The sequence below is a fragment of the Arenibacter certesii DSM 19833 genome (assembly GCF_000429545.1).
In the GTDB taxonomy this organism is placed as follows: domain Bacteria; phylum Bacteroidota; class Bacteroidia; order Flavobacteriales; family Flavobacteriaceae; genus Arenibacter; species Arenibacter certesii.
The window spans coordinates 1-57671 of sequence record NZ_AUCB01000022.1; the positions used below are offsets into that span (position 1 = coordinate 1).

52 protein-coding genes, 1 tRNA gene and 1 pseudogene (1 of these 54 running past the window's edge) are annotated in these 57671 nt (G+C 36.5%); 31 read left to right on the top strand and 23 right to left on the bottom strand.

The annotated features are described in order from the left end of the window. On the top strand, positions 1-325 hold a 325-nt coding region (locus tag G466_RS21935; protein WP_034235502.1), incomplete at its 5' end, for a transposase. 105 nt (positions 326-430) lie between these two features. On the opposite strand, the gene G466_RS0112210 is transcribed toward G466_RS21935, so the two are convergent. Next, on the bottom strand, positions 431-1168 hold the full coding sequence (locus G466_RS0112210; protein WP_026813927.1) for a DUF3891 family protein: 738 nt from the start codon (positions 1166-1168) through the stop codon (positions 431-433). 626 nt (positions 1169-1794) lie between these two features. Here G466_RS0112210 and ku point away from each other — a divergent pair. Further along, on the top strand, positions 1795-2568 hold the full coding sequence (gene ku / locus G466_RS0112215; protein WP_026813928.1) for a non-homologous end joining protein Ku: 774 nt from the start codon (positions 1795-1797) through the stop codon (positions 2566-2568). Positions 2569-2571: 3 nt separating this feature from the next. Next, positions 2572-4992 (top strand): DNA ligase D, encoded by a 2421-nt coding sequence (ligD, locus tag G466_RS0112220; RefSeq protein WP_026813929.1) that lies wholly within the window; start codon positions 2572-2574, stop codon positions 4990-4992. 9 nt (positions 4993-5001) lie between these two features. Here ligD and G466_RS21940 read toward each other — a convergent pair whose 3' ends face one another. After that, positions 5002-5475 carry a response regulator gene (locus G466_RS21940; RefSeq protein WP_051315641.1) on the bottom strand — a complete coding sequence of 158 codons (474 nt, stop codon included), beginning with the start codon at positions 5473-5475 and terminating at the stop codon, positions 5002-5004. A gap of 24 nt (positions 5476-5499) precedes the next feature. Beyond that, a complete protein-coding gene (locus G466_RS0112230) occupies positions 5500-7299 on the bottom strand; it encodes an alpha amylase C-terminal domain-containing protein (protein ID WP_026813930.1) in 1800 nt (599 codons plus the stop codon). Between the two features lie 970 nt (positions 7300-8269). On the opposite strand from G466_RS0112230, the gene G466_RS0112235 reads away from it, so the two are divergent. The 4 genes from G466_RS0112235 to G466_RS0112250 all read left to right on the top strand — a co-directional run bounded on the left by G466_RS0112235 (position 8270) and on the right by G466_RS0112250 (position 11447). Next, positions 8270-8722, top strand: coding sequence for a hypothetical protein (locus G466_RS0112235; RefSeq protein WP_026813931.1), 453 nt, complete (start codon positions 8270-8272; stop codon positions 8720-8722). A 78-nt stretch (positions 8723-8800) separates the two neighbouring features. Next, positions 8801-9328 (top strand): hypothetical protein, encoded by a 528-nt coding sequence (locus G466_RS21945; RefSeq protein ID WP_034235504.1) that lies wholly within the window; start codon positions 8801-8803, stop codon positions 9326-9328. 215 nt (positions 9329-9543) lie between these two features. Continuing rightward, a complete protein-coding gene (locus G466_RS0112245; protein WP_026813932.1) occupies positions 9544-9783 on the top strand; it encodes a DUF7218 family protein in 240 nt (79 codons plus the stop codon). Positions 9784-9989: 206 nt separating this feature from the next. Then, positions 9990-11447 (top strand): glycoside hydrolase family 130 protein, encoded by a 1458-nt coding sequence (locus G466_RS0112250; RefSeq protein ID WP_026813933.1) that lies wholly within the window; start codon positions 9990-9992, stop codon positions 11445-11447. A gap of 3 nt (positions 11448-11450) precedes the next feature. Here the strand turns inward: G466_RS0112250 and G466_RS0112255 are convergent, their stop codons facing one another. Continuing rightward, positions 11451-12461, bottom strand: coding sequence for a glycosyltransferase family 4 protein (locus G466_RS0112255; RefSeq protein WP_026813934.1), 1011 nt, complete (start codon positions 12459-12461; stop codon positions 11451-11453). After that, positions 12461-14803: a glycosyltransferase gene (locus G466_RS0112260; RefSeq protein WP_084418832.1), complete on the bottom strand. Its 2343-nt coding sequence runs from the start codon at positions 14801-14803 to the stop codon at positions 12461-12463. Before G466_RS0112260 ends, G466_RS0112255 begins: the two co-directional genes overlap by 1 nt. Positions 14804-15464: 661 nt before the next feature. Between G466_RS0112260 and G466_RS0112265 the strand changes: the two genes are divergently transcribed. Together G466_RS0112265 and G466_RS21950 are read left to right on the top strand one after the other, a co-directional pair. Continuing rightward, complete coding sequence (locus tag G466_RS0112265) at positions 15465-15776, top strand: DUF2383 domain-containing protein (RefSeq protein WP_026813936.1); 312 nt, start codon at positions 15465-15467, stop codon at positions 15774-15776. Positions 15777-16030: 254 nt separating this feature from the next. Further along, complete coding sequence (locus G466_RS21950; RefSeq protein WP_051315642.1) at positions 16031-16912, top strand: GIY-YIG nuclease family protein; 882 nt, start codon at positions 16031-16033, stop codon at positions 16910-16912. A gap of 369 nt (positions 16913-17281) precedes the next feature. Here the strand turns inward: G466_RS21950 and G466_RS0112275 are convergent, their stop codons facing one another. Then, positions 17282-18190, bottom strand: coding sequence for a diacylglycerol/lipid kinase family protein (locus G466_RS0112275; RefSeq protein WP_026813937.1), 909 nt, complete (start codon positions 18188-18190; stop codon positions 17282-17284). Positions 18191-18400: 210 nt separating this feature from the next. Between G466_RS0112275 and surE the strand changes: the two genes are divergently transcribed. Then, positions 18401-19129 (top strand): 5'/3'-nucleotidase SurE, encoded by a 729-nt coding sequence (gene surE / locus G466_RS0112280; RefSeq protein WP_026813938.1) that lies wholly within the window; start codon positions 18401-18403, stop codon positions 19127-19129. Positions 19130-20116: 987 nt separating this feature from the next. Next, a complete protein-coding gene (locus G466_RS0112290; RefSeq protein WP_026813939.1) occupies positions 20117-21934 on the top strand; it encodes an FAD/NAD(P)-binding protein in 1818 nt (605 codons plus the stop codon). Between the two features lie 382 nt (positions 21935-22316). On the opposite strand, the pseudogene G466_RS24715 reads toward G466_RS0112290, so the two are convergent. Continuing rightward, positions 22317-22473: pseudogene (locus tag G466_RS24715) on the bottom strand (IS3 family transposase); the annotation flags it as partial. Between the two features lie 299 nt (positions 22474-22772). Between G466_RS24715 and G466_RS23530 the strand changes: the two are divergent. Beyond that, complete coding sequence (locus G466_RS23530) at positions 22773-22934, top strand: DUF1328 family protein (protein ID WP_026813940.1); 162 nt, start codon at positions 22773-22775, stop codon at positions 22932-22934. A gap of 85 nt (positions 22935-23019) precedes the next feature. On the opposite strand, the gene G466_RS24605 is transcribed toward G466_RS23530, so the two are convergent. From G466_RS24605 to G466_RS0112325, 5 genes are all read right to left on the bottom strand, one after another. Beyond that, positions 23020-23145 carry a hypothetical protein gene (locus G466_RS24605; RefSeq protein ID WP_262482329.1) on the bottom strand — a complete coding sequence of 42 codons (126 nt, stop codon included), beginning with the start codon at positions 23143-23145 and terminating at the stop codon, positions 23020-23022. 1462 nt (positions 23146-24607) lie between these two features. Next, a complete protein-coding gene (locus G466_RS21955) occupies positions 24608-24919 on the bottom strand; it encodes a type II toxin-antitoxin system RelE/ParE family toxin (RefSeq protein WP_229797219.1) in 312 nt (103 codons plus the stop codon). Beyond that, a complete protein-coding gene (locus G466_RS0112310; protein ID WP_026813941.1) occupies positions 24916-25164 on the bottom strand; it encodes a type II toxin-antitoxin system ParD family antitoxin in 249 nt (82 codons plus the stop codon). Before G466_RS0112310 ends, G466_RS21955 begins: the two co-directional genes overlap by 4 nt. Before the next feature lie 76 nt (positions 25165-25240). Next, the gene (locus tag G466_RS23535; protein WP_084418834.1) at positions 25241-25411 is read right to left on the bottom strand and encodes a recombinase family protein; all 171 of its coding nucleotides are present in this window, start codon (positions 25409-25411) and stop codon (positions 25241-25243) included. A 478-nt stretch (positions 25412-25889) separates the two neighbouring features. Next, positions 25890-30092: a chemotaxis protein CheB gene (locus G466_RS0112325; RefSeq protein WP_034235508.1), complete on the bottom strand. Its 4203-nt coding sequence runs from the start codon at positions 30090-30092 to the stop codon at positions 25890-25892. A 711-nt stretch (positions 30093-30803) separates the two neighbouring features. Here G466_RS0112325 and G466_RS21960 point away from each other — a divergent pair. The 3 genes from G466_RS21960 to G466_RS24245 all read left to right on the top strand — a co-directional run bounded on the left by G466_RS21960 (position 30804) and on the right by G466_RS24245 (position 32832). Continuing rightward, the gene (locus G466_RS21960) at positions 30804-31100 is read left to right on the top strand and encodes a helix-turn-helix transcriptional regulator (RefSeq protein WP_051315643.1); all 297 of its coding nucleotides are present in this window, start codon (positions 30804-30806) and stop codon (positions 31098-31100) included. Next, on the top strand, positions 31097-31435 hold the full coding sequence (locus G466_RS21965; protein WP_051315644.1) for a helix-turn-helix domain-containing protein: 339 nt from the start codon (positions 31097-31099) through the stop codon (positions 31433-31435). Before G466_RS21960 ends, G466_RS21965 begins: the two co-directional genes overlap by 4 nt. Before the next feature lie 836 nt (positions 31436-32271). After that, entirely contained in the window at positions 32272-32832 is a 561-nt protein-coding gene (locus G466_RS24245; RefSeq protein ID WP_189356707.1) for a BfmA/BtgA family mobilization protein, read from the top strand. 347 nt (positions 32833-33179) lie between these two features. On the opposite strand, the gene G466_RS0112360 is transcribed toward G466_RS24245, so the two are convergent. Continuing rightward, complete coding sequence (locus G466_RS0112360) at positions 33180-34406, bottom strand: site-specific integrase (RefSeq protein WP_026813945.1); 1227 nt, start codon at positions 34404-34406, stop codon at positions 33180-33182. A 226-nt stretch (positions 34407-34632) separates the two neighbouring features. Further along, positions 34633-34706: transfer RNA gene (locus G466_RS0112365), tRNA-Pro, on the bottom strand. A gap of 191 nt (positions 34707-34897) precedes the next feature. Here G466_RS0112365 and G466_RS0112370 point away from each other — a divergent pair. Further along, positions 34898-36877, top strand: a complete 1980-nt coding sequence (locus G466_RS0112370; protein WP_051315645.1) for an FG-GAP repeat domain-containing protein — start codon at positions 34898-34900, stop codon at positions 36875-36877. Between the two features lie 193 nt (positions 36878-37070). Here G466_RS0112370 and G466_RS0112375 read toward each other — a convergent pair whose 3' ends face one another. Both G466_RS0112375 and G466_RS0112380 read right to left on the bottom strand, forming a co-directional pair. Further along, the gene (locus G466_RS0112375) at positions 37071-37286 is read right to left on the bottom strand and encodes a hypothetical protein (protein WP_026813947.1); all 216 of its coding nucleotides are present in this window, start codon (positions 37284-37286) and stop codon (positions 37071-37073) included. Between the two features lie 329 nt (positions 37287-37615). After that, positions 37616-39037 carry an SDR family oxidoreductase gene (locus G466_RS0112380; RefSeq protein ID WP_026813948.1) on the bottom strand — a complete coding sequence of 474 codons (1422 nt, stop codon included), beginning with the start codon at positions 39035-39037 and terminating at the stop codon, positions 37616-37618. Between the two features lie 373 nt (positions 39038-39410). Here G466_RS0112380 and G466_RS0112385 point away from each other — a divergent pair, with 373 nt between their 5' ends. The 5 genes from G466_RS0112385 (at position 39411) to G466_RS0112405 (ending at position 41821) form a co-directional block, all read left to right on the top strand. After that, the gene (locus tag G466_RS0112385; RefSeq protein ID WP_157373865.1) at positions 39411-39764 is read left to right on the top strand and encodes a hypothetical protein; all 354 of its coding nucleotides are present in this window, start codon (positions 39411-39413) and stop codon (positions 39762-39764) included. 111 nt (positions 39765-39875) lie between these two features. Continuing rightward, on the top strand, positions 39876-40277 hold the full coding sequence (locus G466_RS0112390) for a DoxX family protein (RefSeq protein ID WP_026813950.1): 402 nt from the start codon (positions 39876-39878) through the stop codon (positions 40275-40277). Positions 40278-40281: 4 nt separating this feature from the next. Further along, a complete protein-coding gene (locus G466_RS0112395) occupies positions 40282-40698 on the top strand; it encodes a hypothetical protein (protein ID WP_026813951.1) in 417 nt (138 codons plus the stop codon). 66 nt (positions 40699-40764) lie between these two features. Further along, positions 40765-41181, top strand: coding sequence for a DsrE family protein (locus G466_RS0112400; protein ID WP_026813952.1), 417 nt, complete (start codon positions 40765-40767; stop codon positions 41179-41181). A 58-nt stretch (positions 41182-41239) separates the two neighbouring features. After that, entirely contained in the window at positions 41240-41821 is a 582-nt protein-coding gene (locus G466_RS0112405; RefSeq protein WP_240488302.1) for a TlpA family protein disulfide reductase, read from the top strand. A 139-nt stretch (positions 41822-41960) separates the two neighbouring features. Here the strand turns inward: G466_RS0112405 and G466_RS0112410 are convergent, their stop codons facing one another. Then, positions 41961-42860 carry a DMT family transporter gene (locus G466_RS0112410; protein ID WP_026813954.1) on the bottom strand — a complete coding sequence of 300 codons (900 nt, stop codon included), beginning with the start codon at positions 42858-42860 and terminating at the stop codon, positions 41961-41963. 402 nt (positions 42861-43262) lie between these two features. Between G466_RS0112410 and G466_RS21975 the strand changes: the two genes are divergently transcribed. Next, complete coding sequence (locus tag G466_RS21975) at positions 43263-44189, top strand: serine hydrolase (protein ID WP_034235510.1); 927 nt, start codon at positions 43263-43265, stop codon at positions 44187-44189. 80 nt (positions 44190-44269) lie between these two features. On the opposite strand, the gene G466_RS0112420 is transcribed toward G466_RS21975, so the two are convergent. Then, positions 44270-45250, bottom strand: coding sequence for a bile acid:sodium symporter family protein (locus G466_RS0112420; protein WP_026813955.1), 981 nt, complete (start codon positions 45248-45250; stop codon positions 44270-44272). Positions 45251-45682: 432 nt separating this feature from the next. Here G466_RS0112420 and G466_RS0112425 point away from each other — a divergent pair, with 432 nt between their 5' ends. Further along, on the top strand, positions 45683-46447 hold the full coding sequence (locus G466_RS0112425) for an exodeoxyribonuclease III (protein ID WP_026813956.1): 765 nt from the start codon (positions 45683-45685) through the stop codon (positions 46445-46447). A gap of 185 nt (positions 46448-46632) precedes the next feature. On the opposite strand, the gene G466_RS0112430 is transcribed toward G466_RS0112425, so the two are convergent. Beyond that, the gene (locus G466_RS0112430; RefSeq protein ID WP_034235513.1) at positions 46633-47028 is read right to left on the bottom strand and encodes a hypothetical protein; all 396 of its coding nucleotides are present in this window, start codon (positions 47026-47028) and stop codon (positions 46633-46635) included. 143 nt (positions 47029-47171) lie between these two features. Next, positions 47172-48260, bottom strand: a complete 1089-nt coding sequence (locus G466_RS0112435; protein ID WP_026813958.1) for a site-2 protease family protein — start codon at positions 48258-48260, stop codon at positions 47172-47174. 236 nt (positions 48261-48496) lie between these two features. Between G466_RS0112435 and G466_RS0112440 the strand changes: the two genes are divergently transcribed. The 3 genes from G466_RS0112440 to G466_RS0112450 all read left to right on the top strand — a co-directional run bounded on the left by G466_RS0112440 (position 48497) and on the right by G466_RS0112450 (position 51997). Continuing rightward, on the top strand, positions 48497-50014 hold the full coding sequence (locus tag G466_RS0112440) for a sensor histidine kinase (protein WP_026813959.1): 1518 nt from the start codon (positions 48497-48499) through the stop codon (positions 50012-50014). Next, on the top strand, positions 50014-51066 hold the full coding sequence (locus G466_RS0112445) for a response regulator (RefSeq protein ID WP_026813960.1): 1053 nt from the start codon (positions 50014-50016) through the stop codon (positions 51064-51066). Before G466_RS0112440 ends, G466_RS0112445 begins: the two co-directional genes overlap by 1 nt. Before the next feature lie 94 nt (positions 51067-51160). Continuing rightward, a complete protein-coding gene (locus G466_RS0112450; RefSeq protein ID WP_026813961.1) occupies positions 51161-51997 on the top strand; it encodes a universal stress protein in 837 nt (278 codons plus the stop codon). Positions 51998-52118: 121 nt separating this feature from the next. Here the strand turns inward: G466_RS0112450 and hxlA are convergent, their stop codons facing one another. After that, positions 52119-52748 (bottom strand): 3-hexulose-6-phosphate synthase, encoded by a 630-nt coding sequence (gene hxlA / locus G466_RS0112455; protein WP_026813962.1) that lies wholly within the window; start codon positions 52746-52748, stop codon positions 52119-52121. A 49-nt stretch (positions 52749-52797) separates the two neighbouring features. Next, entirely contained in the window at positions 52798-53391 is a 594-nt protein-coding gene (gene hxlB / locus G466_RS0112460; RefSeq protein WP_026813963.1) for a 6-phospho-3-hexuloisomerase, read from the bottom strand. A gap of 226 nt (positions 53392-53617) precedes the next feature. Here hxlB and G466_RS0112465 point away from each other — a divergent pair, with 226 nt between their 5' ends. The 3 genes from G466_RS0112465 to G466_RS0112475 all read left to right on the top strand — a co-directional run bounded on the left by G466_RS0112465 (position 53618) and on the right by G466_RS0112475 (position 55742). Further along, on the top strand, positions 53618-54460 hold the full coding sequence (locus tag G466_RS0112465; RefSeq protein WP_026813964.1) for a helix-turn-helix domain-containing protein: 843 nt from the start codon (positions 53618-53620) through the stop codon (positions 54458-54460). A gap of 293 nt (positions 54461-54753) precedes the next feature. Then, on the top strand, positions 54754-55056 hold the full coding sequence (gene hpf / locus G466_RS0112470) for a ribosome hibernation-promoting factor, HPF/YfiA family (protein WP_026813965.1): 303 nt from the start codon (positions 54754-54756) through the stop codon (positions 55054-55056). Between the two features lie 161 nt (positions 55057-55217). Next, entirely contained in the window at positions 55218-55742 is a 525-nt protein-coding gene (locus G466_RS0112475; RefSeq protein WP_026813966.1) for a DUF421 domain-containing protein, read from the top strand. Between the two features lie 214 nt (positions 55743-55956). Here G466_RS0112475 and G466_RS0112480 read toward each other — a convergent pair whose 3' ends face one another. After that, on the bottom strand, positions 55957-56109 hold the full coding sequence (locus G466_RS0112480; RefSeq protein ID WP_026813967.1) for a YqaE/Pmp3 family membrane protein: 153 nt from the start codon (positions 56107-56109) through the stop codon (positions 55957-55959). A 277-nt stretch (positions 56110-56386) separates the two neighbouring features. Here G466_RS0112480 and G466_RS0112485 point away from each other — a divergent pair, with 277 nt between their 5' ends. Together G466_RS0112485 and G466_RS0112490 are read left to right on the top strand one after the other, a co-directional pair. After that, complete coding sequence (locus tag G466_RS0112485; RefSeq protein ID WP_026813968.1) at positions 56387-56836, top strand: ferritin-like domain-containing protein; 450 nt, start codon at positions 56387-56389, stop codon at positions 56834-56836. Positions 56837-57106: 270 nt separating this feature from the next. After that, positions 57107-57671 carry the beginning of a phenylacetate--CoA ligase family protein gene (locus G466_RS0112490; RefSeq protein WP_051315647.1) on the top strand. It continues 758 nt past the right edge of the window, so 565 of the gene's 1323 nt are visible here — the first part of the coding sequence; the start codon lies at positions 57107-57109; the stop codon falls past the right edge of the window.

Below are 57671 nucleotides of genomic sequence, written 5' to 3' on the forward strand. Positions count from 1 at the left end.
GGAGGATTTTGCCCAGAAATGGAACGACAAGTACTCCTATGCCATAAAGAGCTGGAGGGACAACTGGGAAGAGCTCACGGTATTCTTTGAGTTCCCCATAGAGATCAGGAAAATAATCTATACTACGAACCTTATCGAGAACCTGAACGGGAAGATAAGAAAGTATACCAAGAACAAACTTTCCTTCCCTACGGACGATGCGGTGATGAAATCCGTATATTTGGCAGTGAGGGAAGCGACCAAAAAATGGTCCATGCCAGTAAGGAACTGGGGAATCATCCTAAATCAGTTCCTGACGATATATGAAAAAAGGGTCAGACTTTAGATAAAAGTCAAACCCCTGTTATTTTAAACTTACACAGTTTACGGGATAGTGTCTTGATTAAGTCGCCTACTGGGCGACTTTTTTTTGAGCAATAATTGCTCTTTACTATTTTTTAATTTCTACGGTATTTATCACAATACCGGACTGCTGCAATTGGCTTTCCAACTCCTCGTCATTTTTAAACTTAAGTTGTTCCACGATCCGGGATTCATATTGTAGCTCAAAGTTTTTTACGGCAAAGGGCCAAGGAGTTACCCTCAATTTGTTTTCACCGGTTTTCATTATAAAGTACTCCTTATTATCTATGGTTTTGTTGATTTCAATTTTTCTGCCGTTGCTAGGAATGAGTCCTTGACATATTATTAAGGAACACCTATCACAAAAACGCATAATGTCATAATATTTTTCCAACGATTCTGCATTCAGGTCATATAAATTTAATTGGGTTTTCCGCTCTGATCTAACATGTTCAAAGAATTCTGAAAACTGTTTATGACCTTTTGTTTTATCCTTAAATAGAAATTCTAGGTGACGGCCAACCATCAAAGCAATGAACTGTGATTTTTGAATAGAACTATTATAAACCCTTGTCGCATGTAAATATGAATTTTCGAGATCCTTCTCTTGTAAGGTAAAATCCATTGGTGCCCCGGCCGTGGTAATATGATCTTCCTTATTGAAATTGGGCAAGTTATCGTCATGTTCTATTATTGAGGTCAAAAGGTCTATCCAAATATTATCCTCTATCAAATTTTGAAAGGGAGCCGCGATCTTTCCCGCAAGAAGTCCGTGTGCATATTGAGAAATAATCTCCCACCCCTTGTTGTGTTGTCTCACAATCATTTTATATCCTTTTTAAGATCAAAGCTGTTAAAACAAAAAACCAGCAAACTTACCAATGGCCTAATTAAACTTAATTGAGTTATACTAGCCTGTACCTGAAAATTAATTTAATTTTTAAGAAAGCCATTCACAAAATACTGAGAAAACCAATGGTTCAGTAATTCATTCGCTAACATTATTGACTGTGTTTATTTTAACGTAATCCCTTTTCACCCTTCAAGTTTAATCTAGCAAGTTTGTGTTATCAATGTATTGTGAAAGCATACCTATTAGATCACTCTTGTACCAGATACAAAAGAAACTTAGAAACGCATAAACTACCTATTCCTTACCTCAGATAATCTATTGGGATAAAACGAAACTCTTTACAGTCGTTTACCTAAATGAGTAATATGTAATTTTAAGTAACTGGAATGACCATATGGAATACTGAGCAATATGTCATAAATAAAGATAGTATGTACTAGTCTGATTTATATATGAGAATGAAATTATAAACGGGAAATAGTTGCAATAAGTAAAATTACATTGCAAAAAATAACAAGAAATAAAATTGCAAATCATAGAAAGTCTGTCAAATCTCCTCAAGGATGTATATGGAGACCAATACTTTAAAATATAGGTGTATGAAATCAATATGGAATGGCTCTATAAGCTTTGGACTAGTATCTATACCCATAAAACTATTCTCAGGTTCTGATGAAGGAACATTGGATTTAGATATGTTGGATAGTCATGATGGAGAACGAATTCGCTATAAACGGGTTAATGAAAAGACAGGAGAAGAAGTAGAATGGAAAGATATCGTAAAGGGATATAAAAAGGATGATAAATATATTATTCTTGAAAAAGAGGATTTTGAGAATGCAAATATTAAAAAGAACAAAACTATAGATATTGAACAGTTTATTACTGATAGTGAAGTAGCCGATGTGTTGTTTAAAAAACCGTATTTTATAAAACCTCAAAAAGGTGGAGAAAAATCGTATACACTTTTACGGGATGCACTAAAGAAAACAAAAAAACTAGGAGTGGCCACTTTTGTGATGCGCCAAAAGGAGAATTTATCCCTTATTGGGGTTTATAAAGAGGCATTGGTTCTGCATGTAATTCGTTTTGAAGACGAAATTAGAGACACATCAGAATTGGAACTTCCCAAATCAAAAGTAGCTAAAAAGGAATTAGATATGGCTATTTCTTTGATTGATCAGTATACGGAAAAGTTCGATTTTGCCAGGTTTAAAGATGTTTACAACCAACAATTGCTGAAGATTATAGAATCTAAGGCTTCTGGTAAAGTCACCAAAAAAGAAAAATTTGAATCCAAAGCAACTCCTGCTAAGGATTTGATGGCTCAATTAAAAGCCAGCTTAGAAAAAAGAAACAAGAAGGCATCATAAAAAGTGGATTTAAGCGAATACAATAACAAGAGGAATTTTTCCAAAACACCAGAACCTAAGGGCAACGAAGGGGTAAAATCCAATGACCATCAATATGTGATTCAGCGGCACCAGGCACGTAAATTACATTATGACCTTCGCTTGGAAATGAATGGTGTACTCAAAAGTTGGGCAGTCCCGAAGGGACCATCTATGAACCCCAGCGATAAAAGACTAGCCATACGAACCGAAGATCATCCACTAGAATATCTCGATTTTACTGGAACCATACCAAAAGGCAACTATGGGGCCGGAGAAATGATGATATGGGATTCAGGTACGTATGAAATGGACAGTAACGAGTCCGACCTGTCAGTGCACGCCCAATTAAAAGAAGGCAACCTAAAAATCATCTTATTTGGCAAAAAATTGAAAGGCCGGTTTGCGTTAGTTAGAACTGCGGGAAGAAATGATAAGGAGAGTTGGTTGTTAATTAAAAAGAAGGATTCATTTTCTGTAAATATACCTTACGATGCCGAGGCGTTGGTTCCATTAGATTATCAGGCTAATCAAAAACTTAATAAAGAAATTCTTCCCGGAGAAATTATTCAACCTATGTTGGCCAATTCCATTAAAGAAGTTTTTAATGACCCAAATTGGATCTATGAACTGAAATGGGATGGATATCGTGTACTTGCCCACATTTCAAATAAAGGTGTCTTATTGCAATCCAGAAACGGTCTCAGTTTAAACCTGAAATTCATGGAATTGGTTAAGGAACTACAACAAGTAGAAAATGAGGTAATACTAGATGGCGAAGTGGTAGTCCTTAATAAGGAGGGTATCTCTAATTTTGGTGAGCTTCAAAATTATCCCGATAGCAAAGGAGAATTAAGATTCTATGTTTTTGATATGCTATATTTAAACGGGCATAGTATGACCAGTCTCTCACTAATGGATCGCAAAAGTCTAATTCCTGAGGTGGTAGAGAGTTTACGACTAACTAAGTACTGCGACCATATTGAAGGAATGGGGGCTGCATTATATAATAAAGCAGTGCAATTAGGTATGGAAGGCGTAATGGCGAAGCATAAAAATTCCTATTACTCTCCAGGTGTACGCACCGAAAAATGGTTGAAAATTAAGGCCATAGATGATATGGAAGCCTTGATTTGCGGCTATACGGATTCCGAAGGCGCGACTTTTGGATCATTAATTTTGGGGGAGGAAAAAAATGGGATTCTTATATATATAGGTAATTGTGGTTCAGGATTTACTGAGACCTTACGTAAAGATCTTTTGGCGAAATTTTCAGCCTACAAAACGGATCAAAGTCCATTTAAAACAAAGCCTACGTTAACGGGAAGAACTCCAAACTGGCTGGTACCCACTCTTAGCTGTGAAGTTACCTATACCGAAAAAACTAAAAATGGTTTGCTCCGTCATCCAATTTTTAAATCTTTAAAACCAGAATTAAAACCTGCTAATGCTCCTATAAATGAAAGTATTGAAAAGCAAAAGGTTTCCTCCTCACAATACTCTGGCGAGGATCTTCATATAGATGGTCATTCCGTATCCATTACTAATTTAGATAAAATTTACTGGCCAGAATCAGGCATTACTAAATATGATCTTATTGATTATTATCTATCCGTTTCCGACATTATTATACCCCATCTAAAAGACCGCCCTCAAAGTCTACACCGCCATCCCAACGGAATAGACGGTGACGATTTCTATCAAAAGGATAATGAATATGCTCCCGAATGGGTAGAAACAATACGTTTGTTTTCGAAATCTTCTAAGCGGGACATTGATTATTTATTATGTCAGAACACAGCATCCTTAATTTATATGGCAAATTTGGGATGTATAGAAATTAATCCATGGAATTCTAAGGTGGGGAAGTTGGATTATCCAGACTACGGTGTTATAGATTTGGACCCTCCAGAAGGAATACCCTTTTCCCTAGTAATAAAAGTGGCCTTAGAGTTTAAAAAAATTCTGGATGCAGCTGATATTACCGGATACTGCAAAACTTCTGGTTCTAAGGGGCTACATATCTTCCTTCCTATGGGTGCTAAGTACCTATACGAAGAGGTCCGTAATTTTATTAAATTACTATGTTATTTAGTTCAAATGAATATACCGGAGATTGCCACTATGGAAAGGTTGATAAAAAATAGAGATGGGAAGATATATCTTGATTATTTGCAAAATAGAAGAGGTCAGACAATCGCCTCTGTATATTCTGTGCGACCTGTAAAGAGCGCACAAGTTTCAGCCCCTTTAGACTGGGAAGAATTATCTGATAACATCAATCCAGCTAATTTCACCCTTAAGAATATACCGGCACGAATCCAAAAAGTTGGCGATTTTTTTGAGCCATTGTTATCCACCTCTATTAATATGGAGCATGCGATTTTAAAACTGGAAAGTATTTAACAATAGTGGTTATTCTGAATAATTAAAAACGGTATGACCTCCTGATGGATTATTTTTTAGTGATGCTATAACACGACTTAACACTTTTTTTAAGCCTGAATAAGTAGACGGTTTTTTCAAGAATCTATTAGCACCTTTTTGAAATAACTGTGCTGTTTTTTCCATATCTACATAATTGGAGTATATGGTTATGCAAATATCATCATTAGATGGATTTCCCCGAAGAATAGACAAACATGCTTCTCCATCAATTTTAGGCATATATAAATCCAAAAAAATGGCATTTGGAAGGGGTTTACCCGAACTTAAATATTCCAAGAGCTCCTCCGAACTTGAAAATAGAGTCAATTGAACATCATGCTCAATTTCATTCATTGCCATAGAAAAAAAATCACGATCCTCAACATCATCATCTACTAAAAACAATAAGTACTGCTGTTTGTCCACATTATAATCATCCATCAATTTTCCCTTATTAGCCATCTGATTTTATTTAATTCAACTGTATTATTCCCTATTTATATATATGAGACCAACATAAGCGGGCAAGCAAAACGTCCCTTCGTATTCCCCTTCACCCACGGCCTTTTCTGCATTAAAATTACTTACCGGTAAGTTATCATACATATCATCATATGAGTTAGAACCGCTATTGAATATTAATTTCCAAAGCCCCTTGGCTGGCAGTTTTAGCTTGAAATTTTCATAGTGTCTTTTTGAGAAATTGATAATTACACACAACTTATTCTTCGGATGCTTGGAGTGTGCACGTTGATATGCTATAACTTTTTCAGTTTCACTGAGATATATGAAATCTATAAGGCTACCCTGTAGACCAATAAAATCTAAATAACCCGATTTTCTGAATTTGATCAAATCTGAAAATAGCTTTATAATACCCTGACATTGGGTTAAATTGTTCCAGTTTAATTGTTCCCGAATAAAATAATGTTTGGCCAAGTTTTCCTGTCCTTGAAATAACATTGGTATTCCAGGTGCAGTTAGCGTTAATAATCCCGCTAATGTAATTCGCTTCTTCAATAGATTATTTTCTACTTGATTAGACGTAATTATGTCTGCTAATCGTCTCCCGTGTTCAGAAATAGAGCGTTGTGATACAGTGTGAAAAATTCGGGTGGTTGTACGACCACCTTCCTGTAATTTCATAGCATCCATTAAGGAGCCCATTTGTCGATCATCATCCTTATTAGCTGTTAACACTTGACTGATAGAATTCACTGACTCGGAATTTCGCTGAATATCAAAACCAAATCCGCCTTCAGTAAGAGGGGTAGTTAAAAGTGGGTCATATCGCTTTTCTTCAGCTATAAGTATTTTAGAGGGATATTTAGTTTTAATTTCTCCCACTATACTATTTAACAAAAGCTTTCCATCCTCTAAAAACGCTCCCGAATTAGAAATACCATTAGTATGACGCACATAGTCCGTATTTACAAAACATATTCCATCGCAATGATAAGTTTCTATCCAAAGAAGAGCCGTGTCCTGCAAGTATTTTCTAACCTCATTACAACTATAATTTGGCCGCCTAGGTCCCCAGGGAGAATTGGATCGATAGTCTCCATAAAAGTAAATCCCCCCCTCATTCTCTTCGTCTTCAGCATCAAAATGCCATAAAAGAGAAGTAGAATCAAAATGACTGATGTCTAGGGACATGATCACCGCAATACCCTGCCGGTGAGCTAAATTTACTAGGTTGGCAAAGGCCTTATAACCACCCATCTCTTTAGATAATGACATTGGTCGTGATGGGTGATAACTCCATTTCTTAGGATTTACTAATGGTGGGGGCAAGGCTATTTCAATGGTGTTAATTCCTAAGGCATTGAGGTAACTTATTGGCTCCAATATATGTTGAGGTTCTGCTTTATTATAGTTCAACTCGGAAAAAAAATACCCAACATCCAATTGGTAAATAACCATTTTTTTTCTCTCTACAATTTTAAAGTCATAATCGGTCCAATCAAAATCGGTTGTAGTGATAACGGAAGTCTCGTTTTGTTCGTTAAATTCAATGGCATATGGATCTTCCCTATATAGCTTACTAGTATCACTCTGAATAACAAATTTATAGTGATCCCCTTGCTTAGCATGATTTAGCGTTAAGGACCAATGGCCATTATTTTCTGACTTCATAAAATCTAAATCCTCCTCCCAATTATTGAAATCCCCAATAATGGATACACTATCAGCATGGGGAGCCCATAGACGGAAGGTATAGTCATTAGGTTTATAGTATGAACCTTTAGCGTTTGAAGCTATTGTATTACTACCTATATCATCCATACCTGTAATTTTATATGAAATTACTAGATAATTGATAAATTGATTAATGGTAAAAAAATGATTTATAACTGGAATGATAATTTAATTGTTTTCAGTTAAATAGGAGAATGGATCCTGATTAGAGATATGTAATTGGAGCTCTATTAGGATTGCCGTGAAGACCAATAATTATAATTTAATGTTTCTTCCGATCAGGGTATCCCACTATATTATTTGAATGACTCCCTATAATCCTTAAAAGATAACTTACACTAAAATTCAATGGCTCAAAAACAGATTTACAAGGACCACTACCCCTGTGAATAATAAAAAATCTGTAATTATAACCAAAGCGCACAAACATCCAGCGAATGCACTACCCACACGGTAGCACCTGTAGTAAGGTCCTGTACGGTATCTCCTTTTTAAAAATCACTCTAGCAACTAAAAACCAATTCCAGTGACAACCTGACTCAGAACTCCAGGAAGGTCTATAAATTCCCCTCCTTAATACGGTAGGGCAAAATTACAAAAGCACACTCTCCATAAGAAATTAACATATTGGTCTTAATCCCAGCATCTTTCCTTTATAATTCACATTCTATACCAATTAATAGTCCAGTGACAATTGCCCGATATATCTTAAATGAAAGGTTTGGAGTAAATTCTTATTATGGAAACCATCTTATACCGGTTACTATTGTTTCCCTCAAGGGGGCAGGATAAAACGGTAGCGTTCATAACTTAATAAAGCAGTTTAAATGAATTAAATAGGAGTCCTCTTTCGTACAGCAGTCAAACATGCCTTATTGCTGAGTATTCAATAATTGTCAGAATATAAAAATATTAGCTAAATTATTTCATATTCCTAAATGAGAAGAAGTTTTGACATCAATTTTTAAATTGATAAGGATAATTTATGCACTTTCCTTAATGTAATTTCACATTTAAATTCCAGTTAAATATTAATTAGTATTAAAAAATAGAAATTATGAATAAGTATAGCATTTTTATGATGTGTATTCTTCTATTAGGCCTGTTAGCTTGTAATGAGGAGAATAAAAAGTCTACAAACAATTCACGAACAGATTCAGATTCGGAGTCACGAATAGAGGCTCGTAATGCTGCGCACGAGAAAACGATGAGGAACAATCCTGAACTAGTACCATCTTCAACGGAAGATAATTGGGGACAAGATTACAACCGCAATATGGATATTTCCAAAATGTATGGGGATTTAGATATGACGGAAAAGCAAATAAGTGACTATGAGGCGTACTCAAAGGCATACCGTGAAAAATTATCCGCACATAAAAACAATGGTTCTGCAGATAATCAGGCTATTCTAGTCAATAAGGACAGTAGTTTAAAATCTGTCCTTACGCCAGAACAATATAAAAAATATAAAACTATGCTAGAGAAGCGTAAAAATGATAACGACTAATTCTCAACCATAAACAAAGTTGTCTTTATCCTAATGATTGGACAATATTAATTTTATTAACCTTTAAATAATACAGAAATGAATACAAATGAATCTAGATTTACGGACACAAGAATAGATAGGGTTTTTCATAGTACGGATGCAGCCCATTCCTATTACGACCATCTAATTGAACGAGGTTATGAAAAGGAAGACATTACTATACTAATGTCCAAAGAAACCAAAGAAGAATACTACGATTCTCAAAAAGAAGACACGGGAAGTGAAGCACTGAAAGGTGCTGGTGCTGGTAGTGCCATTGGGGGGGTAGCAGGTGCCGTGGTAGGTGCAATAGCCGCCATTGGGACCAGTTTAGTTCTTCCAGGTATTGGGCTCGTAGTAGCAGGTCCACTCGCCGCTGCCTTTGCTGGAGCTGGAATTGGCGGTGCTGGGGGAGCCCTTGTTGGGGCGCTTACCAAGGCTGGACTTTCAGATTCAAAATCTGCGGAATATGTAGAATATCTTAAAAAAGGAGATATAATTATTTCTGTGGACCCCAAAAATCCAGAAGACCGCACGTATTTTAGTGGACAAGAAGGCGTTATATATAATCGCGATGTTGTATAATAGTATTAAGTACCCTTTATAATAAATTAACGCCATAAACAATAATAGTCTATGGCGTTTTTCTTTATAGTGCTCGCTAAAACATTTTACAACTATGTCTAGGTTTAAAAATTGACTGTTTGGTATTAATATTTTTTTTTGGACTAAAAATTATCATTATTGAATTAATATAAATCTTAATTATCCACGACCTTAATGTTATAAATAGTACAGCTATGCCGAATCCGAAAATAAAAAATGAGAAGCAATATCAAGCCTTATTAGTTAAAGGCTATAGCAAGGAAAAATCCGCTCGTATTGCAAATACGCCAGATGCTGGTAAAAAAGGAGGGGAAGCAAAAAGGTATGAAGAATGGACCAAGCAAGAAATTTACCAACAGGCCAGAAATGTTGGAATTGAAGGCCGTTCTAAAATGTCTAAGAAAGAGCTAATACATGCTCTACGAAATAATTGAACCATTTGCATTATTTTTTACTGAAAGATTAGAGATTTCCTAATGCTTACTCAAATTTTGCATATTCATCTCATTATCACAAATAATATTGCGTGGAAATTAACGTTAAATAGCGTGTAAAGGTTCCCTATTATTTAGTAACAAATAAGTTGGGATTTTCTTAACTTAGAGTATAAAGTATTTTTTTTCTCACCAACAATAATTAAATGTACGTATCCGTAAATCGAAAAGATGTTAAATTTTTACCAGATAGTAGTCGCGTAGTCGCTCGTTTTTTCAATAATGGAGAGAAGCGTACAAGCGAACTTATTCAAAGAGTTCTCTCCCTAGATGAATTATCGGTCACTCGAGAATTAGACCATACGTTACGTGAATTTGCAGGGAGGCATCGTAACATATCTCAGATTTTTCTTCGTCATTTCGAGAATCATCGAGCACTTTTAGATCAAATGGAAATTGAGGTTAGTAAGTTTTCTAAGGAAGAAAAGCTACTTATCGGTTCCTATGCAACTATGGAATATTCTATAGAATCGGCAGCAATGTTCAATCCGTCAATTATTGAAGATTTTGATCAATCCTTTCTAGCAAAAGGAGAGAAAAGAGTAATTATATCGTTTCGTGCCACTGGAGAAGGACACTTATCATCGATTGTATTTAGACGCGGTATATTGGATTCCAATAATGATTTTCATCCAAATAAAGTCAGGAACCATATCGATATGGCGAAAATAATTCAAAAGAAATCCTATGATAAAGGGCGATTTGTACAGAAGCTTCATGAAATGAAAATTTCTCAAAAACACTCCTCGGATATCATGAATGCCTTAACTGATCCATTTGATTACCACGACTTAAAAGCTGCAGTAAACATAATTTTAGAAAATGGTATTAGTACGGATAAGCGATTAGCTTTAGAGGAGATGACTTGGTTGGTGGACTCTTACTACGATGTGGAATTTAGTTTGGATTCTGACCTTTCAGAAAGAGTGATTTTTCCAATTTCACCGTCAGAGAGCAAGGGTATAGAAGATGCGAGGTTTGTAAGGTTCACGGATGATGATGGCTCAATTATAGTGTATGCTACTTATACTGCTTATGATGGTCATACCATCTTACCAAAATTACTATCTACGAAAGATTTTAATACTTTTCGAATTATGCCACTGCACGGAAACGCAGCTCAAAACAAGAACTTTGCGCTATTTCCACAGAAAATAAATGGAAAGTACGCTGTTCTAGCTAGAGTTGACGGTGTGAACAATTATATCATGTTCTCAGATAGAAACACATTATGGAATAATCCTATCAAAATTCAAGAGCCTAAATATCCATGGGAATTTACACAAATTGGTAACTGCGGCGTCCCACTTTGGACACCGGAGGGATGGCTCATCATTACCCATGGCGTTGGCCCAATGCGAAGGTATTGCATTGGAGCCTCATTATTCGATTTAGACGATCCAACCAAAGAAATTGGAAGACTTTCACAACCTTTGCTCTCTCCTCTAGAGGATGAGCGAGAGGGTTACGTCCCAAATGTCGTATATTCTTGTGGTTCTTTAATAAATAATGGAAGCCTTGTACTGCCATATGCTGTCTCGGATTATGCTTCCTCTTATGCGACTGTAGATATGGATGAGCTACTTCACGCTCTTAAGAAATGATAATTAATTAATGGTTAGGGCCTTATACACCTCAATATATTCTTTTATCATGCGCTTTATACTAAATTTCTCCATGGCATAGGCACGACAGTAATAAATATCAATTTCCTTCAGTTTTCTAACTGCCTGCACCGCTTCTGAAACTGAATTTACCAAATAACCGGTTAAACCATCTTCTATAAGTTCGGGCATACTGCCTCGAGAAAAAGCAATTACTGGTGTACCACACATCATAGCTTCAGCCACACTCAACCCAAATGGCTCATCAAAAAAAATGGGATGAAGCAGTGCTTTGGCCTTTCCTAATAAGTCATTTCCTACACTCTGATCGACGTTTCCTAAATAAATAACATTTTCACCGTCAATTTCTGAGGAAATATGACTTTCAAAGTAATTATGATCCTGTATTAGTCCAGCAATAATAATCGGAAGTCCGGCAGATTGTGCAATTTGAATAGCTTCCAACGTTCCCTTATTAGGAAGTATACGACCGTAAAATAAAAGATAATCCTCCTTATATTCATTGAACTTAAATGTGGTTTCATCTATTCCGTGATAGATAGTTCGGGCGTAATCCAATTGGGAATGACGATCCGAATTAGAAATAGAAATATAGGTAGACGATCCATTATACTTTGCATATACAGGAACAATCTTTTCAGAAGAAAAACCATGAATCGTAGTAACCATGGGAGTATTTATTAGTTTGGAATAGGTTAATGGAAGAAAGTCATAATGATTGTGTATAATATCAAAACATTCCGACTTTTCCATTAAATTACTAATGTGTAGGCATTCCCAAACCTTTGCATCAAGGTTACTATTTTCTGCATAGGGATTAGGGCAAACTGCATCCAATTTTCCTTTGGTCATTGAATCGGCCGTTGCAAAGAGAGTTACATCATGCCCTTCCTCAACTAATCCCTCAGCAATAGTAGATGCTATTAGCTCCCATGGCCCATATTGTCTTGGAGGGGTACGCCATGCAATTGGAGACAAAACTGCAATTCTCATTATTCCTCTAAATTTTCGAATGCCATTCTCGCTAATAAATAACTTATAGTTGATTCTGCGCCTTGATTTAAATTCACATTAGTTTTTTCGAGTCCGTCATGACACCCTCCTGTGGAAGGGTTATAAATAATTAATCCAAGAGGATTTTTACCCATAAACCAGTTAAAGGCATTTTCCATTAGCTCATGATAACCATTCTCTGGAAATAGCTTATGGAAATACCGTAGGGCTAGAATTGTATAGGCAACGTCTATAGGTTGTTCCCCTCCTTTAAATTCCTTACATAAAGGCTCTCCCTTTCTATGCCAATTTTGATTTGATATCACCGAAATAGTATCATCTACAAAAATTTTGGATAATAAGAAATTGAATGATTTTTTTGCAATTTTTCGGTATTCGGGTTTTAGGGTCATCGAATAAGCCATTAACAAGGAATGGGGAAGAACACTATTTCCATATGTAAGGTAACTTTCATACCAATGCCAATCTTCTTCAGATTCATGTTTATAGATCTCAACCAGTCGATTTGCATAATTTATAACCTTTTCATTAATACATTCTCTTTCTTCAAATTTGTTGTAGAAATAAAGTCCTTTAATGATAAAAGCAATGGCTCTAGGTGAATGTGCTGTCTCCAATGCCTCTACGGCATGTTTAAAAACAAATATCGCTTTATCACGTATATATTTAAATTCCTCAGGTAAACGCCAGGAAATATAAATTACATATCCTAAAGCCCAAATAGCCCTCCCGCATGCATCTTCTAAATTAACAGTTTCATTCTGATCAGTAAATTGATACTCTTTGTCAACATAGTTTAAAAATCTACAATCGTGGCGAAAGCAACAGAATACAAAGTTAAAATAGGTTTTAATATATTTCAGATCGGATGAATCGCCCGTCAGCTCGTAATGTTTACATATTGCAATTAATGCGCGTGCATTGTCATCTAGGGTATAACCACTTTCAATATCTGGTTGGTTTATTCTAGAGAATTGAATAATCCCAATATTGGTGGTCATATTTTTAATGTGTTTTAAGTCAATGGGAGGCTTTCTAAACTTCAACTTCACCGGCATTTGTAAAGCTTTGGTAAATACCTGTGCATGCGCTATGGCAGCGTTTTCCCAAGCTGAAATTAAAGAAGTATGCAATCCATTTAAACTCATTTGAGATCTCTTAGCATCATTGTTTAATAAATCTATTACCGCTGCCTGTAGCTGATCGGAATTCTCAAAATCAAACAGGGATCCCGCACCATTTTTCAAAACCTCAACCGCATGAGGAATAGGTGTTGAAATAATTGGACACCCACTACTTAGAGCATAGGCAAAGGTTCCGCTGACAGCTTGATAAGGGTCCTTAGAGGTAAATAGGTAAATGTCTGTAAGTTTTAAATACTCCAATAGGTCTGCGATAGGTATAAACTGATCAACGAAACGAACATGATTACCTATGCCCAGGGCAGCTACTCTATCTTTTAAAAAATTCCGATATGTTTCTCCACTTTCCTTCACTAAATTAGGGTGGGTTCTACCAAGAATTAAAAAGACTGCCTCGGGAAAGCGCTTGATAATTTGAGGTAGGGCATGCAAAGTAGTTTCAATGCTCTTACCGGGACCAAGTAGTCCAAAGGTAGATAACACTGTTTTCCCTTCTAGATTATGTTTTTCCTTTAAGGTTTCTTTATTCCCATATGCAGTTAGATGCGTGCCATGGGAAATTACATTAATCTTACCCTTTGGAATATTATAATGATCCTCCAAGGTCTTTGAAGCGGACTGTGTCATTACGATGATTTGCGATGAAAGACTGGAGATTTTTAATACTTTTTCCCTTAATTCTGTTGTTGGATTAGGTAGTACCGTATGATACGTTATTACGATAGGTTTGTTCAAAGATTCTAAAAAATCATAAAATGATTTTTCATTATTACTAAAGAGGCCAAACTCATGCTGAATTACCACCAAACCTATCCTAGTGTTATTATTTATTTGCTGAGCAACTTTTAAAAAATCCAGGGTTAAATCTGTATTTAAAATGGATTCCACTTCTTCAGTGTATTGATGATTTGATGAGCGAGATTCCAAAGGATAAATTATTAATTTAAACGTATCTATAAACTTATCCGTAAGTGCATTAAGTAGATCCTTGGAATAAGTTGCTATTCCACACTCCCGAGGGGGGTAAGAGGTTAAACAGACGATCTCAGTCAACTCTTTCTCCTCCTTCACTGGGGTTACCGTCTTGGTACTCCTAAAATCGATATGCGTCTGAACTGGATATTTTCTAGATCTAATCAGATTATCGTACTTTATATTAATAGCTACACTTTTTTCCATAGTCTTATTTTTTAAAAAATGCCAATCAAAATAATTAAATCGCAGTCAATTGAACCTACATTTACCGTCCTTCAAATCAGACTCTTATATATTATCTAAAAATATCGGTTAACCACATAGCCAATTAATACAATCGATATTATTTATAGCACAATTGGATTTATGAATTTGTAAAGTGAGAATGCGGGATTTACTCTTTTTAAATCGGTATAATAGATATAAAATTGATGCTGTATTTTCTCTTCTACATCCTATTTCAATTCTCAGCAATTATCCTTCATAGTATATACGTGGTATAAAACTCCATCAGTGAGCTCAAACAAAATTATAACTAACTCGTTCGCATAATATTTACCCCAAAATTTTATAAATCAGCTTTTTATTACTATATTTATACTATCATATTTCGAGGTGCTGTTGTAATAAGTGGCTGAGATTATACTCGTTGAACTAATCAGTTAATTCTGAGAAAGGAAAATATGATGGCAAAGGGAACTAGAAACCTATTACTGTGTTTTTGTTCCCTTTGTTTATTTTATCCACCTTTATAAATTGAAATGCTTTACTTACTATTTCCGATTTCAAAGTCAACTGTTCCTTTATTAGAGACCTTTTTAAATTTATACTTAATAATTTGATCCTCTTAAAAACACCTTGCTTTATGTTGACTAATGATGATATAATAGGAGAAAAACTTTCACATCTTTTAAAAATAAACTCAGATGGGGAAAATGTTTTTAAGAATGCTGCTGTTTGGGCAACAGCAAAATCGCTTATTGCATGGTTAGAACAGAAGATCATAGAACAAAGCGTATGTAGAAGTGAATTGCAAATGGAAATTAAGTTATTAAATTTTAAGTACGATGATGTGAAATCTTCAAATAGCTATTTACCTCGAATAGGGACGGATATAATGACAACTTATTCGAAGGACAAGGACAAAATGGTAATTAAAGAAGTAATACGTTGGTAAGAAAAAGTATTAACTGCATATAATGAAATACTTCAGGAAACTAATATTCCACCGAAAACTGAAGATATTCTAAAGTCGCATCGCACAAAAATTGAACACGACCTGCATGTTTTGAAAACATTAGACCATATTGAGTTTCAGGAGGAATCTTAATAAGAATACTTATTATACAGACTATTCAAATGCTGGATTATTTCCCGATATAAGGATATAATCCAAATTATTTTTATTTTTGTGTTTTCTTATAATTATTCATGCGACAAAATATCTTTAATGATTATGCGAAAAATGCTTCCGTACATAATCATATAGACTGGAACCATTTTGACAGACTCCCATCCAGACCTGGAATCTATAAGTTTCAAGATAAAGCGGGTCATACTGTATATGTAGGAAAAGCAAAAAATATAAAAAAAAGAGTATTGAGTCACTTTAGATGTAAGTCGGAAAAAGAAACTCTTCTTTGCCATGACACGTATTCTATCGATTTTGAACTTACTGGTAATGAACTTGTCGCCTTATTGTTAGAGGCCGACCTAATAAAAAAATTATTGCCAAAATATAATACGATACAAAAGCACCATCGAACTGCGTTTCATATTGTAAATCATTATAATAAGGCGGGGATCTTACAACTAGATATAGAAATAAAACCTATCCTTAACGAACCAACTGAAGTTTTCTACACCAAAGGAGCTGCAAAATCAAAGTTAGAATCATTATGTGAACAACATACTCTATGTCCAAAGTTTAGTGGTCTTCAACGAGGAAAAGGAAAATGTTCCAATATAAAATTTCCTAGTTGTACTGGTATTTGCAGTGGCGATGAGGAAATTTACAATTATAATGAAAGGGTGTATAAGGCTATTGATTCTTTACACCAGAACGCAAGCAGTTATATTATTTTAGAGAGGGGAAGATCTTCGTACGAACAATGTGTTGTTTTAATCTTGGAAGGGGTGTATCGAGGTTTTGGATATATAGATAATTCACAACAAATTTCCCATATCGATGAAATACTGGATTTAATCCAACCAAGAAAGAATAGTTACCATACCTCATCAATTATCACAAAGTACACCAAGAACAATACGAAACGGGTTCACTATTTAACACCTGAAAACAATAAATCATAGTTGAGCCACTAAATTTTTAAATACGTATAGAAACGGAAAAATTATATTATCTAGTTCCATTCTGATCAAAAAAACATTGTAAAGTCAATGTTCCACAATATCAGGAGTACCATATTGCTATTCCTATTTTTCGTCCTACGCGAAAAGCTTTTAATCAAAGTAATAATAAACTATAGTTTAGCCCAATAGCTAATTTAAAATTTAAACCCAGATACAACCAAGTCTCAATCAATTACAGGATTTACAGAATGTCAATTGGCTTAAAAATTTGAAAAAAGTAATCTGTGGGGCCCCTATTATTTAAAACAACATAGATAATAAAATAAGGTTATATGAAATGCATTTTACTGCAACTTATGAATTGGATTATTAAATATTCCCATAAAAACTTAAAGCACTTGGGAGAATTTCAATTTTAACTTTGTCTCCCGAATAATCGTTTATTAAATTATCGTCTACATGCATTTTACTACCTCCCCATTTAAGTTTAACATCTTTTACCCTTATGGTTTTAACAAATTTGCTCAAACTTAAATTATCCGATTTACCATTAATTATTTCCTTGAGGTAATTTTTAAGTTCCTCCTTATTTTGATGAGGTATGAGTACCAATTCAAAATTCCCGTCACTAGGGTTTGCATATGGAGCAAGTTTAATATTTGGACCCATGTATTGGGTATTCATTAATTCTACTAATAGGAATTTACCTTTAATTGTTATTCCGTTCGTATTTATTGTCGTTTTTTGCGACTCAAACTCATCTACAATTTTTAACAATACCTGTACTGCCTTCTTTAGCTCCTCATTAGGAGCTAATTCCTTATTATTATATTTTTTCATTTCATGGATTAACTGCGGAAAGATTCCGAAACCAACACTTTCCAGAAAGAAGCCATCATGCGCTGATCCTTTAACTCGACCGTAATCAAAATTGATTAAACTTCTTTTTGCATCTAACGTATGCCCCTCTAAAACCGTAGGGATTTTTAAGGTCCTTGCTACGTTATTGGCAGTTCCCAAAGGCAAAAGGTGGATAGGAATAGATTTATCTTTTATAGTTTTCAATAATCTTTCTGCCAGTTTATGAACCGTTCCATCGCCTCCTGCTAAAAATATGGCGTCTGCCTTATATGGATTAAAATTTTTCCAGTCCTCAGGATTCTTTGTGGATATATAATCTGCTGAATATCCGGCTTCCTTGACAATTTCCATTAATTTCTTTTTACCATGGGCGCCTTTTCCGGCGGAAGGATTGTGAACAAGCTGGGCAGTTTTCATAATAGTATACTTTAATTGTTTTTCTAATGAAGATATTACAAAGGAAAATATAAATGCCCTGAAATATAATCAGTTTAGTTATTGCATTAACAATTTCTGTGAATGCGATCATTTTATTATGTAGTAATTCCATGGTAACTTTAAAATCTATATATTTTTGTATAACCACCCTTATATGAGAAAATTATCACAATAATTAAACTGAGAAACATGAAAATTTTGGTAACAAATGACGACGGCATTTACAGTCCAGGTCTTTCTTGTCTCGCACAAGAAGCAGCTAAATACGGAGAGGTAATCGTAATGGCACCAGATATAGAACAGTCGTCAATGGGTCAGGCTATAACATCAGGTAAGCCGATTACCTATAAAAAATCACCGATTCATTTTAAGGATATTGAAGCATTTAGAGTTTCAGGTACCCCGGCGGATTGCGTAGCCTTGGGAATCCATCTATTTGAAGATATCGATTTAGTATTATCTGGAATTAATATTGGATCTAATTTAGGTAATTCAGCATGGCATTCTGGTACACTTTCTGCAGCAAGACAGGCAGTACTCTTCGGGGTGCGCGGGATTGCTTTAAGTGTTTCGGTAGGCGAAGGAGAACCCGATTTTGATAATTTAAGTTCTTTTGTTCAAGATGCTTTAAATGAAGTTATTAATGAAAGGGATCTAAAATTATTAAATATTAATTTCCCAAGGAATCCTGTGGGAGAAATTGAATGGACAAGCCAATCGGTAAGAAAATATGATGGAAAGATAATGGCGAACCAGGATCCAATGGGAAGAGAACATTATTGGTTTACAGTTATACCTATAGAACCTATAGACGACGGATCCGATCGATGGGCCGTTAATCAAGGTAAAACTAGTATTACCCCAATGATTCTTGATTTAACTGATAAAAATTATTTGAATATACGTTCTAAGAATTAAAATATTATGCTGCATTTACGAACGCACCTTAAAAACCATTTAAGGAAATAAGTGCTTTAAAAATAAATACTACCTAATTTACAGGCCATTGATCATGAGGTATAAAGCCTTTAATCCTTGATGAAATAATAAAAAAAAGGGAACAAAATTGAGGGATTATAACCTCTTGAAAGCCCTATGTTCATATTTATGATGTATTATGAGCACAATACACGTCTAAAAGCTGGAAATCCAAAATTTAAAATATTATAGTAACACTTAAAAATTGATAGTACATTCCAGCTCGCACTAAATACAGTGATCGCTGAATTCTTTACTGTAAAACATCTTGGGTAATAAATAATACAATTTTTTTGAATTTACTCCCAAAAATTGAAAGTTATAGTATCGTATCTAATCACAAGCTCCCGATTGAGTTCATTATGCAAAAATTCCCTCTACCCTTCACTTTTTCTTTCGCATATATTTATCTGGTTCTAAGAATGCTTATTATTTGTAAACATATTCTTGACTAGATTATAGTTATCGACGAAGCCACGAGCTTTTTATACCTTCTGATCAAATATGATCAACTCCTATTAAGTTCCCTGTATTTATAAACTAAACTTGACCATTATGTATTATCGATAAATAACCTGTTATCTTACTAAGTTGTTTATTTGCCACATTTTCATACGTTTCTTTTACTACAAATTTCCCGCCTACTTCTCCAGCACCAGGACCTATGCCAATAGCCCATTCCCTTCCAGCCACTACCTGTATGACGTGTACTACAACAATAACAGTACAATGTATAAATGAATAACAAACATACTCCTACTCCCAATAAAATTTAGTGTTGTTAAATCTTTTGCGCAACGTAATTCGAACAAAACTTCTAACTAAATTAGAGTATAGTTATAGTACTTGTTTAACATCGCAATCATGTAAATGAACAGTTGATGAAAACTCGTAAATGTTAACATCATTCTAATTAATTTAATCTTTATGGAAAATAAAATTGCGCTTATAGGGTCGGGTCCCACTGCAGTTTATACCCTCAAAAATCTTCTCGACAACGCCCAAAGTTTTAAAGGAACTTTGAAATCCATTGCAGTTTTTGACAAGGCAAATGTAGGTGGAATGGGGATGCCCTATAATCCAGAGATGACAGACATTTATAATGTATCCAATATTTCATCTGAAGAGATTCCGTTGTTACAAGAAAGTTTTGCTGATTGGTTAAGGAGACAAACGAAAAAATTACTTAGTAGTTTAAACGTTACTGAATTTCCTATCAGCGAATCCAAAGTTTATAGCCGACTCTCCCTCGGCAGATATTTTAAAAGTCAGTATAATGAAATAATCAAAAAGCTAAAAGAGCATGGTTTTATAATTGATGAATATTATGGAATAGAAATTATTGATATCGTTCCAGATTCAGATAACACCTTGCACCTGTTGACTTCAAGTTCACACATTTACAAGGGTTTTACGAAGGTTATAGTAGCGACGGGGCATATTTGGCCGGAAGAAGACGCGCCAGACCAGGGATATTATGCTTCTCCATGGCCCATTCATAAACTTTTGCCTAAAGAAAACACATACTATAATTTTAAGATTGGCATTTTGGGAGCATCATTAAGTGCGTTTGACGTTGTAACATCTTTGGCGCACCGTCATGGCACATTTCATAAAAATAGAAACGGTTTAGAATTTAAACTGAACTCCGATGCAGGTGAATTTAAAATAGTTATGCATTCTGCAGAGGGCTGGTTGCCGCACCTTCAATATGAACAGGAAAGACCGATTCGCGAAATATATAGACATACGGACCGTGATGAATTGTTATCATTGATTAACAATTCCGGTTTTATGCCATTAGATGTTTACTTTGACCAAATATGCCGTCCTGCACTTATCGAAGCATTTAAAAAAGACAGTAATAACAATTGTGTCAAACTACTGTCAGAGGGTAGTACAGGATTTTTGGAGTTTATCGATCACATGGAGCAAACCCATGATTACGTAAACTCTTTTGAAGGCATGCGTAATGAGTTAATGCAAGCAAAAGCATACTTAGACCAAAATAGGCCTACACATTGGATGGAAACGCTTGACGATTTAATGTATTGTCTTAATTTTCATGCTGAGCTTATCTCTGCAGAAGATCATTTGTTTTTCAACCAAAAGATGATGCCTTTTCTTATGAATGTCATTGCGGCCTTACCACTACAATCTGCGAATATACTTTTAGCGCTCTATGACGCGGGCTGCATTGAATTGGTTAAGGGCAAAGTGGAAGTGCTAAAAGAGTCATCAAAAAAAGGTAAAACATATATTAATGTAATTGGAGAGAATGACAAAATAGAACCCATGTCCTATTCCATGTTCATCAATAGTTCGGGTCAGGGTAAAATTAAATTTAAAGATTACCCTTTTCCTTCCTTAATAAAAAATAACATTGTAAGTGAAGCCAAAGCAAAATATCAAGCAGCACCCACTACTTCTCAAAACAAGCTATCTGAGGATGAAGAAAATATCGTTTTTATTGAAGACGATGTCTATCTCTATACAGGGGGAATTGCGATAGATGCAGGATACCGTGTCATCAATTCAAAAGGCAAGTCTGAATCAAAAATATATGATGTATCTTTTATCCATACGGCGGGTTGTCGACCTTATTCCTACGGGCTTCAAGCTTGTAATGCAACGAGTCTGATTTTGGTAGAGCATCTTAAAAGGGATTTTGACCTAGTAATGCCAGCAACCAAAGATTCTATTGAAGAAATCACTAAAATTTACGAAAAAAAAGAGGCATTATAATTTTGAAATTACAAGTTGATTATGTTATATTCTGCTTAATAAGGTTGACCTCCTTCCAATTTAACTACCGGTCGGAAGTAGCGGATCCAGACTTTCATTTGATTCTACAAACTCATCCGGTATCAGATCTCCAAGGAACAATGAGGTTTAAAACAGTTCTAAACCTTTCTCCGAATAACAAGCTTTCCTGTGCATTCACAAGAGAGAAGAATCAGATGGCATCAGGGCATTTGACCTTAAAATATACATTAAAACACTCTATAAACGGTTTGTCAGTAGGCTTTACCGGTCGTTAAAAATCAAGTTCATCCCTATTCTCATATTCCCACTTGACCAATATCTTGCTAATAAACTCACTCTTGTTTTCGAACTGACCTTAGAACTTTTTTAGAACGTCCAGCAGTATCTGTTTATCCAGGATCTGGTCAGCCACCAGTCTATTTAATTGTGAATTCTCTTCCTCAAGATTCTTTGAGCCTGCGCAGTTCCGAAATCCTAGACCCCGCGCATTTCTTTTTCAAGTTGTAAAAGGCAGCCTTGTACAGATCAAAAAAAATTAGTTATTAACGGCTAAAGGTGCTTTATTAAATTTTATTCCCATAGGCGGATGTGCAAATTCTCCTATCCCAGCTCATATCTCTATCAGTTCAGCTACAATACATCCAGCGAAAAGAAAAGGTCTAATTAAATTAGATAATGCATTTTAATAATTTAAACTGACGGTATCGGATGTGGACACATGGCGAAAATTAATTATGCCCCCATTGAATATAGCAATATGATGATTGCTGGGATTCTTTTTGTATATTCAGCTTATTAACGTAAAAATAGAATTGCTATGTTAAGACTCTTTATTATCTGTGTGATTATAGCCATTATTGCAGGGATTTTTGGCTTTGGTGGGATTTCCGATGCTGCTGCTGGAATTGCCAAAATAATATTTTTCATTTTTGTCGTTATTGCTATAATTGCATTTTTAGCATTTAAAAAGATATTTTAAAATCGGTATGTATTTAGGGATTTAATCTACTATACAGAAAAGGCCCGGCTTTCGCACGGGCCATAAAAAAATTAAAAAGGCGCACTTACTTTTTTGAAGGACTTTTAGAAGGACTCTTTTTAGCCCCGCCTTTCTTGTCATCAGATGCAGGACTGCCCTTTTTGTTTTTATCGTCCTTTTTGTCTTTTTGATTTTTATCAGGTGTTCCCATTTTTTATAATTTTAATTATTAATAGTCTACTAAAAGTAGTCTACCTAGCACGCTAAAGTTGATGCAAAACAAAATATATTTACACCTATCAATTAAGAATCAAACTTTTTTATATACACCTTAATAAAGCCATAGTTGCAGAAGAGCAAGGGCTTAAATTTAAATATACTTTACCTCATGGGATTACGGAGGTATCTTGGTTATAAATAACCCCTTGTTGTCCTCCTAGATAGGTCTGATCATCTGAATCTTTCGGATCAACGGAATAATAATAATAATAATAATAATAATAATATCTGCTTTCTTAAGATATTCCACCTATTCTACAGATTCTGATTCTGAAAGTCCGGCTTTTGTCAGCGCCCAAACTAAAACACCACCAGCAGGGCCTATTCGTTTTATCCATCTTATCTCGCTCATTTCAGTTTATTTTATGATTGCATAATTTTCTTATTCTACTAGGATTTCTTCACAATATTTTTATTCCTAACTTCAATAGCCTTTCCGCTCAAATTTCATTAATAGCCCTACAGAAAGTTCAACCTAGGTTCGTAAACAAATTAGATATGCGGTGTTATTATGACTTTTCCAGTTACAAAAAAACAACCATAAAATAGAATTCCCAGAGTTCCAACAATGAACACCAAATTATTTATTTTAATTATAATAGCTTTATGAAATACTCTAATATGACATGCATATTATTATTTTGTAACAACTCATTCGATATGATAGTATTGGTAAATAAGGTCTACCATTTTTTATTGCTTCTCCATACTATTTCTTTTTGGATTTTCTTCAATTTATAACAGGAAACACCAATAAATTAGGCATAAATACAGAAAACTTTAACTAAAAGAAACAATAATGCTTGAGGAATCTTGAAATAGGCTGAAAAAATACAAATATTTAATTTTCATCAGTTCCCTTATGGTAGATAATAAAGGAGTGATTTGTTGTACGGATGTTGTACGGATGAAAAAAGAAAGGGCTTCCAATCTCTTGAAAGACCCATGTTTATGGGTCGGGATAACAGCACCCGCTACACCTATTCAAGCAATTGATTACCAGCACTTTACACGTTTTTATTTAATGTAAAATCCCGCTGTTGACATGTTAATCAAATGTGTAACTAAATGAAAGTAAATATCATTCGTTTTTACTACCTCTAAGTTACAAAGAAAATTCAATTTAAAATTAAAAGAATATGATATCATTAAAAAAGGGAGAAAAATTCTGATTAAAATATGGCTTATATATATTTATCACTATAGAGTGAAAACTTTCGGCTTTGCCGCCCAAGTAGTTTTTGTGAACATTAAAAACCACAGGACAAATGAATATTCATGGGGTACCACAGTATTTTTGCAACACTCAATATAAGAGCCTAAAAAGAGATTTGCATGTGGTTTACAAAAAAAACTGGAATTAAATTTACTTGTATCTAAGAATAGCAAATCGTTTATTTGAACTTTGTTATTTGCCCAACCTGTTTTTGACATCCATTTTTTGGTGTAGCACACCTAATAATCAATATCTTATTTCCTTCTGCATTTCGATAGAACACCATATGGGATTTAACTTTTATCCCTCCATAGCCCTCACGAACCATTGAGTAATCCACGCCGGATTGAGGATTATCACATAGCTTCTCTATGGCTTCAATAATTTCCCGGATATACTTGTCCGCTTGATCAGATGACCAATGTTCTAAGGTAAATTCCCAAATATTTGATAGATCGTTCCTAGCAAGAAGTGATAAAGTATAGGTCATTGAGCCCTATGCTTTCTATGCATTTCATCCAAAAAAGCCTCAGAATCAAAATGCTCTACAAAGCCACTTTCCTCGCCTGCAACTAAGGCTTTGCGCAGGGCTTCTATTCTATTCTCCTCCTCTTCCAGTAACCGAAGGCCTGCCCTGATCACTTCGCTTACCGATGCATACCGTCCGGAAGCTATACCTTTTTCCACAATATCTTCAAAATGCCTACCTAGTGTTATCGATGTATTTCTTGACATAATGAAAAATTATATGTTAAATGTACCAAATATTGGTACATCAGGCAAGTTTTACGGGAATAAATATCTCCCTCCCCTAAACATCTAATAATTCATCTAGACCTTTTCTCTCCGCCTTTACTCCTGAAACTATATCCGATAAAATATTCTTACGATGGACCTTCTCTTTTAATAGAGCATCAACTTGTAGATCCAATTTTTGTGTTTTGGAGCTAACTCTAACATATCCAAAATCGATCTTGGGCATTTAAAGGTTAAAAGTGTAAACTAATTAAGGATACGGGAAAAAATAAACTATGTTTATTCTGAACAAAAAAAAAGGACTTGATTTTTATTGAAATGTATAATAGGGTCGTTTAAATATACTTTTCCAGTTTTGTAAAAGGTGAATTATTGGGGTTACGAATAATTTAAAGACGGTTTTTTTGAGGTAGCTCCATAAAATGGTTGTTTTAGTGCACATTTACATTTCACCTCATTCTCTTCCTTCAAAAGGTCATTTTGATAATCCCCGTCGAGGAAGTCCCGGGATTAAACGGGACCCTACAAGGGTCACTATGCCGCCCTTGTCTATATATCGATGCTTGTCAGTTTCTTGGACGGGGAATTTCTCCCCTGGTACCTGTACATACCCAAAAAAGACAGGTTTCCGACCTTCTTTTATAGGTACGGACATGGTCGATTTAAAATATCATGGGCGGAACGTTCGATAGTTGTCAAGGGGTCTATTGGACCACCGGAATATAGATATCAAACCTTGCCCCCTGATCTAACTCACTTTCTACTTTAATTATCCCATTGTGGTTTTCTACGATACGCTTTACAATTGTGAGCCCTATGCCAGTTCCAGGGTATTCCTCTTTTCCGTGGAGGCGTTTGAACAACTCGAATATTTGGTCGCCGTATTCGGGCCTAAGGCCGATCCCGTTGTCCCCCACTGTAATCCGGCAATACTTTTTATTGGGGACAAGTTTTTTACTTTTGAGCCCTTTGCCCTTGGCGATTTTCCCTTTTATGGTAATATAGGGGGGAATATCGGGCCTCGAGAATTTGAGCGCATTACCGACCAGGTTGAACATAAGCTGATGAAATTGAAAAGGGATCACTTGTAGCGCACCCAATCCATTAAACTCTATAGTGGCTTTTTTTTCATCAATGGTCGTTTCAAGCTCCCTTATAACATCCGCTGTCAATTGGTCGATGTCCGTCGTTATAAATTTTCTATCGTCCAAGGCCAGGCGGGAGAAATCAAGCAGGTCCTCGATCAGTTTCCGCATTTGGTTGGCCACTTCCAATATCCGATCGAAATAGCCTTTGCCCTTATCGGTCAGATCCTTGCTCTCCTCCTGCAAGATACGCCCAACAAAGATCTGGATCTTGCGCAATGGCTCCTGGAGGTCATGGCTGGCCGCAAAAGTGAACGATACCAGTTCCTTGTTCAACCTTTTCAGTTCTTGATTCATTTCTTGGAGTTCGTCATTGGCCCCCTTCAACTCCAGGGTTCGTTGCACAACTAGTTCCTCCAGTATATCGGAGTGTTTTTTGTAGGTCTCCAGGTTGCCTTTTCGGGTCCTTATCTGTTCTGAAATGTCCGTGGTTACACCGATCCACATTATAAATTTGCCGTTCTCGTCCAATACCGGGGATGCAACATTCAGGTGCCATATGTAGTCCCCGTCCTTGTTCAGGAAACGCATTTCCATTTCCATATCGGTCCCAGTCTCTATGGCTTTTTGAAGCCGCTCCCCAAATTCCTCCATCTCCTCGGGATGCATGATCTTATGATAGCCCATCTCCCTCAGTTCCTCGAAATCCAGCCCGGTAAAGTTCAGCCAATTTTTATTAAAGTAAGTGACGTTGCCGGCTATATCGGCATTGCTGATCTTTGCAGGCATCCGTTCCGCCATCTGCCGAAAATGGGACTCGCTTTCCTCCACAAGTCTTTTAGCAATCACTTGTTCTGTTACCTCATTTGCGACGACCATGATACTTGTAACCCTATTTTGGTCATTGTGAATAGGATGATACACAAAATTATAAAAGCCCTTTTCCCCTTTTTTCTCTCTTAACATCATAACTTCCACTTCATTTCCATGGTAAGGGATACCGCTTTTCATCACACCATCAAGGAGCACCCTAATGCCCTGGGCTTTTAATTCGGGCTGGGATTCAAAAATGGGCTTGCCTATGAAATCCTTGTGTTTTTTTACCATCCCTAAATAGGCATCGTTGGCCAGCTCCACTACATAATTGGATCCTTTTAATACCATGATGGCTATGGGGGCCTCCAAAAGGAGGTTCTCATACCTGCCAAAGAGCTCCTTTTCTTTTTTCCGTAGGTTAGTTCGTTCTGTAATGTCCTCAAGGGCCAAAAGGATCAATTTATCTTCTTCCTTGTCCAATTTCATCTCCAGACCGTTCAACCTCATGATGCGTTCCCCGATGTTGGGAAAATTCCAAGTTACCTCAAAACCTTCAAAGGCCGACTCATTGGGCAGTACGTCTAGCAAAAGGTTTCGCAAGGTGGGAATATCCCATTGCTTGTTTCCCAATTGAAAGATCAGTTTACCTTCCGTTTCCTTCTCGTTTACCTCAAATGTTTTATAAAAAGCTTTGTTGGCGGATTTTACCCGTAGGTCCCCATCGAGTACCACCAAGGGTTCATGGACGGTCTCGACGATGCTTTCGGCATAGTCACGTGCAGCGGTCAGTTGTTCGTTGAGACCTATAGTTTCTTGGTGCACCACCATGAGTTCCTCATTGGTACTGTGCAGCTCTTCCTTACTGGTCTCCATTTCCTCATTGAGGCTCTGTAGTTCCTCGCTCCCGCTCATCAGTTCCTCATTGGCACTTTGCAGTTCCTCGTTGGCCGCCTCCTGACTTTCGGTAATACTACGCATATCTTCCCTGGTCTGGGCAAGTTCCTCCAATAACTGTTGTATATAGAGATCCTTTTGGTTCTTTTTGGACTTTCCACCGATATCTGTTTCCTTGGATTGTTTCTTGCCCGTTGCCGAAAATGTACCCTCCCTTGCTTCATTATCGTGAAAAAGGACCAGATAATGGGGTTCTACACTATTGGGCAGAGGGATGGCCTCGATACTTATATTTCGCGTGTCATCGCCATTGATCCGCACCGGTATGTTTTCTTTTACGATGGCACCATTTTCTTTTTTGGCCTTGTGCAAAATGTTGCGCAACTCGAAGGCCAGGCCCTGTTTGGCCATACCAAATATATTGAGACTGGCCTTGCCGGGCGCAGGTTCCAGGTAACGTCCGGTACTGCCCCTGAAATGAACAATGTCCATTGCCTCGTTGATGACAACTCCGGCCGGGGTGAACCTGCTGAGCAGGATATCGTCCGCGGTCTTTTGATAATCGATACCCAGGTTCCCTGTTTTTCCGTTCCCGCCCAGATCCGTAATATTTTGTTTGTTGCTAAGGCCCGTAGTAGGGATAAAATGCCTTGAAATCTCTATACGGGAGAACAGCTTATCTTTTTTATCGACAGCTATAAAATGTGACGGCACCCCGGTGGTCGTTTCCGATTTTCCCAGCCATAAAAAACCCTTTGGATCCAATGCGTAGTGAAAAGTGCTCAGGGCCCTTTTCTGAAGGTATCCCCCCAGGTAGATAAGTACATTACGGCAACTTATAAGGTCCATCTTGCTAAATGGCGGATCTTTTAAAAAATCGTGTACGGCAAAGACACAACTGCTCCTGATGGACTGGTTGACCTGGTAACCACCTTTGTTCTTTGTGAAATGACGTTGGAGCTGATCGGGAGTCAACCCTTTCACCTCGCTTTGGGAATACATGCCGGAGCGCGCCTTTTCAATGGCGGCCCCACTGAGATCGGTAGCAAAGACCTGTACATTTTGAAGGCGGGCCGAAGAGGCATTGCCGACCAATACTTCGCGGAAGGCGATAGCAAGGGAGTACGCTTCTTGGCCCGTACTGCAGCCTGCTACCCAGACACGAATGGTTTCACCGGAAGTTTTATTTGCTATAATGGTCGGGATAACCTTTTTATGCAGTTTATCATAAATCTCGGGATCCCTGAAAAATTCGGTCACGGGAATCAACAGATCCATATACAGCACATCCAGTTCCCGTTTGTCCTGTCTTAGATGTTTAAGATAGGCGGATGGTTCCCCGGTCCTGGTAATGGCTATTCTTCGGAGTATCCTTCTGTGTATAGTGGTCTGTTTATAGTAGGTAAAATCGGTACCCTTGCGTATCCTAAGCAACGAGATTATCTGTTTGTAAATCGCACTTTCTTCTTTTTGCGCGGAATTTTCAGCACTATTGCCGTTGTTGATATGGGCCACCTCCATAAGCTTTTTCGGTATGTCCCCAGGGGGAAGTATAAAGTCGACGACTCCAGCCTGTACTGCGTTTTTGGGCATTCCGCCATATGCTGCCGATTCTTCGTCCTGCGCAAAAGTGATACCGCCGTTGTCTTTGATGGCCTTGAGTCCCAACGTCCCATCGGTGGCTGTACCGGAAAGTACCACTCCGATAGAATGCGATTGGTGTACTTCGGCCAGCGACCTAAAAAAAAGGTCGATGGGCATATTCCGTTCATTTACGCCTTTTTCGGGCCGAGGGCTTAGTTCGAGTTGGCCGTTATTGGCGATCATCATCTTATTGCTGGGGATGATATACACATGATCTGGCACTACCTTTATATCATCGGTAACCTCCAGAACGGGTATAGGGGTCACTTTTTGAAGCAGTTCCTGTAATATGCTTTCGTGGGTAGGATCCAGATGTTGCACTAGTACATAGGCCATTCCGGAAGACTCGGGAATGGCCTTTAACAGTTTTTTAAAGGCATCGAGGCCGCCCGCAGAAGCACCGATCCCTACTACGGGGAAAGAATTTTCTGATTTTATGAGCGTTTTTACTGGTGTTTTCAATTCCATGGCTTACTATTGAACATCATTTTTTTCGGCCCGTTTATATAAACAAATAGATAATTGATCCCCACAAGAAGTAATGGGAAATAGATCTTTTATTTTATCGAGCACTTTTCCTTTAAAGGTAGGAAAATTTGATGGTAGATCTATTGTTCCCATTAAACAATCGTTGGCCCAAATGCCAATAACATGGATGGCGCAAAGCATGTTGAATTTAAGCTGTACATATTGTAGATAGAATCGACCCATTACACAGCGCATTCCGTGGGACCTTTCGCGTTGAAGTCTGGATAATGACCGGGAAATGGGATATAAATATCAAACCTTGACCTATTTAAATTGCAACTAGGCTACTTTTCTAAGTTCCGAATTCCAACACCTATTTTACTGGAGTAAAAAGTTGTTTTTTAGGAGCGTAGCCCATTTTTATCTGTTATGAGATCGAGCACAAGGGAAATCGCAATCATTTACTTCAAGTGTTGTTTACATATCTTATAGGTACCTCCACAACGTGAATACAAAATCCTACTTTACTTAATCCCCCACTCTTCCATCAAAGAGGGTCAAAAGACAATGGCGTGTTGCGCAATTCGAACCTTTTTTCAGGAATCGTTGACAATCCCTCAATAACTATCATTTTTTTAAGTTAAAATTTTCTCGAATGTCTTTCAGTGCTATTTGCTTCTCTAATTTGAAGAAAACCATAAAGCAAATATCATGGAAGAACAAGAAAAAGTGGTAGACCTCTTAACGGATATCAAGGGGCTGCTGGCCCACAACAAGAAAACATTTAACGTGGAAGACCTGGCACAGTATACAGGCCTGTCCAAGAGCAAGATCTACAAGCTTACCCAGCTGAAACTTATCCCCATGGGGAACAACCCCCATATCCGTCAGAAATTCTTTGATAAGGATACCATAGATAATTGGCTATTGGGGGAACCCGATGTTTCGGATGAAACCTTAGAACATAGGTTCAACAAGTCCTTGGTGATAAACAAGAGAAAATTATGAAACCTGAAGAAAGAAATTTTCAAGGAATCTGGATTCCGAGAGCGATCTATCTGAATACGGAGGTGAACTGGTATGCAAAGATCTTGTTTTTGGAGATACACAGCTTTACCGACAACGGTATGGAATGTTATATGTCCAACAAGTACATTGCTTCCTTCCTGCATATTTCAGAACGACAGGTTAGCAGGTACGTTTCCCAACTAAAGTCCTTGGGCTGGATAGAGGAAACCTCCTTTAACGGAAGAAAGCGTTTCCCGAGAAGTCTCTTACATTTTGGTTATGACCCTGGCGACCCGGACATGACAATACTAGCGTGGAAGCCTGGACACTATTGACTGGGCGGAATGGACAAAAGTATCCAACATAATAAACAAGTAATAAAAGAAGTAAAAAAAAACAGCTTAGCTATAAACAAGGGAAACAAAATTGAAATCTGATATCAGAATAGTGGATATAGAAAAGTAATGGTAAGATTAGTTTTTAAAAAAACAAACGGAACATAAACCGCTTCGCGCCCTAGAGCTTTTTAAAATTTTTTTTTCAAGGTAATAAAAAATACAAAGTCCATGCGGATCTCGATTTCGAGGGGCGCACACGAAATAAGAGCTTCTTGAGGCACTTCTTTAGCTACGGGAGCGTGTATCTCGAAATTCAAAATGAGTAACTCATAATGCTTAAAAAAGGGTTGTGGGTTTTTAGGTTTCACTTAAATGTTATTGGAATTCTGAAAGCGTTGGGGCAAAAACACACATTACGACCAATTTGAGTCTTGAAAAAATTGGGAGCAGGTACGGAACGCAGATTTCGGATAGGTTCATAAAAATGTTCAACCGGTTAAAATTGGATGGTCCTAGCCGAAGAAAATAGCTAGTGAAAGAAAAAAATAGAACTTTTAGATTGAACGTAAGTTTTTAGAAGGTGACCAAACAAATCATTAATTGGGAGAGCCCTTTTAGATGTCATAAAGAAAGTATTCCGCTGCGAAGAAAATCGGAGCAAAGGAATAGCAAGAGGGTAACGGGCAAAGCCACGTTACGCATTTATTTTAGCGTTCAATACGCTGGCTATTAGCTGTTTATGAAATTATTAATTTTTCCGATTTTACACATTTGCGTCAAATGGCCTGTTAGCCCCCATTTTTAGGGAAGAATTTGCGACAAAACAGAATATTATGAATTCATTTGAGGGTATTCGCTTTAAGAAAGAAACAGCTAAGGATTTCCAAAAATTTTCGAGGCGGTTCTTTAAGACCCATGCGGAGGCATTGCAAACAATGTTGGATTTCTTTATCAATAACGAGATTTCCCCGAAGGAATCCCTTGGATCCAATGGAAGGACCATAACCAACTTGATAAAAAAAAGATTCAATGCGATGGCGGCCATGATGAAGAATATAGAAAAACATGGGGTACTCCCAACCAAGGCCATGCTAGTACTTTTATTTGAACACTCGCCACAAAAGAAACGGGAACAAGCTCCCTTGTTACTAGACGCTCAGGATGCAGATCCGGAAAGGGATATGTTTTTTAAAAAGGTGGAGCAGGCCCTTATTATGGAAAAGGAAAATACCAACCTTAAACGAGACCTAAGGCAAAACAGGGAGGAGTTTTATTTAGTGCTCAAAAAGTTACACCTGATAAAGAGCAGTTTTGGGAAACCGAGATTACAATTGGATATGACCCTTGCAGATTTTGAAAGGCTTAAAATGAAAATAGAAAAAGAATTGCACTAGGATAGCGCTATTGGATGATCCCGCAAAACGTATTCAGTCCCTGCGGAAGTTGAAAAACCTGTGGATTTTTAAACCTCCTCAGGATCGCTCATAAAAGCATGGAGCGTAGAAAAACACCCCATGCCTTTATCTTTGCCAGCGCACAATTAATTGCCATGGATAAAAGGATAACCTCTCCAATTTACTTAAGCAAGTGCGCCCTATCCGATTTTTGCTTTACGATTATCTTCCCGAACGCTACAAAAATCGAACAGGATCCATGCGCAAAGTTCTTAGGTAAGACTTGGGGTTAATTTATCCTACCGCATGCTACTTACCATTTATTCCTTTTCTATGGTCCTAACTCCTTACCTCTCCTGTAATCGTATCATCAAATTATGCATATCCTCCCCTATCTTCTTTTCTAAAACCCTTGCATAAATCTGAGTAGTAGACAGTTTGGAATGCCCCAATAGTTTAGAAACTGTTTCAATGGGAACCCCATTAGATAGTGTAATTGCCGTGGCAAAAGTGTGCCGAGCAACGTGAAATGTCAAGTTTTTTCGAATACCACAAGCATCAGCTATATCTTTTAAAGTCTGATTGATGATTTGATTGCTGTAAACAGGGAGTAATCTACCTTTAGCCTTAATATCCACGTTGTCCTTATACTTTTCTATAATGTTCTTTGCTATTGGTAGCAAGGGGATTTTTAAAGGTTCATCGGTCTTTTCCCTTTTGGTAAACAGCCAGTCCCCACCGTCACGACCAATCACTAAATGATCTGCCTTCAATTCTTTTACATCAATATAGGAGAGTCCCGTATAACAGGCAAAAACGAATAGGTCCTTAATGTTTTCATATCTAGGCTCCCTGAAAGTGGTTTCTTGGATTAGTTTTATCTCCCGTTCGGTCAAAAACTGTCGTTCTGTTTTATTAAATTTAAGTTTAAAATTGATGAATGGATCCTTGTCCAACCACTCCAATCGGACCCCCAACCTAGACATCTTTTTTAAACGTTCCATATGCTTCATGGCTCCATTATTGGCACAGCCCATGCGGGTAGCGGGTTTATATTCCCGAACATACTGCTCAAAATCTACAATAAAACGATAATTGAGCTTTTTAAGGGGAATGTCTTCCATCTGATATTCGTCCTCAAGGAATTTTTTTATGCATCGCTCCGTACTATAATAATTTTTCATAGTCCCCGGCTTTAGGGATGTATGCATAGTACTGTTATGATAGGTAATCAAATCCAGCAAGGTTTTTCCCTCATCCTCCTCTTCTCCATAATACCTGGCCTTTACCAAGGCAGAAGAAATAACCTTGCCTTCATCTAAAAGTTGGCGATGCGCCTCATACAATCCCGCGAAAATCTGATCTAAATATTTGTTCAGAGACAGCACATATTTAGAAAACCCCTTTCCTCTTTTCCGATTATTATCCCATAAACTGGCTATTAAATCCAGATTTAAACTGAATTCACACCGTGTTTTGCCAACTGTCAACCGAGCATATAATTTTAATGTATCTCTTTTTTTCTTGTGCTTTCTAGTGAAGAACAAAATGTATAACTTGCTATATTCTAACATATTAAGTAGCATTTAGGTTAGTAAAAATAGAAAGTAAAAACAAGCAGTAAATACCCTCAGAAGCTACTTCAAGATACGACATTTAGGAGGTTTATAAAATCCCGTATTCAACACGTTTGGGTAGTTTTTAGGTGGTTTCATGTGATTTCTTATGATACCCTTAAAAACACAAAAAGCTGCTAATCAGTCGATTAACAGCTTAATGCAATTACATGAAAATGTAAAGTCGGGATGACAGGATTTGAACCTGCGACCCCACGCCCCCCAGGCGTGTACGCTACCGGGCTGCGCTACATCCCGAAAATCCGACTGCGAAAATAACAAACTTCAATGATAATTACCAGCGTTTCTATGGAAAAATTAACCACCCCATGATAACCCATTCAGTTTCAATAACAAACCTTATGACAAATCTAGAACTACTACACTTTAAAGCGTTTGTTCAGTTATTAATAAAGTCATAAATTAACATATCCTAACCTCCAACTCACATGAAAATAGCCATTTTCGTTATAATCCGTAAACAAAAAATCAAAGTAATATTCTTTTTTCTGCTGTCCTTTTTGTTTCTATCTGCACACGGACAGAACAATCAAGATCAACTAATTAGATTGAAATACCAAGACACCACTCAAACCACAGATCTAGCCGTAGGCCTATGGGCTAATCCGCTTCCAATGGATTATGACCAAGACGGGGATATGGATATGATTGTTTCCTGCACAGATGTTCCCTTTAACGGGACCTTTTATTTTGAAAATATATCAGGAAGTGATTCCTCCTCACCCCTATTTAATAAACCCATAAAGATTGGAGACGGAATGCGCAGTATTACCGTTTCCTATGTGAAAGGTGAACCGCATGTTCTAGGATCTGGGGTAGAATTCCAAAATTTCAGAAGATATGGGTATACACATCCAACCGGAATTTACAACACTGCCGAATTGCTGGATCAGTATAAAGAGCGATTTAACGATTGGAAATATGTGGATTATGATAATGATGGGGATAAAGATCTTATAGTAGGGATAGACGATTGGAAAGAATATGGCTGGGACAATGCCTATAACGATAAAGGGGAGTGGACCAACGGTGACCTTCGGGGATATCTCTATTTGCTTATCAATGAAAATGGCACTTTTATAAACAAAGGAAAGATATTAGCAGACAATCAGCCTATAGATGTCTATGGGAATCCCAGTCCCAATATGGCTGACTTTGATAACGACGGGGATTTGGACATAATTTGTGGCGAATTTGTAGATGGCTTTACCTGGTTCCAGAATATTGGAACCCGTGAAAACCCCAAATTTACTACTGGAAGACAGCTCCAAAATGAATTAGGACCCCTAAAAATGGATTTAGAAATGATGCGCCCCGTTGCTGTCGATTGGAACAGCAACGGACATATCGATTTGATAGTTGGGGACGAAGATGGTAGAGTCGTTTTTATAGAAAACTCAGGAGAGGTTGCACAAAACATGCCTGTCTTTAAATCGCCCATTTACGTACAACAGAAACCCGACAATTTAAAATTCGGAGCCCTAGTGACTCCATTTAGTGTGGATTGGGACGATGATGGGGACGAAGACCTTATCTGCGGTAATTCGGCCGGATATATTGGTTTTATTGAAAACTTGGATGGCAGTACCCTACCAAGTTTTGCCAAGCCAGTATATTTGGAAGCAGATGGTGAGCTATTCCGTATCATGGCGGGTGAAAATGGTTCTATACAAGGACCCGCAGAACGTAAATGGGGGTATACTACTCTTACCGTAGCAGATTGGGATGGGGATGGATTAAAAGATATTATTTACAATTCTATTTTCGGGAAGATGGAATGGCTAAAAAATATAGGCCCAAAAGGAGCTCCTAAACTAACTAAAATGGGCGGTGTAAAAGTAGATTGGCAAAATCTACCTGTTCCCAAACCAAAATGGAACTGGTGGAATCCGCAGCAGCATGAATTGGTATCACAATGGCGAACCACCCCATACGCGATAGACTGGAATAAAGATGGTTTAATGGACCTGATAATGTTAGATCACGAGGGGTACTTGGCATTTTATGAGCGATTTAAAAAGAAGGAAGAGTTTTTCTTGAAACCAGGAAAACGAATATTTATAAATGCGGATGACATAATTGACAACCAACCCCTGCGCTTAAACGATCGTGAGGCGGGTGGTAGTGGTAGAAGAAAAATTACAATTTCCGATTGGGATCAAGATGGCGACTTAGATCTTCTGGTAAATAGCAAGAATGTGGAATGGTATGAAAATGTTAATCAGGAAAATGGATTTACTCATTTTAAATATAGAGGTGATCTGGTTTCTCAAAAATTAGCAGGCCATACTACGAGTCCCACTATTGTTGATTGGGACAAAGATGAAAAGCCCAACTTACTAATCGGGGCTGAAGACGGACATTTTTATTATTTACCTGTGTCAACCGACTCAGATAAAATACATTAGGCATTGAAGGAAAACTACTAATTACATTTAAACGCCCGACTAAACGGAACGGATATACAAGGATTGGAATATATAAATCTCACAAAGGGAGTAAAAAGACCTATCATACTGTCAAGAAGGAAAATGAGGAGTTGTCGTTAAAGGACAACTCATTACTTTATGATCAAAAACGCCAATTATGGTCTTCCTTTTTTTACATTCTGAGCTTTAAACGCTTTTCTATTTTCTGTTTGATAACCGTTAAACGCTTCATGATATCCATTATTTTTGCGTCTTTCTCCTTCTTATAGACTTCATTTAATTCCAATATTAATTCCTTAGCTTCACGAGAAAGGGCTACGCGGTCACTTGTAGAAAGTGACTTCATCTTCCTTTGTTCAAACTCTAGTGCTCTATCTATTAAATCCATATTACGAAATTATATAATTCAGTACTTAAGTTAATTTTTCTATTTTAATTTATCCATTTTAAACCGATGTTGCGGAATAACAAATTGGCACTCTTTAGCTAGCAATCTATTATCGGTTCTTAACATTATGTCCCAATATAAAAATATTACTTCATTTCTCCCAATAAAGTACCGTTCTCAATTCCTGAACCAATCAAATTTACAATAGGTTTAGCTCACATTAAAGGCTGTTAAAAATAATTTAACAAAAGCATCCTCTGTTGAATTTTTTATTTACCTGAGGATAGAACAATAAAGCTGTAAGTTGATAATACATTGTTTTCAAATTATTAAGATGCCAATCGGTCTATCATTCCCTTAAAAATAAAACCATGAAATGGTAATACACTATACCAATATAATCTCCCTGCAACTCCCCTTGGTCTAAAGGTAGCCGTCTGTTTTAGAATATTATCCTCAATTTTAAATTCTAACCATGCTTCTCCTGGTAATTTCATTTCGGCATATAAAAGCAATTTTTTCTGGGACTTATCAGCAAAAATAACCCGCCAAAAATCGAGCGCATCACCCACTTCCAAATGGGTTTCACTAGTCCTCCCCCTTCTTAAGCCAATACCTCCTACCATTTTATCTAAATATCCTCTAATTTTCCATAAAAATGTACCATAGTACCATCCGGTACTACCTCCTATTGCCCATATTTTATCAGTTGTTTTCTGTACGTCGATAATTGCACGTTCTTTATAATCTGTAAAACAACCATATTTTGGCACATTCACATATTTATGAAAATCCTCTTTCAATCGGCCACTACTTATGAAAGAATCTTTCCAACTAGAGACAATACTATTTTGTTCTATCTTCTCGAACGCTAAGGCGACTGCCTCTTTATAAGGCATTGGTTTTACATGCAGCAACTGATTTATATTGCTGGGTTTCCCTACAATTTGCACGCCCATACTATCTACTAAATTAGAGGCCAATTTATAGGAGGTAGAGGTTACAAAATATAACCAATAAGAAGAAAGCTTGGGTGTCATTACAGGAACCGTAAGTATATAGCGTTTTAAATCTCTCACCTCTGCAAATTCTAGTAACATCTGTTTATAGGTTACTATTTCTGGTCCAAAAATATCATATGAGGTATTATAAAGTCGTTCATCCCCCGCTGCCTTAGATAAAAACGCCAAAACATCCCTAATAGCCAAGGGCTGGGTTTTCGTATTTAGCCATTTTGGGGCAATCATAATAGGAAGTTTTTCTACCAAATCCCTAATGATTTCAAAGGAAGAACTCCCAGAGCCTACAATTATACCCGCTTTAAAAATTGTAAGCGCATAGTGGTTTGAAACTAGCGCTTCTTCAACATTTTTTCTCGATCTAAGGTGTTTGGACAATTTCTCTTCGTTTGTTATACCGCTTAAATATATCACCTGTTTCACCTGTGTGCTTTCTAATACCGATTTAAAATTAATAGCACATTTCTCCTCTAGCTTTTCAAAATCGCTAGAAGTATTACTCATAGAATGAATTAGGTAATAGGCTACATCAATATCCTTGGGAATATTGGTAAATGTTTCCGGTTTAAGGAAATCAACTTCCACAATCTCAATCTGGTCATCGTCCCGATAGCTACTAACTGCGCGCTGTTTATTTCGCACAGCACATACCACGTTATGCCCGTTTTGCACCAACAACGGAATAATTCGCTTTCCAATATATCCGGTTGCTCCTGTAACTAGTATTTTCATTTACTATTGTTTCTATCCTTCAATTAGAAGTATTGCTATTGAATCAGATTTACAAGATCCCCTCTATTGAGGTCTTATGTATTAGTTAAAAGCGAGTTTATAAAAAACCTGATTGTTTAAATGTATATAAACCCAATAGAATCACACGTATAATGCCTCATTATTGTTATCACAATCACAATTATCTTTGATGCATAACCCTTATCTTCCATCCAAATGACAAGGCTTAACCCTAAATTTTGATAGAACCGATAATAAAAAACATTCCTGCACATTCCAATTCTTAGCAAAATCATAAAGTTCGCCGTATTGGGATTTTATGTAACAATTGTTGCAAAGGATAGTTATTGTTTTTGGTATGTTTGGAGTCGCAATGAAAATAAATCAAATCATATCAGTACTATTATTGACTTTGTTCCTAACAAAGTTTCTTGTTGTAGATGCTAAGATCCTTTCCGTGGTAATGCAGGACGATCAGATAGTGTATGTAAATCCATTCTGCAAGAACAACAGGGACAATAGTTTAGCATCTACGAAACTAATATCGGATACATCTCCAACTGAAACCATCTTGATGACGGTCCCCTGCTCTACTGTTTTTCAGTTAAAAAGTCAGCAATGGGAACCCATAGCGCAAGATTTATTACATTTTACATTTAATTTTGAGCTTCCATTTGTTGATGGTCTCTACTACGATAGAAATTACCCGCCTCCAAGAATTGCTTAGTCTTAAGCATTAATATTCTGAAAATCATTCGGTCAAACACTTATTGCCTTACCAAAGCATACGCATTGGTGAATAAGGATGTACTACTTTATTATTACTAATAAACTAAAAATGAATCATAAGATTGAAATCGACCGTAGTTCGGTACAATTATTACGGATAGCCGTAAGCGGGATATTCTTAGTTGCTGGACTAAACCACCTACTACAGCCCGATAACGTAGTAGGGCGAATTGAGTTGGCAAGCTATAAAGATTTCGCCTATTTCTTTGGCGATCCCACCCTATTAGTTGTTCTATCCGGTATTGTTATGCTCCTTGCAGGAATCAGCTTCCTTATTGGCTACAAGACCAAATGGGCGGCACTAGTTCTTATTGCAACTTTAATTCCTATAACCATAACAATCCAAATTGGACAAGCAAGCACCTTAGGTCCTTTATTTAAGAATATAGCCATCTTTGGAGGCTTGCTATTCTTTGTTATGAACGATACTAGCAATTCAATTAAAAAATAAATTTATGAAAATTAAAACATTGCTAATACTTGCGGGAGCATTCTTAATGCTACCCTTTCAAATGAAGGCTCAAAATACAGCGCCTAACGTAAACTATACGGCACTGGTTAAAAACAGCAATTCCTTAACCGGGGTGATAGAAACTGCCGAAGAACTGATGATAGCCAACCCGAATAATTTTGGTGAATTTCAGATTGTTTTCTGTGGTAAATCTATTCATCAAATTACGGACGCACAGATCATGAATCCTATTTTAAATCGGATAGATTCTAAACCCATAAAGATAGTTGCCTGTGGATTCTCACTCAACAAATTTAAAGTGGACCGTAGCAAGGTTCCACAAGGCATTCAAACAGTCGAAAACGGTATCTTACACCAATTGCAACTTTTAAAGAAAGGCTATTTAAACCTTGATTTGTAAATAATATAAACCATAATTAATTTAATTCCTGCATTGCACTGCATGCATTTAAAAAAATAAAATCAGATGAAAACTACATTTTTAAGAACCTCTATTCTAATCCTTACCTTTATTCTTGGTGGCACTATAAATGCCCAGGAAAAGAAAACTAATCATTATGCAGTAATGACCACTAAAATTCAACAACTAAAACCCATTACACTAGCTTCAGCCTCTTTACTAGAAGAAGACGGAGATTTATTTGGGAGTTTTGAAACCATTATTTACGGCAAGGAAGTAACCTCCTTAACAGATAAAAAGTTGATGGAACCGTACCTAAAAATGGCTAAAGAAGCAAAAGTAACTTTGGTGGTCTGTAAAATGGCACTAAATAAATTCCAAGTATCAGAAAAGGATATCCCAAAAGAGTTCAAAGTTGTACCCAATGCATTTACCTATTACCTACAGCTTCAGAAAAAAGGAGTTATGGGTTTAAGCCTTTAAGGGTTTAAAGTTTATAACGAAACCACAATTGTAAACATAGAATAAGATGAATAAAAAAATGAAAAAGGAGATATGGCAATGGGTTGGAATAATAGCCGTAGGCCTTATTCTATATACCACTGGACTACATACAGAGGTAATTGGTTTTGCCCAGCGTGGTCTTTTGGCAACCGGAATAATGAATCCGAATGTAAATAAAGAGAAATTGTCGTCAAACGAGGCTTCTTACCCTAAGGCGGACTTTAATCTAGACTTTGTTAATAGTAAAGGGGATCATGTATCTATGGAAAAATTTCGAGGAAAAGCCATATTTATCAATGTATGGGCTACATGGTGTCCCCCATGTATTGCAGAGATGCCAAGCATTAATAAGTTATATAACGAGGTAAAGGATGAGAATGTGGAATTTATAATGTTGTCCGTGGATGATAGTTTTGAGAAGGCAAAAGCGTTTAGGGAAAGAAAAGGATATGATTTTGAAATTTATCAGCCTAATGGTCCTCTCCCACAAATGTATCAATCCAACAGTATTCCTACCACTTTTGTAATTGATGCGGACGGTAATTTAGTGATGACCCACAAAGGGATGGCCAATTATACCACTAAAAAATTCAAAGAGTTTATGCGGAGTATACAATAACTGTATAATGTAATTCTATTATAAAAAAGGGAGATTCTTAATTGAACCTCCCTTTTTTATATCACTTCTTCCAGCCTTCTGAAAAGCACTCTTTTTTGAATCGTATTCGATATAATAAAATTAAATCTATGAAACAAACTCAATGTTTTACGGAAAAAGTGCCATGTACCCCTCGTTTTCTAGCAAGCAATTGCTTCTGATAAAAAGTGATCCTAATACCGAATAACAAAAAGAAGCCTCCAATAACCATCTGTAATGAAATAGTTTCATCTAATATCAACCAAGCCAAGAGGGATGCTATAACAGCCTGACCAAGGAGACTAACTGACACTCTGGTAGCTCTCATATGTTTGGTGGCATAACTGATCAACAGCCACGCTAATAGCTGACATACGACCCCTTGCACCACTAATACCAACCAACCAGCATCGGAAAAGCCCGTAAATGGCTCTCCAATTAGGAAACTAAGAATACCTAATCCAACCGCGGAAGACATTAAGGTGATGCTTAAAAAACTCACCACATCTACCTCGTTGAGGATCTTCTTGCTCAATAACATATAAACGGAATATAACATCCCGGATAAAATGGCCAAACCAAAAGCAAGATCAAAATCTAAATTAATAAAGGTATTAAAGCCTACCAACATAACCATTCCAAAAATGGCGACCATAGTGCCTATCCAGAAATTAGTGGTCGGTTTATCCTTTAAAAAGAAAAATGCGCCAATACCTACCCAGACCGGAGATAAATTGGTAAGCAAAGTAGCTTGTGTAGCCGTAGATTCTTGAATGGCTACATTCCAGACCGCCACATCTGCACCAAAAATTAGACCGCAAAGAATAGCTGAAAATAATAGTTTAGTAGAGGGAATCTTTAGCTTCCTGGTAATTAGCACATACGGCAAAATTAAGGACGCAGCAATTGCCATTCTATAAAATGCGGAAATTACCCCTGGGGTAAGGTTTAGCTTTACTAAAATCGGGAATATAGATATACAGATTATCCCCATTGCCAAAGCAATTCTCGCCTTATTCATCTCTAAAAAATTATTGTCTATAATTGGTCTATACTTGGATTCTCACAACTTTCAGCTAAGTCCCCACACCTACATCTACCCACTAAACTTAAACTTCATTAAAAGACCCTCGTATTCATTAAAAAAAGAATGTGCGAAATTAGTAAAAATGAAGTCATAGATATCTTCCTATATATCCAATTATTTGTTAATTATTACCCAATCACTTTCAATTAATATAAACACTCCTATCTCAACCTTTCATATAAATAAATAACTGTTAATGAGTATACTAGAATCCCCAATATTGTGATCAGTTAAAATGGATACTTTTCTACCCTTAGATTATACCTATCCCGAACAAACCTAAATAGATGTCCATAAATATTTTCCTTAAATTAGCTTTTAAATAAAATTCTTGTCATGAGATCGATCCTTTTCTATTCCTGCTTACTTCTAGGATGCTTTTATCAATTATCTGCCCAGCAAATAGACAAGAGCTTGGAGAAAGGATTAAGGGAGCTTGTTAGCGATTTTAAAGGCGATGTAGGTGTTTATGTCTACAACCTTACAACCAATACTGTGGCTGCTATTAATGCCGATACCATTTTCCCCACCGCTAGCATTGTAAAGGTTCCTATTCTAATTGGTGTTTTCGATAAAATACATAAAGGAGCGCTTTCCTTAAACGACACTTTGGTCTATGATGATAAACGGGCCTATGGGGGCGCTGGATTGATGCAATTCTATAAGGATAGTACAGTAACCGATCTACGGACTCTGATCTCACTAATGATTACCATGAGCGATAATACCACTTCCTTATGGTGCCAAGAACTAGCAGGTGGAGGGGAAACAATAAATGCTTTGATGGCCAACTTAGGGTTAAAGCATACTCGTGTAAACAGTAGAACCGAAGGGAGAACTAAAGATTGGGATAAATATGGATGGGGACAGACCACACCTAAGGAAATGGCTTTCCTATTAACAAAAATCCGTAACCGAAAGATGATAAATGCAGCGTCTAGCGATGAAATGTATCGCGTGATGAGTAATTCTTTTTATACTGATTATTCCCTATCCCAAATTCCGCCTTATATCCAGACGGCCGCTAAACAAGGAATGGTAAACACATCCCGATCAGAATTAGTGATGGTAAACGCTCCTACGGGAGATTATGTTTTTTATATCGGTACAAAAAATAACAAAGATGCCTCTTGGGGTTTTGATAATGAAGCATGGCAGCTACAACGAAAAATATCTGCCTATCTATGGAATTATTTTAATCCAACATCGGATTGGAAACCAGCGGAGAAGTTTCAGGATTTGGTAAGGGATCTACGGTATTAGCTACATTTCTACCTTATTCCTTGGCAAAAGGATTTTTGAAAAATAAAATATGGAAGAGATAGGGAATATACTGTCTACCCTTAATTATCAGCTTCTACCACTTCCCTATTTGCAATATGTTTTGCTACCACACTTAATACTAATATTTGAAAAGCGTGATATATCATCAATGGCAACAAAATAATCCCCATAGTAGCCATATGTCCGAATATTATTTTAGAAAAGACGGTCCCATGTACCAATGATTTTTTTGTGCCACAGAACTGGGCTGTAATCTGATCTTCCCGGTTAAAGCCCAAACGTTTAGCAACAAAACCAGTTAGGAAATAGGCCGCAAGGAACAATACCAACACCGCAAAACAAATAATTACAAGATCTAGCACAGAGACCGATCCAAAAATATTTTCTTCAAAAGACCCCGCGAAACTCTTGTAGATGATCAGCAAAATAATGGACTTATCAAATAAAGCGAGTTGGCCATTATATTTTTGTACAAAATGGCCCAAAAACCGCTGTAACAAAAGACCCAGAATTACTGGAATAATAATTTGAAGGATGAGGCTAATATAAATATCCGTAAAATCAAAGTCGGATTGGGCATCCTGAACAAAGAGCCCCATCCATATTGGTGTTAGAACTATACCGATAATTCCAGAAATACTGGCGTTAAAGATAGCCGCTGGAACATTCCCTTTTGCCATGGAAACCATTACTACAGAAGAAGAAACAGTTGATGGTAAAGCCGCCAAAAAGAAGAAGGCCAACCACAATAACTCTTGTTCCTCTGTTTGCAGCATTGGTCTAAAAATCAAAACTAAAAACGGAAACAGTAAAAAGGTGGAGGCATGGACCAACACGTGCAACTTCCAGTTTTTTAATCCTGCCTTTAATTTATTCGGACTCAGTTTAAGTCCATAAAAAAAGAAAATAAGGGAAATCCCTATATCACTTATTGTGTCTAAGGGAATATCACTCTGAGTTGAACCCCATTGCGGGAAAAAATAGGCAATTCCTACTACAATTATAATGGACAGAACAAACTTATCAATCTTCATTTTCATAAATAAATTTCAATACTACTAGAGCTTGTTTCATAAATCCTTAACTATCAGTTTATATTTCATTTTAAAGAAAAATAAAATAAAAGGAAAAAATTGTTACGCTTTAGCTTTTAAATTGCCAAAGTTAATGGAAATCAAACTAGCAAAACCATCGAAAGAGAAGGATATTAAATCATCTAGTTTTTGGTTCCATTTTGTTTAACTCCAATTCACAAAAAGAGGGAGTCCAGTATTCTAATCATCGGTGTCCAAGCATTTATAATCAAACTTAATTGTGTTATGTGAAGTAGCGCATTAATATTTTTTAATAACCTTCCAATTCCGTAATTTCATCGCCATATTTCAATATAAAAGAAAGAGCTAACCCATGGAAATGGTGAAAAGAAGGTAGGCTACTTATCTTTTGGTTCAATAAATAAAAAACTGAATTTTATGAACATTATTACGTGGAACGTTAACGGTATTAGGGCCGTGGTTAAAAAGGATTTTTATGAATCAATTTCCCAACTAGATCCAGACATCCTTTGTCTACAGGAAACCAAAGCACAAGACGATGAAGTTACGGAGGCCTTAACCCCAATGACGGACTATCAGGTAAATATCAATTCTGCGGAAAGAAAAGGATATTCGGGAACAGCTGTACTATCCAAACCTAATCCTTTAAGTACGGTTAATGATATGGGAATCCCAGAACACGATATGGAAGGCCGGGTACAGTGTGTAGAATATCCCGATTTTTATTTGGTAAACGTGTATGTTCCCAATTCGGGTCAAAAATTGGTCCGATTAGATTACCGCAAAAAATGGGACGGAGATTTTCTAGCCTACTTAAGCAATTTGGAAAAAATTAAGCCTGTTATTGCTTGTGGAGATTTTAATGTCGCCCATAGGGCCATCGATTTAAAGAACGACAAGTCTAACTACAACAAAACGGCCGGTTATACTCAGGTGGAAATAGATGGAATGGACAATTTTATTGCCGCTGGATTTGTGGATTCCTTTAGATTACTACATCCAGATACCGTTGCCTATACCTATTGGAGCTATCGTTTTAAAGCAAGGGAACGTAATACAGGCTGGAGAATAGATTATTTTTTGGTGAGCAAATCCCTAAAAGATAAAATTAAGTCTGTAAAAATATATAACGAAATTATGGGGTCCGATCATTGCCCTGTAGGTTTGGAAATAGATTTATAACAGTTAATTGCCTCAGGGAAAACCATTGAGTCGTTCTACAGCTCCTACCATAGTTCGACGCCTGCCTAGACCGAACGGGCAGGCATACATCGAAACATTCAACTCTCGGATAGTGAATAAAATGGCTCCATAAAATTTGGAGCCATTTAGCATTCTATATATTGTAATAATACGGATTTACAGAATTATTTCTTTGCGAATTCAAAGACCATATTTTTGAATTCTTTAAAATCCATCGTGAATAGGTGGATCTGTTCGCGTAAATCAGTGTGTTTTTCAACATATTCACCCGCAGTAATTCCCTTCTCTCCTTTAACCAACTTGGACAAATGCTTTTCATGGGCTATAATATCTTCAGTTAGGTAATGAAAAAGGCTTTTATGAACCTTATCTAGATATTGAAGCATTTCAATTTTCTCTGAGTGAATGTGCTCTTTTTTATCCAACAAATCAGCGAAAAACCTAGATTCATCCGTCCAAAAGGCAATAATATTCAACCAATCCTTACTTTCTTGATGCAGGATATCCAATCCCCTTCCAGAGATTGAATCGGACATTTCCTTTAAATCTGTTTTTTTCATAAAAATAACTTTAGTAAAACAATCCGATTATCCCCTTACTAGTTAACAGGAATTCAAAATTCATTAAGCCTCTATTAAATTAATAAAATTAGGCTACCCGTAAGCATAATCTTTAGGAGAATGCTAAGATTAAAATTCACCCCTTAATTTAAGGAAGCCGATTTTAATAATATAAACTCACTTAAATTTACTTGATCTATCGCTCCAATAAGCTTTTTATCTTCAATTACGGGATAAAAGCCGTGCTTTTCCCTTCCTATCATTTCCATAACTTCGGTTAGATTTGCTGCTGCATCAACGGTTTTAAAGTGTTTCTGCATAATTTCCTGTACCAATGCGCAAGGGGTTTTGGCATTCTTAATAATATCTTTATAGCATACTATTCCTACAACTTCATCTTTATCCATCACTATAAAATCTTTTTCTGTACTAGCCAATAATAGATCTATCACCTCTTGCAGGCTATTGACCGGACTTAGTAACGTTATATTAGTTAAGGTTGCTTCCTTTACCAAATGCCCTTTTAGTAAGGAAGTCCGTTGTACCATCTGATTCTCTGCATACGCCCCAAAGAAGATAAAAAGCGCTATCAAAATCAGGAATGGATTGTAAAAAAGTCCCAGCACAAAAAATACTACAGCTAGAGTCTGCCCAATACCCGATGCAATCCTAGTAGCTTCTACACGTCCCAATCTATAAGACAATAAAGCTCTAAGTACTCGGCCTCCATCCATGGGAAAGGCGGGGATCAGATTAAACACCACCAACATTATATTAGCTATAAAAAGGTAGAGAAGAAAGTTTGACAGCGAAGGTGTATAGAGAACTTCCGTCATCTCCGTAGCACTAAGGCCTAAGTAGTATTTAAACGGAACTACTAGCGCTAGTAAGAAGGCGATAACCACGTTTACAGCCGGACCCGCAATGGCTACCAATAACTCTTGCCCTGGTTTTTCTGGCATTTTCTCTAGACTGGCAACTCCCCCAATGGGTAGTAACAGAATGTTTTTTGTCTTAATATTATATCTCTTTGCGGTGAGGGCATGACCCAATTCATGTAGCACAACACATCCGAAAAGAACTAGGATCAATGCTTCGTTAAGTAATATTCTGGTTAAATCTGCACCAGCTTGGATCTCTATAAAGGCAACCCATACCAACAACAAGGTAAACGTCCAATGTACCTTTATCTTAATTCCGGAAACACTTCCTAAATTTAATGCACCCTTCATAACTAATCTGTTTTAAACCAAGGTATTTTGAAATCCGTCGATTAGCAATGATTTTTATCATAAAGAGGTCGGGGGATGTAGAAAAGAATGTTATCTATCCAGGAAGAAGTAATGCAGGATAAGTAAAAGTCTCTACACCTCTTATGTATTGCCACCCATAGTGTCCACATATTATAGTTACATCAACTTCCAATTAACACGTCCATAACCATTGTTATTTTTTTTACATTTGGTACATGCAACTTTTTCTTTCAGACAACAGTGTTTTTAATTTAATCTCGGAAGGTATTTCCGAGGGAATTATAGTAGTTAATAAGGAGCAGATAATTGTAGCCACTAATTCGGCCGCAGATGAAATGTTCCTTTATGATAAGTCAAAACTTATCGGTCAACCCTTGGAGACTGTTATTCCCCGAAGGTATCATCAAGGGCATGGTGCACATGTGAATAATTTTGTCGCAAAAAGCAAAAAGCGTCAAATGGGCAAAGGGCGGGATCTTCATGGGATTCGTAAGAATGGGGAAGAATTTCCTGTAGAGGTAGGGCTTAATCCATTTAAAATTGACGGTGCCACTTTCGTAATGGCTTTGGTTATTGACATAACCGAACGAAAAATAAAGGAAAAGGAACTAAGTCATTGGTTTCGAATTTTCGACGAATCGTTAAATGAGATTTATGTATTTAATGCCCAATCATTTCTATTTGTTGATGTAAACAAAGAAGCACAACGCAATATGGGCTATTCCTTGGAGGAGTTTAAAACCATGACGCCCTATACTATAAAACCAGAGATCGATAGGAATCAATTTTTAAAACTGGTAGCCCCTTTGCAAAACAATGAAAAGGCTAAAATTAAGTTTGAAACTACTCACCAAAGAAAGGACGGTACTCTTTATTCGGTAGAAGTGCACCTACAGTTATCGGCTATGGGGGACACAAAGGTATTTGTGGCCATAATATTGGATATAACCGACCGGAACAATTATACCGAAAGGCTAGAGCGCAAGGTAGAAGAGCGTACCATACAACTTACAGATGCATTGGCCAAGGAAAGGGAACTAAATGAACTTAAAACCCGATTTTTATCCTTGGTTTCCCACGAGTTTAAAACTCCTTTAAGTAGTATACTAACCTCTATTACCCTTCTGGGTAAATACACACAAACAGAACAGCAAGATAAACGGGATAAGCATGTGACCACTATTCGAAGTAAAGTTAAGTACCTAGATGCTATTCTAAACGACTTCTTGTCTGTAGAAAGATTGGACTCAGGCAATACAAATTATAAGTTAGAAACTTTTCCATTGAGCAAAGTGATTAATGAGGTGGTTTATGATGCCAATATGTTGCTGAAAATTGGACAAAAAATTAATTACCCTGAGGACATAGACGATCTTATAATTGAATTTGATCCCAAAACCCTAGAGTTGGCGTTATCCAATCTTGTAAACAATGCTATAAAATATTCTCCTGAAAATGCGACTATAGACCTGAACATTAAGCATGTAGACACAAACATTGTTATCAATGTACTGGATGAAGGCATAGGAATTCCCGTGGAGGAACAGAAACATATTTTTAATCGCTATTTTAGGGCAGAGAATGCCCTATTGACACAAGGTACAGGAATTGGACTCAACATTGCAAAACAACATTTAGAAAATTTAGGAGGAACGCTGGAGTTTTCCAGCGAAGAAAATAAAGGTTCCAATTTTACCATTATAATCCCCATATCACCTATAAACAACATCTAATGAAAACAATTTTATTAATAGAAGACGACAAGGCCTTACGTGAAAATACCGAGGAGTTATTAATGCTAGCAGATTATTCCGTAATCACAGCATATAATGGAAGAGTAGGGATTACAATGGCCAAGGAACACCTTCCTGACATAGTTGTTTGTGATATTATGATGCCGGAAATTGATGGTTATGGGGTGCTACGGGAACTGTCGTCTGATGAAAAAACCAAACAAATACCTTTTATTTTTCTATCGGCAAAAACCGAGAACAAGGAAATACGCAAAGGAATGGCCTTAGGTGCGGACGATTATTTAACTAAGCCATTTGAGGAGGAGGATCTGATAAACGCCATAGAAAGTCGTTTAGCCAAAGTAAAACTATTACAACGTTCCTCACGATCTGTGGCTCAGGCTGATGAGGATATCAACAATCAATTGAGAACCTTGCCTCAATTAAGACAGTTTTTTCAAGATAATGGGGAGTTGATCACATTTGATCAAAGTGATATTATATACGAGGAAGGTGATCGGTCTAATCTGATTTATCTAATAACTAAGGGGCTAGTGAAATGTCATAGCATGGATGAGGAAGGAAAGGAACTTATTACCTCCCTTAATAAGAGCGATGATTTTTTAGGCTTTACCTCCTTTTTGAATAATGTCCCTTATATGGAATCGGCCACTGCATTAGAAAAAACAGAAATGGTAGGTATTCCCAAAACGGACCTCCAAGAACTCTTGGAAAACAATAAAGAAATTTCGCTACAATTAGTAGAGCTCCTAACAGGAAACATTAGTGATATTAAGGCACAGCTACTGCAAATGGCCTACAGTTCGGTGCGCAAAAAAACCGCCCAAACCCTTCTTCAGTTCGCTGAAATTATGGACAAAAGAACGGGAGATGATATTAAAATATCTCGCAACGATCTAGCAAGTGTGGCTGGTATAGCCACCGAAAGCCTAATAAGAACACTTTCTGGCTTTAAAAAAGAGGGACTAATTGCAATTGAGGGACGCAATATCAGAATAAAAGAATTAAAGGCATTGCAGTTTATTAATTAGCAATTTGGCTCTAAATAAAAAAGGTTAATAGTGTGAGGAATGTCATATTTCAATAGTTTTCATAAGCCTACTTTTGTCTAGAAGTTTGTTTACAATGAAGAATATTTTAATTCCTACCGACCTTTCTCAAAATTCATGCAATGCATTGGCGTACACCATAAAACTGTTTGGTGATAATCCAGTAAATTTTTATGTAGTATATGTTGATAATTTAGCCCCGTCTGAGGTAGTTGGTAATACAATTATTCTGCCCGCAAAAAAACAGTTGGAATACTCAGGGACAAAGGAAAAACTTAAAGCGTTTATGGTGCGTGTTGCTGGTTTGTCCACTTTTCCAGGTCATCAGTTTATAGCTATGCATTTCATTGGTAACAGAATTTCCAATCTAAGGAAAATCGTTGCCGAAAAAAAAATAGATTTCATTGCTCTTGGGATTGAAAATTGCTCAACAGTAAAGTCCTCGGACATAGGAAATAATACTTGGGAAATAATTACAAAAATCGCCTGTAACACACTAATTATTCCTGAAAACGCTCTAATTACCTTTCCTAAACAAATTATTTTCCCTACAAATTACCATATATTCTTCTCCCACAAGATCTTACAATCCTTTACGGAGATTTTAGAGCTATCTAAATCCAAATTACAAGTGCTAAACATTCTCAGTAGTAAAATTAAACCCACAAGTGACCAGGAAAATAATAGAATTTATTTTGAGGACTATTTGGAAGAATCATACCAAAATGGATACTTCCTTCATACTACACACAAAAGCGATGTATGCACGGCCATAGAAAGATACCTAACTAACCACGATGCGGATATGGTAGTTTTAGTGGCTAGAAACCTAAATTTTATGCACAAGCTGTTTTTTCACACCACACCTTTACAACTTCTCCATCCCCTTCCTATATTGGTCTTACATGAGTAATGGGTACAAAACCCATTATTGTGCTAATGAATGGAATAGTAATAAAACAACAGATCCCCATAAAATTTAATTTATGGGGATCTATATACCAAGTATAAAAGTGCTTAAACCTTATAACTACTTATGCGTTCAAAATTTCCTTTAATGCTTTTGCCGCTTCAGCAGGATTTTCTGCTCCGTAGATAGCCGCACCAGCAACAGCTACAACAACTCCAGACTGTTTTACAGCAGCGATGCTGTTCATGTTAACCCCACCTGCTATAGAGACAGGAACTCCTGCTCTAGCAGCTTCGTCAATCAATACCTGAATAGAGTATCCTTCTTCAGCTTGCTCATCCAAACCAGCATGTAATTCAACAAACGCAGCACCTAAAGCGATTGCTTCTTTAGCACGTTTAACTCTATCTTTAACACCTATGGTATCTACAACAACTCCTTTACCGTGTTCTTTTGCTGCTTTAACTGCACCAGCGATGGTAGAATCTCCTGTAGTTCCCAAAATGGTAACATAATCAGCTCCTGCACCAAAAGCCATATTAGCTTCTAATTCCCCTGCATCAGCAGTTTTAAAATCAGCTAAAACTAACTTATCTGGAAAAGCATCTTTCATCTTTCTAATTCCAGACAAACCTTCACTTTTAATAAGTGGTGTTCCTAATTCAATAATGTCTATGTACGGAGCCACTTTTTTTGCCAAAGCAATTGCGTCCTCTATTTTCAATAAATCGATTGCTACTTGTAATTTCGCCATACTATTCTAATTTTAAATGTATTGTTTATTTAATTTAATTCTCTAATGATTATTCCATATTGGCATGTCGCTTCCATAATTCAGAAGCTGTACTACCCTCCATATCCCATAAGGTCTGTATAAGTGCATCAAAGCTCAATAAGAGGGATTGTTCAAAAAGACTACCGGCATATTGTTTAGAAATAGCTTCGTCTCTTTCCTGTTTTTGTGCTGCGGGTATGGTAACGGTATAGTCTGCCAATGTTGCCAAAGGAGATAATGCATCCGTTGTAAAACATACCACGCTAGCCCCTGCTTTCTTCGCCGTTTCCGCAGCTCTTACTATTCCGCCTGTTGTACCAGATCCAGATCCTGCGATTAACAAATCACCTTCATTGATAGCTGGAGTGGTAGTTTCACCAACAACATATACTTTGTAGCCCAAATGCATTAAACGCATAGCCGAAGCTTTCATCATAAGTCCTGTTCTACCAGCTCCCATTAAAAAAATATATTTGGCATTATTAATGGCTGGTATTAAAGCTGCAATTTCATCAGATTTAATATTAGAAGTTAGTTTTTGATGCTCATCCAAGATGGTCTGCATAGCTGACGCTACTAATTGTGTTTCTTTTGATGTCTCTACTGTCCTTGTGTTTTCCATAACTTTCAATTTGAAATCTTTATGACCTTCCAACTGCGATGCAAAGATACCGCTCACTCCCCCCCTTTGAGTTACACAATTTGATAGTTGTGTAGTACTATTTGCCCATTTCACAAAAAGTGATGGTATTATTCTCTATTTTTGTGGTACATTTTGGAAATCGTGTCCTTATTGGTCCTTTTGTACCAGAACAACGACTCCTGTTTTTCAGTTAAAAACGGCTACTATGCTTAGCGATCAGGTTTTATATATTAAAAATTTAGGCAATTGTCCACCTGCGTATTTAAATGATCCTGCTAGAAAGGATTTTTATGAAATTGTATGGCTGCGTAACGAAGATGCCCTTCATGTTCCCCAACACGATTTTCAAACCTTAAAAGGAGATTGGATTTATTTGATACCTCCCTATCGGGTACATCAATTAAATAAGGCCGGCAAAAACGGAGTCCTCATATCCTTTAAGCAAGACTTATTAGAAGGGGATCTAAAAGAGTTTTTATTGGATGTATTCCGAATGTTTAATATCCAAGGTGAGTTTTCCTGTCTTCAAGTAAATGAAAAGACCTCTAAAGGATTGGAAGATGTATATCAATTATTAGAAGAGGAATACCAAAAAGAAACTGTCAGTTTTATTATGGTTAAAGCGCTTTTAAAAGTGTTTTTATTGAAGTTGATACAGTTAAAGGAACAGCACTTTACCTTACAGGACCTCAATGAAAAGCGAGTGTACGAGTTTATGATGTTACTGGAAGACAATTATTTAGAACAACGAAATGCCGACTTTTATGCCGAAAAACTGGGTCTTAGTGCTAAACGCCTGAACCAAATATTAAAAGAAAAGTTAGCTAAAACAGCCGTACAAATAATTCACGACCGTTTAATACAGGAGGCTAAACGACAGATTTTACATTCGGAAAATACCATTAGGGAAATTGCCTATAATCTAGATTTTAAAGATCACTCCTATTTTAGTCGATTTTTTAAACTGCATGCAGGTCAGACGCCACTAGATTTTCAAAATAAGGTGAGGGAACATGTCCAATCCCACGATAATACCTTATATAGTTAATGTCTTAGTTTTAATATAGAAAAATTGCAAACAGACAAATAAAATAGCCCTCTCAAAAGTATCATTATATGTTGGAATATTTCCACTAGATGATAAACTGTAATCCTTGTTCTTTTCGAACAAATAATTTTTTGTCTTTTAGATAATGAAATGCTGAATAGCCGGGGAATTTACGTTTTTTAGCCTTTGTATCAATATTACCTTTATTTGAATTAATACTTCTTCTAAATTCTATTTAATTTTAAATCATTGGATGATAATGGTTATCACCCATAAAATATAAAATGAAAAATATGCAAATAGTATTCGAATATCACGATGTTTCTACGAGCAAACGCTTGGAACAATTGGCAAAAGAAAAACTAGATAAATTAGGCGCAAAATATGATATGGTTATCAGGGCCGATGTTTTCTTTAAAGAAGAAAATACCACGTCAGATGAAACTGGTAAAATCTGTAACATTAGATTAAGCTTGCCTGGCCCCCGACTTTTTGCTGAAGCTAGTCATGATGATTTTGAAAGTTCCATAGCTGAGTCCGTTAACGATCTTGAGCGGCAACTGAGAAAACGAAAAGAAAAAATGAAAGACTATTAGGTCACTTATAATAATAAGATGCCAGATTATTAAATAGCTATTTAAGTACTGTATACAGTTACAAGAACCTGAATTACTTGCAGCGTAATCTCTGGTGTTTTGTTAAACAGCGCTAATAGCAACTCCACTAATATTCAGAATAAGAATACGACTATTTTAACATGAAAGATTGGATTGCTACTGAAGGGCAGGCCATCCTCAATGTTTTTATCTCTACGGTGCTTATCTTTTCCATATTAATACTATGGGTAAGAGTATCGGGACTTAGATCCTTTGCTAAAATTTCGAGTATAGACTTTGCCTCTACAATAGCCATTGGCTCTGTGTTGGCAAGCACCGTACTTAGTGCCGATCCATCTATTATAAAAAGTGGAATGGCTATTGGTTTTATACTAGGCTTCCAAACATTATTCTCTAAACTTACTTTAAAATTTAATTGGTTCAATACCTTGGCTAGTAATAGCCCCATGCTTCTTATGGATAAAGAAAACATTTTATATGACAATCTTTATTCCAATAATTTAAGTGAAGAAGATCTCTACGCTAAACTTAGAGAAGTCAATGTACTTCAGCTTTCTGAAATAAAAGCAGTTATATTGGAAACCACGGGAGATATCACTGTACTCCATGGATCGGTAGAAAAAGAAATTGACGTCTTGCTTTTGAAAGGGGTTAGGAGTAAATAACTATTCATAATTAGAGAATTCCTGACTTGTTAACAGGAGGTTATATTAGAAGTTTATAGTAACGATTAGTTATCTCAAAATTAAAAGCGAACTAGTATTTTCACTATTTTTTAAACATATCATAAGTCATACTTATTAAAATTGTCAGCTAAAAAAACTGCCATCATGTTCCATGATGGCAGTTCTAATATTTAGAAGTCTAAGTCGCCTTTACTTATCCATTAACTATAAATGCATGTATTACACCTGGTAACCAAGCCAATAGGGTTAAAAGAACGCTTACCAAAAAGGTGGTTCCGATACCATGTTTTAAGAATACGGCCAAAGGTGGTAATAGAATGTTTAAAATAATTGTTAAAATAGACATAATTAATTCGGTTTAATTTTAAACAAAGGTCTCCAATGCCATTAACATTAGTTGACGCTAATCCTAAAAAAAAGAACAGTATCGCTAGCAAGTTTCTTATTATAAGAATAGTTACGGGTTGATTGTACTGATGTTGAAAAAAAATTGCTACTCAAGGGATTGAGTTCATAAGAATCGTATTTGGAACAATCTACCTCTAACCCTCTGCTTATCTTTGAATCAATGCCAAGCGGTAGGCATATTGGTTACCGGATTAATGACAAAAAACACCACAAAGATGAATAAGGACATAAAAGAGATTGAGAATAGGTTAAATGACATCATTCAAAAAAATGAAGATGCTATTAAAGGTTATGAAAAAGCTGCTGACAACACAAAGGAAGCAGGGCTAAAAATGTATTTTAATAATAAAGCAAGAGAACGACGCACCTTTTTGGTGGAACTTAAAGCAGCAACTCCAGCTTTAGAAACAAGAGATAAAATTGATGGAAGTACCGCAGGTGCTCTGCATAGAACTTGGATGGATGTTAAGGCTTTCTTTTCAGGGGATGATGCAGAAGCTATGTTAGAAGAGGCGATCAGAGGCGATAAAGCTGCCATTGAAGAATATAATGAGATATTGGCAGATACGCACGTACCACCTTCAGTAGCATCCATAATTAGAGCTCAAAGAGACTCGCTAAAACAAGATCTCGCACAAAATAGAACTTTGGAAGATTTAAGGTAGTATTCCACCCTCCTTTCTAAAGCCCCAAATATTGGGGCTTTATTTATTTAATACTATTACAGTCTGAGGTTCTGTTTCAATTTCCTTGATCATTAACTTTCCTAGCTTGTATTAACCTTTGCCTGAAGACACTCCCATACCTACTTTAAATCCTTAACAACCATCACTTTATCAAACTACAGCTCCAATCTAATTTTATTAATTAACTATAAATTTCACCATAATAATATGGTTTGCTAATAAAAGTTAATTAAATTTAGATACTCTAAAATGGGTATCATAGCAATGACTATTGGAAACACTATAAGAAATATCGGGTTTTGGACTATTGATACTATCAAAGGTGGCAACATTAAAAAGCATTATCAGGATATTTTACATGTAATGGATGATCCATTTTCAAAAAAATCCATAAAAAATAGAAATAACTTATTGGATAAATTATTGGACCACTCCGTTAAAACCGTTCCTTTTTATTCCCAATACGAACGGACCAATTTTAAAAAGTTACCCATAATTAGTAAAGACTTGATTCTGAATGATTTTGATAACTTTAAATCAAATAAGTTTAAAGCAAGAGAATTACATAAGGTATCTACTAGCGGTTCTACGGGAATTCCATTCTTATTATTTATAAATCAAAATAAGAGAAATAGAAACAGTGCTGACACCTTATATTTTTTCAAAAAAGTTGGATATAATATTGGTGATAGATTGTATTATTTTAGGCTTTGGAATGGTGAGCGGAAAAGTGAGCTAAGGAGGATTCTTCAAAACATTGTCAAAGTAAATATTTCAAAAATGACGGACGATTTCATAAACGATCTGTTAAACC

Coding starts and splice junctions, on each gene's coding strand:
- G466_RS0112395 (WP_026813951.1), top strand. CDS start 40,282: ATGAAAATTAAAACATTGCTAATACTTGCGGGAGCATTCTTAATGCTA.
- G466_RS0112375 (WP_026813947.1), bottom strand. CDS start 37,286: ATGGATTTAATAGATAGAGCACTAGAGTTTGAACAAAGGAAGATGAAG.
- G466_RS0112245 (WP_026813932.1), top strand. CDS start 9,544: ATGCCGAATCCGAAAATAAAAAATGAGAAGCAATATCAAGCCTTATTA.
- hxlB (WP_026813963.1), bottom strand. CDS start 53,391: ATGGAAAACACAAGGACAGTAGAGACATCAAAAGAAACACAATTAGTA.
- G466_RS21975 (WP_034235510.1), top strand. CDS start 43,263: ATGAGATCGATCCTTTTCTATTCCTGCTTACTTCTAGGATGCTTTTAT.
- G466_RS0112485 (WP_026813968.1), top strand. CDS start 56,387: ATGAATAAGGACATAAAAGAGATTGAGAATAGGTTAAATGACATCATT.
- G466_RS0112400 (WP_026813952.1), top strand. CDS start 40,765: ATGAAAACTACATTTTTAAGAACCTCTATTCTAATCCTTACCTTTATT.
- G466_RS0112235 (WP_026813931.1), top strand. CDS start 8,270: ATGAATAAGTATAGCATTTTTATGATGTGTATTCTTCTATTAGGCCTG.
- G466_RS0112465 (WP_026813964.1), top strand. CDS start 53,618: ATGCTTAGCGATCAGGTTTTATATATTAAAAATTTAGGCAATTGTCCA.
- G466_RS0112255 (WP_026813934.1), bottom strand. CDS start 12,461: ATGAGAATTGCAGTTTTGTCTCCAATTGCATGGCGTACCCCTCCAAGA.
- G466_RS0112290 (WP_026813939.1), top strand. CDS start 20,117: ATGGAAAATAAAATTGCGCTTATAGGGTCGGGTCCCACTGCAGTTTAT.
- G466_RS0112445 (WP_026813960.1), top strand. CDS start 50,014: ATGAAAACAATTTTATTAATAGAAGACGACAAGGCCTTACGTGAAAAT.
- G466_RS0112410 (WP_026813954.1), bottom strand. CDS start 42,860: ATGAATAAGGCGAGAATTGCTTTGGCAATGGGGATAATCTGTATATCT.
- G466_RS21950 (WP_051315642.1), top strand. CDS start 16,031: ATGCGACAAAATATCTTTAATGATTATGCGAAAAATGCTTCCGTACAT.
- G466_RS0112370 (WP_051315645.1), top strand. CDS start 34,898: ATGAAAATAGCCATTTTCGTTATAATCCGTAAACAAAAAATCAAAGTA.
- G466_RS23530 (WP_026813940.1), top strand. CDS start 22,773: ATGTTAAGACTCTTTATTATCTGTGTGATTATAGCCATTATTGCAGGG.
- G466_RS0112425 (WP_026813956.1), top strand. CDS start 45,683: ATGAACATTATTACGTGGAACGTTAACGGTATTAGGGCCGTGGTTAAA.
- G466_RS21945 (WP_034235504.1), top strand. CDS start 8,801: ATGAATACAAATGAATCTAGATTTACGGACACAAGAATAGATAGGGTT.
- hxlA (WP_026813962.1), bottom strand. CDS start 52,748: ATGGCGAAATTACAAGTAGCAATCGATTTATTGAAAATAGAGGACGCA.
- G466_RS0112420 (WP_026813955.1), bottom strand. CDS start 45,250: ATGAAAATGAAGATTGATAAGTTTGTTCTGTCCATTATAATTGTAGTA.
- G466_RS0112430 (WP_034235513.1), bottom strand. CDS start 47,028: ATGAAAAAAACAGATTTAAAGGAAATGTCCGATTCAATCTCTGGAAGG.
- G466_RS21960 (WP_051315643.1), top strand. CDS start 30,804: ATGGAAGAACAAGAAAAAGTGGTAGACCTCTTAACGGATATCAAGGGG.
- G466_RS21965 (WP_051315644.1), top strand. CDS start 31,097: ATGAAACCTGAAGAAAGAAATTTTCAAGGAATCTGGATTCCGAGAGCG.
- G466_RS0112265 (WP_026813936.1), top strand. CDS start 15,465: ATGTTGACTAATGATGATATAATAGGAGAAAAACTTTCACATCTTTTA.
- G466_RS24605 (WP_262482329.1), bottom strand. CDS start 23,145: ATGGGAACACCTGATAAAAATCAAAAAGACAAAAAGGACGATAAAAAC.
- G466_RS23535 (WP_084418834.1), bottom strand. CDS start 25,411: ATGCCCAAGATCGATTTTGGATATGTTAGAGTTAGCTCCAAAACACAA.
- G466_RS24245 (WP_189356707.1), top strand. CDS start 32,272: ATGAATTCATTTGAGGGTATTCGCTTTAAGAAAGAAACAGCTAAGGAT.
- G466_RS0112310 (WP_026813941.1), bottom strand. CDS start 25,164: ATGTCAAGAAATACATCGATAACACTAGGTAGGCATTTTGAAGATATT.
- G466_RS0112380 (WP_026813948.1), bottom strand. CDS start 39,037: ATGAAAATACTAGTTACAGGAGCAACCGGATATATTGGAAAGCGAATT.
- hpf (WP_026813965.1), top strand. CDS start 54,754: ATGCAAATAGTATTCGAATATCACGATGTTTCTACGAGCAAACGCTTG.
- G466_RS0112230 (WP_026813930.1), bottom strand. CDS start 7,299: ATGGATGATATAGGTAGTAATACAATAGCTTCAAACGCTAAAGGTTCA.
- G466_RS0112325 (WP_034235508.1), bottom strand. CDS start 30,092: ATGGAATTGAAAACACCAGTAAAAACGCTCATAAAATCAGAAAATTCT.
- G466_RS0112250 (WP_026813933.1), top strand. CDS start 9,990: ATGTACGTATCCGTAAATCGAAAAGATGTTAAATTTTTACCAGATAGT.
- surE (WP_026813938.1), top strand. CDS start 18,401: ATGAAAATTTTGGTAACAAATGACGACGGCATTTACAGTCCAGGTCTT.
- ku (WP_026813928.1), top strand. CDS start 1,795: ATGAAATCAATATGGAATGGCTCTATAAGCTTTGGACTAGTATCTATA.
- G466_RS0112275 (WP_026813937.1), bottom strand. CDS start 18,190: ATGAAAACTGCCCAGCTTGTTCACAATCCTTCCGCCGGAAAAGGCGCC.
- G466_RS0112435 (WP_026813958.1), bottom strand. CDS start 48,260: ATGAAGGGTGCATTAAATTTAGGAAGTGTTTCCGGAATTAAGATAAAG.
- G466_RS0112440 (WP_026813959.1), top strand. CDS start 48,497: ATGCAACTTTTTCTTTCAGACAACAGTGTTTTTAATTTAATCTCGGAA.
- G466_RS0112475 (WP_026813966.1), top strand. CDS start 55,218: ATGAAAGATTGGATTGCTACTGAAGGGCAGGCCATCCTCAATGTTTTT.
- G466_RS0112210 (WP_026813927.1), bottom strand. CDS start 1,168: ATGATTGTGAGACAACACAACAAGGGGTGGGAGATTATTTCTCAATAT.
- G466_RS0112405 (WP_240488302.1), top strand. CDS start 41,240: ATGAAAAAGGAGATATGGCAATGGGTTGGAATAATAGCCGTAGGCCTT.
- G466_RS0112260 (WP_084418832.1), bottom strand. CDS start 14,803: ATGGAAAAAAGTGTAGCTATTAATATAAAGTACGATAATCTGATTAGA.
- G466_RS21955 (WP_229797219.1), bottom strand. CDS start 24,919: ATGACCTATACTTTATCACTTCTTGCTAGGAACGATCTATCAAATATT.
- G466_RS0112360 (WP_026813945.1), bottom strand. CDS start 34,406: ATGTTAGAATATAGCAAGTTATACATTTTGTTCTTCACTAGAAAGCAC.
- G466_RS21940 (WP_051315641.1), bottom strand. CDS start 5,475: ATGGCTAATAAGGGAAAATTGATGGATGATTATAATGTGGACAAACAG.
- G466_RS0112480 (WP_026813967.1), bottom strand. CDS start 56,109: ATGTCTATTTTAACAATTATTTTAAACATTCTATTACCACCTTTGGCC.
- G466_RS0112385 (WP_157373865.1), top strand. CDS start 39,411: ATGAAAATAAATCAAATCATATCAGTACTATTATTGACTTTGTTCCTA.
- G466_RS0112390 (WP_026813950.1), top strand. CDS start 39,876: ATGAATCATAAGATTGAAATCGACCGTAGTTCGGTACAATTATTACGG.
- G466_RS0112450 (WP_026813961.1), top strand. CDS start 51,161: ATGAAGAATATTTTAATTCCTACCGACCTTTCTCAAAATTCATGCAAT.